Origin of the sequence: Virgibacillus sp. LDC1 (genome assembly GCF_025792345.1) — a bacterium.
Lineage (GTDB): Bacteria > Bacillota > Bacilli > Paenibacillales > Paenibacillaceae > Paenibacillus_AQ > Paenibacillus_AQ lautus.
Map to the genome: position 1 here is coordinate 1 of NZ_JAOXLZ010000011.1, position 57671 is coordinate 57671.

The window sequence follows — 57671 nt, forward strand, 5'->3', positions numbered from 1 at the left end:
TTCAGGAGTGCAAGCACTCCATCAAGTCCGCTCGACTTGCATGTATTAGGCACGCCGCCAGCGTTCGTCCTGAGCCAGGATCAAACTCTCCAATAAAGTTTGACTTGCTCATTTCTTAAACTGACGAGAATTTGTTCAATTCTCTATTTCAACGTCCCACCAAAGTGGTTCGTTTTACTCACTCGTTGTTCAGTTTTCAAAGATCAACTTCTTCGTTTGTTGCCAACAGTTTATCTCGTTAGCAACTCTTATATCTTATCACATCGGCTCGATCATTGCAAGCTTTTTTTGAATTTATTTTTCAAATTCATTTCGGCTTGTTATCTCAAGCGTTTGTTTCGACCGTATTTCTTGGCCGGAAATATAATATACCATGGCATTCGCCAATATGCAACCCTTTTGAGTTAATTAGTAATAAGGTAAAATAATACATTCACTTGCTTACTATATACTAGATATTCATTGCCTCCATTTATCCCGCCTGCTTCTTAGGCCAGAAGGTATAGCTGAAGCTATATATGAAATCAATTCCCAGGATCACTGCCCATTGTAAAGCCATTGCCTTTAGCTGCTCCGTTCGTGCCGGTTCCCCAACCACAAGAATCATAACGCCAAGTAATATAGCTCCTATCACCCACGCCAACACATGGCGATACCATCCCTGGCGCTCACGCTTGGCGCGAGCTGCTCCATATTTCGGCGCCGATCCCGGTTTTTCGCCACCTGCAAATCGGTGAGCAAACCGTGCGTCCGCCCATTGGATCATCTGATGCCCAAAAGCAATCGTCACCCCGATATATACAGCCGCCAGCCCATGCATGAATCCGGCTTCCGCCCCGCCACGGAGATCTATAATGGTTACGGCTATCAATAATAAGTCGATGATCGGCGTACACAGCAGCAGTATTCCGCCCGTTCTTTTCATGCCGAGCAGATACCTTACGCTTAACCCAGCTAGAACAAATACCCAGAATAAAATTTCACATCCAATAATAAAAGCTCCAATCATTACGCCAGCCCCTTTTTAATACAAGTGTACCAAATAAATTTATCATAGCTTTCTTCTCTAAACAAGAGGCAATCGAGAAGCCCATGCAAAAAAGGCAGCCGACTATAGAGATCTATAGTCAACTGCCTCTTCAACCATCAATGGAGCAAATTCTATTCCTTATTACGCATATGTGGGAACAGCAATACATCGCGAATGGACGGGGAATTCGTAAGAAGCATGATCAAACGATCGATCCCGATACCAAGTCCGCCTGTTGGCGGCATACCGTACTCCAGCGCACGCAAGAAATCCTCATCCATCTCGTGCGCTTCGTCATTGCCCTGTTCCTTTTCCTTCATCTGCGCTTCAAAACGCTGACGCTGGTCGATCGGATCATTGAGCTCCGAGAACGCGTTCGCGTGCTCACGCGCCACGATAAACAGCTCAAAGCGATCCGTGAACCGCGGATCCACGTCGTTCTTCTTCGCAAGCGGCGAAATTTCAACCGGATGACCGGTTATGAACGTTGGCTGAATCAGCGTCTCTTCAACAAACTGCTCAAAGAACGCGTTCAAGATGTGGCCGAATGTCATATGCGGCTCTACCGGAACTTTATGTTCTTTTGCAAGGCGATGCGCTTCCTCGTTGGACATTTCCACACTAAAGTCAACGCCGACCACTTCTTTTACGGCATCAACCATGGATACACGACGCCATTGTGGCGTCAGGTCAACCTCGTGCCCTTGATACGAAATCACTTGTGTACCCAGCACCTCTTGGGCAATATGGGCGATCATATTCTCGGTCAGTGCCATAATATCTTTATAGTCTGCATAGGCTTCATAAAGCTCAATCATCGTGAACTCCGGATTATGACGGGTAGAGATTCCTTCATTCCGGTATACGCGGCCAATCTCGTACACTTTTTCCAGGCCGCCCACGATCAGGCGCTTCAGGTGAAGCTCAATCGCGATCCGCATATACAGCTCCATATCCAGCGCATTATGATGCGTAATGAACGGACGTGCCGCTGCACCACCAGCGATCGAATGCAAAGTCGGGGTTTCCACTTCAAGATAGCCTTGGGAATCCAGGTAACGGCGCATCGATTGGATAATACGGGAACGGGCAATGAAGGTCTTCTGCACATCGGGATTGATAATCAGGTCGACATAACGCTGACGGTAACGGAGTTCCACATCCTTCAAACCATGGAATTTCTCAGGGAGCGGATACAACGACTTCGAAAGAACCTCCAGCTCCTTCACCTTAATGGTGGTTTCACCGGTTTTGGTCTTGAACAAGACCCCTTTCACTCCGATGATGTCACCAAGATCAAGGATGCTGAATGCTTCATATTGCGCTTCTGCAATCGAATCCTGGCGAACATAGATCTGAATCCGGCCGCTCAAATCCTGAATATGAGCAAAAGAAGCCTTGCCCATGCCGCGTTTAGCCATAATCCGGCCGGCCAGGTTCACTTCCACCTGCTTCTCTTCCAGTTCTTCCTTGGAGAGCTCGTCGTACTGTTTCAGAATATCACCTGCGTGATGTTCTCTTTCGTATTTTCCGCCAAACGGATCGATGCCCAGCTTGCGAAGCTCGTCCAATTTATTGCGGCGAATTTGCAAAAGCTCACTTAACTCCTGTTCTTGTTCCTGGTTATTCATTTCTTCCGTCATCGTCATCCATCTCCTTCATTTCACTTCCATCATAAATCCCCAACAGCACAAGCGCCGCCACCCATTACATGATCCGGACAGCCCTTGAACAACTTGTACACATTCGGTTAGGACTTAACGGTAGGGCAGCCATTAAAAGACATACCATTCACCCATTAAGCCCTCAACACAGCCTTGCCTATTTAAAAAAGCCCCCCGAAGGAAGCTTTCTACACCACATTCCGACTTACTTCTTAATGTCTACAATTTTATATTGAATAACGCCCGCAGGAACGTTAACATCTACAACCGATCCTTTTTGCTTGCCAATAATCGCTTTGCCGACAGGACTCTCGTTAGAGATCTTGTTGTTCAGCGGATCCGACTCAGCCGTACCTACAATGGTATATTCCATCGTGTCGCCGAATTCCAAATCCTCTACGATCACCGTGTTGCCCACACCGACGACATCGGTATTGATATCATCATTGTTGATGATGCGCGCATTGCGGAGCATTTTCTCCAGCGTGATAATCCGGCCTTCGATAAAGGCTTGCTCGTTCTTGGCGTCTTCATATTCGGAGTTTTCACTAATATCACCATAACCGATGGCAACTTTAATCCGCTCAGCCACTTCACGGCGTTTTACAGACTTTAGATTTTCAAGTTCGTCCTCCAGTTTCTTCAGACCGTCCTGGGTAAGAATGACTTCTTTATCGCTCATTAACCGATTCTCCTGTCATGTAAATAATTTAAACCACGGTATCAACATACTATATGCGAATTCTTGGGGATCAGAACTTCCCTCTGATGCCTGCTCAATTTCTTGAATTTATACTGAAAGATTATATGGGAACCATTTCAAAAAGTCAATGCGCGCAAAGGCTGTCACGAATGACGCATACACGCACCCGTTAACAGCCTGTACCCCAAATTATCCCATTGCCGCAGCGGCTTGAGGATATACACTTTTTGTCGATTCTTCTTGGGCCTCTTGATTGTTCACAAAGTTGTTCAGAAGGCTCACCATTTCGTCGCGCTTCGTTTCTTCCATAATAATATCTTTAATGCGGGCGGAGCCTTTCAGCCCTTTCAAATACCAGGAAAGATGCTTGCGCATTTCCCGTACCGCAACCGCTTCGCCGCGCAGAGCGATCAGCCGGTCCATATGCAAAATGGCAATCCGGATTTTCTCCTGCGGAGCCGGGTCCGGCAGCAGCTGGCCTGTCTTCAGATATTCCACGGTACGATACAGCATCCATGGGTTCCCCAGCGCTCCGCGGCCGATCATGACACCATCGCAGCCTGTTGTATCCAGCATCCGGCGAGCATCCTCCGGCGTCACCACATCGCCGTTACCGATAACCGGAATGGAGACGGCTTCTTTCACTTGGCGAATGATGTCCCAATCCGCGTGCCCGGTGTAGAGTTGCTCGCGCGTACGTCCGTGAACGCTGACCGCTTGACCGCCCGCGCGTTCGACAGCCTGTGCATTTTCGACAGCATAGATGTGATCGCTGTCCCAGCCTGTACGCATCTTCACCGTCACCGGTTTGTTCACGGCATCGACAACCGCCGCTACCATTTCATAGATTTTGTTCGAATCCAGAAGCCAGCGCGCACCTGCATCCACCTTCGTTACCTTCGGCGCAGGGCAGCCCATGTTAATGTCGATGATGTCGGCATTGGTCTGCTGATCGACAACTTTGGCCGCTTCCACCAGGGAGTCGCGGTCACCTCCAAAAATTTGCAGGCTCAACGGCTTCTCCCGCTCGTCAACGAACAGCATTTCCCGGGTGCGCTTGTTGCCGTGAACAATGGCCTTGCCGCTAACCATTTCAGCGCAAACCAATCCGGTACCGAATTCCTTAGCAATCAATCGGAAAGCGGGGTTGCACACGCCTGCCATAGGCGCCAGAACCACTTGGTTCTTCATCTCGATGTTTCCGATTTTCAATGCATCCATTTTATGTGTCACTCCTTTCTATTCAGATATTTATAGTCAAAAGATCCCGGTTCTCGTGCAAGGGATCCCTGAGTTTCAAACCAAACCATCATACTCATTCATCGTATTATCGTCCAGTCCGCAAAAATTACTTTTCGCATCCAGATCATCTTCCTATATTAATGGCTAGGTTTGATAAAAAATAAACCTGCACCAGCCTTCCTATTCAGATGATCTAGCTCCGTTCCTTAAGCTCCTGCAATGTAATCTCCAGCACGTCTGCAATCTGAGCCAGCATCTGCTCCTCGGCACGGCGGTTCCCCCGCTCAATCGCACCAAGCACAGCCAAGGAAATACCGGTTCGCTCGGCGAGCTCTTGCTGGGTCAAACCCTTTAGTTTTCGGAAAGCGCGGATACGCTGCGCCAGCTGCTTGTTTTCCAAAGCTGTATTCCTTCCTTTCCTTCCAGGTTCTCAAGTGCTGTCTTGACCACATGGTACAGACCCGAAGGTTCAAACTCAAATACAATATCGGCCAGCGGTCTAAGAACGAAAGCCCGCTCCTGCATACGGGGATGCGGTAGAACCAGGTCCGGCGTATCCAGACGGCGTCCATCCATCCACAACAGGTCAAGGTCAACTGTCCGAGGTCCCCAGTGGATGTGACGAACCCGTCCAAGCTGTTTCTCAATGCGCTGCATTTCGGCAAGCAGTTCATGAGGACTGAGCGATGTCGACACGGCTGCAGCCATATTAAGAAACATCGGTTGGTCTACATATCCGACCGGCTCGGTCTCATACAAGTTGGATACGCGTTCTACCGTTATCCCGGGTACTTCATCCAACCGTTCCAAAGCCTCCATCAGGTTACCTTCACGGTCTCCCAAATTGGCCCCTAAAGCAATATAAGCCTCTGAACACTCAGAGGTGGCGTGTGAATTCATGATCGTCTCACTTCCTGGTCCGGTGCAGCTCAATGGTCACACCTTCAAAATGAATGTCAAAAGGCGGGTGCGGCTTCGTCAATCGGACCGTTAAAGCATCGATAATAGTATAAGTGTCCAATACCTTAGATGCAATATGCTCCGCTAAAGCTTCAATCAGGCGGAACGACTCCGTCCGCATAATATCCAGCAAGAGATCATGAATCTCGGCATAATTTACCGTTAACGTCAGGTCGTCCGTCTTCGCGGCTTTGCTCAAATCCATCTCCAGCTCAAGATCCACATAGAATCGTTGTCCCAGCTTGCGCTCTTCCTCAAACACACCATGATAGCCGTAGTATTCCATGCGGCTCAGTATCATTTTATCCATCTCTACTCCGCCCTTCCATCCTTTGTCCCGAAAAAAATTATATGCGTGTAAGCTCCATCGAAGCGTAAGTCATGGCATCACACATCTTCGCTGTCCGTTTCATATGCAACACGTCATGCACACGAACGATCTGGCAGCCTTGCGCAATCCCGTAAGCCACCGTGGCGGCCGTTCCCTCCAGCACATCTTGTGCCGGGGCGCCAAGTGCGGTCTGGATGAACCTTTTGCGGGAGGTGGCCAGCAGTACCGGAAACCCAAGCCCCACGAGCTGATCGAGGGATGCCATCACTTTCATGTTCTCGTCATAGTCCTTGGCAAACCCGATACCCGGATCAAGCAAAATATGGCGATCCTGCACACCTGCAGCTCGAGCAATCTCGACACTTTCCAGCAAATCGCGCTTTACGTCCTCGATGAGATTGGTGTAATTCCGATCACGGCGATTGTGCATCAAAATCACGGGGCATCCAAGCTCTGCCGCTGTCTTGGGCATATCCGCGTCGTCTTTAAACCCCCAAATATCATTAATGATATGAGCTCCCGCTCCAATCGCCTGACGCGCAACTTCCGCTTTATACGTGTCAATCGACAACGGAATATGCGGCGCATGCCGGTGAATAGCTTCAATAACCGGGATAACGCGGGCGAGCTCCTCTGCGGCTCCAACCGGCTCGTGGCCCGGACGCGTCGATTCTCCGCCGATATCGATGATGTCGGCTCCCTCTTCTACCAGCTGAAGCGCGTGCTCAACCGCCCGGTCCGTGTCGTTATAACGACCTCCGTCCGAGAACGAATCCGGCGTCACATTCAATATACCCATAATGAGCGTGGATTGACCGAGCTTTAACACAGCATCCTTGCTCAGACGATATTCACGTTCGTAAATCGTTGTTTTCATGCCTTTTGCCCTGCTTTCCTTCTATATGCGCTCAGTAATGTACGGGTTATCGGACCGGCCAAACCTTGTCCAATAACAAGAGTCTCGCCTTCAGCTCCAATCAACGTCGTGACCGGAAGAATCTCCTGAACAGAGCCTGTCGTAAATATTTCATCCGCTCCGGTAAAGAACTCCCAGCTGTAACGGCCTTCTTCGGCTTCAATACCAAGATCGGCAGCCAATTCCAGCACCACGGCCCGGGTAATCCCCGGCAAAATGCCCGTGCCAATGTCAGGCGTATATAACCGATCCGCTTTGACAAAAAAAACATTGCTGACAATACCCTCTGCCACTTCCCCGGTCGCCGTTAGCATCAGCCCCTCTGTCGAACCATCCGAGTGGCTGGGATATCCTGCCAATTCCCGTTTTGCGAGTATATTGTTCATATAATGCAGAGATTTCAGCCGAACCGCTGATTCCGGAGTGTTCCGCGGAAGGGACAGCCGCCGCATGGCTCTGCCTTTCTCGTAAAGCATTTCATTTGCGGCCGGCAGCTCTTTGGCGAATAAAATCTCGGAAGGCTTCAGATAGTCCCCAGCAGGCAGACCGAGCAATCCCTCTCCTGCCGTTACGGTATACCGGATATAAGCATCCTGTAGGCCATTGGCCTCCATCAGTTCCGATATCCAGCGACTTATCCTATTGGCATCCGCCCTGTGGGCGATTCCGAGCTCCCGGCAGCTGTCCATGAGCCGGTTCAAGTGTCGCTCTATTAAAAAAGGCTTCCCCTCATAAGTACGGAAGGTCTCGAATAACCCCATCCCGTACAGAAGGCCGTGATCCATTACAGGTAAAACAGCCTCGGCAGCTTCAACGATGCCGCCGTTCATGCCAATATATTTCATGCTTCGGCGCCAGCTGTACGCTTCAGGAAATTGCGCAGCATCTGATGGCCATGATCCGTAATGATGGATTCCGGGTGGAACTGCACCCCTTCTACGGGATATTGTTTATGCCGAAGTCCCATGATTTCGCCCTCTTCTGTCCAGGCGGTAATCTCCAACTCATCCGGCAAGGTTTCCTTCTCAACGATCAGCGAGTGATAGCGCGTTGCGGTGAACGGAACCGGCAAGCCTTCGAAGACCGAGCCGCCCGTATGCTGGATCTCTGATGTTTTCCCGTGCATGAGGCGCTCCGCACGAATCACGTTGCCGCCAAAGGCTTGCCCGATCGCCTGATGGCCGAGGCAGACGCCGAAGATCGGAATCACACCCTTGAAATGCGAAATCACATCCAGGCTGATGCCGGCTTCATTCGGCGTGCACGGTCCCGGCGATATCAGGATGTGGTCCGGGGCCAACGCCTCGATGCCGGCGATGTCGATCTCATCATTCCGGTAAACCTTCACTTCCTCGCCGAGCTCACCCAAATATTGAACCAGGTTATACGTAAACGAATCATAATTGTCGATGACAAGTATCATGTTATTTCCCCCCTATATTCGCAGCCACCGCTGCCGCTTCTTCTTCACTGCACTTCAGTGCCGCTATCAAAGCTTTTGCCTTGTTATGGCACTCCCTGTATTCCCGGTAAGGATCGGAATCAATGACAATCCCCGCGCCCGTCTGAATATAGCCAACGCCATCCTTCACGGCGAGGGTCCGAATAATAATGTTAAGCTCCATATCACCATTATAATCGATCCAGCCCATGGAGCCGGTATAAGGCCCCCGTGTCACGGGCTCCAGCTCTTCGATGATCTCCATGGTCCGGATTTTGGGTGCGCCTGTAATGGTGCCGCCAGGGAACGCTGCCGCAATGACATCATACGCATGGTTCCCTTCTGCAATCCGTCCTTCCACTTGTGACACCAAATGCATCACGTGAGAGTATCTCTCGACGGTCATCAGCTCCGGAACATGAACCGTCCCGTATGCGGCAATGCGGCCAATATCATTACGCTCCAGATCGACCAGCATAATATGTTCCGCCCGTTCCTTCTCGCTGCCAAGCAGCTCCGTTTCCATTGCCGCGTCCTCTTCCGGATTGCTTCCCCGACGCCGGGTTCCCGCAATCGGCCGAGCAGACACGACATCGCCATCCAGCTTCACCAGCAATTCCGGCGAGCCGCTGGCCAAGCTGAAGCCCGGTGAAGATATATACCCCATATATGGCGACGGATTCAGGATACGCAGCCACTCATAAATATCGGCAGGTTCCGCATGCAGCTGCATATGCCGGCGCAGAGACAAATTGACCTGAAATACGTCGCCCTGTCGAATATATTCTTGGATCGAGAGAACCGCCTGCTCGAACGCTTCCTGCGAAAAATCAATCTCCAGCCGATCCCAGATCTCGACATTCGGCCCTGACAGCTCCTGCGCTTTCTTCCATCGTTCCTGCCGTACGCGCTCATCTTCGGGACTCGAGCCGTTCCCTGAGCCTGTTTCGAACATTTGATTCCATTGGGACCACATCGATTCAGCCTTTAGGACAGCCCCATCATATAACTCTTGCAATAACTTCTCTTGGTCGGTTGAACGTTCCGAGCCTTTGGATGCATCCATTGAATCCTCGAACGCCGTCACTTCTTCCGAATTTCCTCCGGTCCCGAATGCCCAAGGCAGAGGGACATGCACCGAGCAGTAGATGCTGTCATCTGTATGATCATAAATCCAGATTTCTTCCATGCGCATCCACATATAATCCGGGAACCCCGGTTCATCCTTGGCTATCGTGGGGAGCTGCTCAATCGATCGGATCACATCGTAGCTTAGGAAACCGACGCAGCCTCCGCGAAAGTCCGGCCACTCCGGTACACGGGGAGACCGCCATTCTTTCATCCACTGCTCTAACAGATGCAGCGGCTCTCCTGTCACCTGCGTTCGTAAATCGCCGGACAGCTCGATGATCTCGCCATGGCTCCCCTTCCCCTGCAGAATGGACACCGGCCGCAATCCAAGATACGTATAGCGTCCGCCCTTACCGCTCTCCAGCACAAAGGCATATGGCGATGCCGCATTCCATGCATGCCTCCATGACAGAGGTAAACCTCTTGTTGCTCCTTTATATTGAACCAGATAGGGAACGACGGACCAGCCCTCTTTAGCCCATGCCTGCCACTGGGCCAGCTCCACTCTTCTCTCCATGCCGATCCTCCCTTAATCATCAAAAGCCTTACTGTTGCCTGTCAGTATACTGTATCCCGCTTCTCTTGAAAACCCTAAATAGAAGCTCGTCCAACAATATTTTTTGGAGCGGTCATTCCGTGGATTCCCATAAAGCGTTATCTTAGAGAGTAGTATACACAAAAAGCCCTCAATGCTATAAAAACACATTGAGGGCTCCTTCCTTGTCACGTATTACCTCAACCAAATAGGTGAGAAAATGCGCGCATATTACGAAATCATCTTACTCGAAGTTATAAAGCGGCGTGCTCAGATAACGTTCTCCGTTACTTGGAATCACGGCTACCACCCGCTTGCCTTTACCAAGCTCTTTGGCAACCTTCAAAGCTGCATATACAGCCGCACCGGAGGAAATGCCGCCAAGAACGCCTTCTTCCTTCGCCACGCGGCGGGAAGTTTCAAAAGCATCGTCATTCTCAACATGAACGATTTCATCGTAGACTTCTTGATTCAAAATTTCGGGAATGAAGTTTGCGCCGATGCCCTGGATTTTGTGAGGGCCCGGTTTGCCTCCGGCAAGGATTGGCGATGCAGCAGGTTCAACCGCAATAACCTTAATGTTAGGGAATTGCTCTTTCAACACTTCGCCCGCACCTGTAATCGTTCCGCCTGTTCCGATACCAGCAACGAATGCATCCAGGGAACCACCGATGGATTCGATCGCTTCAACGATTTCCGGACCTGTCGTTTCACGGTGGATCTTCACGTTGGCTTGGTTCTTGAATTGCTCGGCCATAAAGAATCCGGCATTTTCCTGCAGAATTTCTTCTGCCTTCTTAACCGCGCCGTTCATTCCTTCCGATCCCGGTGTCAGTACCAGTTCCGCGCCATAGGCACGCAGCAGGTTGCGGCGCTCCAAGCTCATGGTTTCAGGCATAACGATAACCGCTTTGTAGCCTTTGGCAGCTGCCACCATAGCTAAACCAATGCCGGTATTACCGCTTGTTGCTTCAATAATGGTATCGCCCGGCTTCAAACGTCCGTCCTTCTCCGCTTCTTCCACAATGCTGATCGCGATCCGGTCTTTAACGCTTGCGCCCGGGTTCTGGTATTCCAGCTTCAGATAGATTTCTGCGCTATCCTCCGGTACGATCCGGTTCAAACGGACGAGTGGAGTTCCACCGATTAATTCTGTCACATTATTTACGACTTTTGCCATGAATGAAGCCCTCCTCTAAATATGAATCTGGATTAACTAGTCATAATGGTGTTATACATTCTAATGTCGAATCATTAAATTTGTAGTGTCTGGATGTTGAAAAAATGTGGAGCCATTATATAGACCCAAATTGTTGATTATTGAGGCTCCTAATATCCGAGTAAAAAGGTAGGTTTTTATACCTTCATCTTAACAACGTTACGAGTCATTGTCAATATCCCGCACCTCGAAAATCAACATTTCTAGGTGGTTTTTCCTGCGCCTCCCGAACGAGGAAAGACGAATTCGCCTCTAAGACTGCATACTCAGGTAATCATCATTCCCGGAAAATGGGATCCCTTGAATACTTTGGCACAAAAAAAGCTCCTGCAGCCGAGTCTTACACCGCCACAGCGAGCTTTCCCCTATGTTCTTCCTCTACTTACAGCGTGACCGTGCCCGCACTAATCCGTGCCTCATATTTCTCGCGAAGCTGACGCTCCAGTTCCGATAAGGACACCGACTGCTCCAGGGCCAGCTGCTTGCGAACGGCCTTGCGGACACTTTCCTCGCTAGGGGCCTGAGGTTCGATAATTTCCTTCACATATACAATGGCATAGGTGTCTGTGAGTGTGATCGGCCCCGCAATATCCCCGGGCTCAAGTGTTGAAGCTGCATCCAGCACTGCCGGGGGCAAAAAGGGATCATCCTCCTCGACCAAGCCGATCTGCCCGCCGTCTTCGCGAGTATACTCATCGAGAGATACCTGGGCTGCGAGATCCGCAAAAGCCTCTCCATTCTCCAGCCGATCCATGACCCGTTCCGCCTCATCTTTCGAAGCGACTTCGATTATGGATAAATTGAACTGCTTCTTGGGGCGAAATTGGTCTGGGTACTGTTCCAGATACGAATCGATCTGCTGCTCTTCGATGTGTACGTCGGAAGTCGCAATTTTTTCAAGCAGCAGCCGATACGTTGTCTCTGTCTTTAATTCACTCTCCGTAATGCCAAGCTGATTTTCCATTTCCGATAAGAAACGTTCCTTGGAACCGTAGCTGCGGCTCATGACTTCGATTTCCGCATCAACTTCCGCCGGCGTAACATCAATATCCTTCGCTTTGGCCTCCAGCGCTACGGCGTGCCGATTCAGCATAGTCATCAGCATTTCCCGGCCATAACGCTTCTTTAGCTCGTCAACCCACTCGTCTTCGGTAATCGCCCTGTCCTGGATGGATGCAACTGGTTGGGAGCCTTCTTTCCACGGTGGTGAAGCCTCTTGCGACAAATTCCCGGAAAACAGCATCCAGCCGCCCATACCCAATACGCATGCTGTCAAGACAATGACGGTCGCCCACAATCCCTTCTCTTGTCTCGTCATCACGGTCGCTCATCCCAACGTTAAGATTTGGCCCGCTCTAGCACGGATTTTAGCTGTTCCTTATCGAACCTATATTTTTCGTTGCAAAAATGACAGGAAACTTCAGCCTTGCCATCCTCTTCGATCATCTGCTCAAGCTCTTCCTGCCCCAAACTGATCAACGCGCGCTCCACCCGCTCATGCGAGCAGTCACAGCTGAAGTACACTTCCGTTTCCTCCAAAATGGTCACATCCGGAACGACTCGTTTCAGGATGTCTTCCAGTTCCAGTCCTTCTTCCAGCATCTCGGTGATCGGAGGAATCTTGCTTAGCGCAAGCTCGAGCTCCTTGATCTCATCCTCGGTAACGCCGGGGAGAAGCTGGATGATGAAGCCGCCGGCATTCGCCACGGAATAATCGGGTGAAACCAGCACACCCAGGCTAACCGCCGAGTTGGTCTGTTCGGAGACGGCAAAATAGTATGTGAAGTCTTCAGCCAGCTCGCCCGAAATAATCGGTACGCTGCCACGGTAAGGCTCCTTCAACCCGAAATCCTTGATCACATCAATATGACCTGTGGTCCCTACAGCGGCGGCTACATCCATCTTGCCCGGACGGATATTCGTCAGCTCCACATGCGGATTTTTGACATATCCGCGTACCTCGCCGTTGGCATTGCTCTCCGCCGCAATCAAACCGATCGGTCCGTCGCCGCGCACTTGAATGCTAAGACGCTCGTCTCCTTTCAGCATAGCTCCCATCATCGCTGCTGCTGACACGGTTCGGCCCAAAGCGGCTGTGACGACAGGAAACGTATCATGTCTTTGGCGAAGCTCTTCGACCAAATCGGTTGTCCGAACGGCAAATGCCCGCACTTTCCCGTTTAATGCCGTTCCCCGCAGCAAACGGTCTTTTTGATTACCCATCTTGAGGCCTCCTTGTCTTTCTAGTTGTTTGTAATATCTAACGGTTTTATATCGGTTCTAGTTACGCTCATAAATAATACGCAAGCCTTCCAAAGTCAGAAGGGGAGAAATCTCTTCAATGGACTCCGTTTCGCCGGCAATCAGCTCGGCCATTCCCCCCGTAGCGATAACCTTAACATTGTCCGTACCCATCTCGGCTTTTATACGCTTGACCAGGCCATCGACCTGTCCGGCATAGCCAAAAACGATACCGGCCTGCATGGCATGCACGGTATTGCGCCCAATCACCTTTTTCGGCTTTTCAAGCTCTACGCGAGGAAGTTTGGAAGCACGCTGTACAAGAGCCTCCGTGGCAATGCCAATACCAGGCACAATCACTCCGCCAAGATAATTGCCTGCCTCATCGATGCAATCAAACGTCGTCGCCGTACCGAAATCCACCACAATCAGCGGCCCCCCGTACTGCTCGACGGCTGCAACTGCATTCACGATCCGGTCAGCGCCAACCTCGCGCGGATTCTCATACCGCAGATTAAGTCCCGTTTTGATCCCCGGTCCTACGATCAGGGGCGCTTTGCCAATATATTTATTGCACATCTCCTCGACCACACGTACAAGAGGAGGAACTACGGAAGAAACAATAACACCTTCTATTTGGCTTACCAATATATTGGACATTTGAAACAAATTGTGAATCAATACACCGTATTCATCCACGGTAGACTGACGCGATGTACTGATTCGAAAATCATGCAGCAGCTTCTTTCCCTGATACACACCCAATACAATGTTGGTATTCCCTACATCCACAACCAGAATCAACCTTCTGTCCCTCCTTTCTTCGCATTCAGATCCAGACTGATATCGAGACTATGGAAAGAATAAGTCAGCCGTCCAACGGATATCACATCGACCCCGGTCTCGGCAATCCCGCGTACGGTCTCCAGCGTCACGTTCCCCGAGGCTTCGACGCGAACATGAGGAGCCTTGGCCTTGATTCTTCGAACAGACTCCGCCATTATGTCATGACTCATGTTATCCAGCATAATAATATCTGCGCCTGCAGCCAGTGCTTCCTCCACCTGCGCCAAGCTCTCAGTTTCAACTTCTATAGTCATGGTATGTGGAATATGGGCTCTTGCCCGGCTGACCGCTTGCGCGATGCCGCCTGCGCCCTTAATGTGATTATCCTTGATCATAACGGCATCGTACAGACCGAACCGATGGTTCGCCCCGCCGCCAACCCGAACGGCATACTTCTCCAGCATTCGGTGGCCTGGTGTCGTTTTGCGGGTGTCCACCAATCTTGTCGGCAATCCCTCAAGTACATCAACAAAAGAACGTGTTCTTGTTGCAATACCCGAAAGACGCTGAAGCAAATTCAAAGCGAGACGCTCGCCTGTCAAAATACGGTGAGTGCTGCCTTCCACTTCGGCGATAACCGTCCCCTTTTCAACCTCGTCCCCATCACGAACCAATGCCGTAAACGTCAGCGACGGATCAACCGTTTCGAATACCAGCTCTGCTACCGGCATCCCTGCCACGATTCCCGCCTCCTTGGCATGAATAACGCCCTTGGATTCATGACCCGGCTCAATGGTGGTGAGGGTGGTGATATCCCCCGACCCAATATCCTCCTGCAGCCAAGTCCGTATACTCTGGAGTAGGCCATCGTTGTATCCGTTAAACATCATCGCTTAATTCCTCCGTCATTTCTTGATCCCGTGTATGGACAATATGTTTCTGCCATACGCTGTCATTCCGCTCCGGGAAATCCTCACGGTAGTGGGCTCCCCGGCTTTCTTCACGACCCAGCGCACCTTGAACCACGAGCAGGGATGCTGTGAGCATGTTGGCAAACTCGTATTCCTCACGCTTGGAGAGAACCGAATGGAACAATGGCAGCTGACGGCCGAGCTCTTCCGCTGCTCTTAATAGAGTATCCCGATTTCTCCGAAGTCCTGCATAACGTACCATCACCTTCTGAAGCTTCAAGCGTTTTTCCACCATCGCCTGGGACGGAGCGTCCTTGCGACCGAGATGGAATGATACATGAAGTGGATCTCCTGAGGGTTCCGGCAGGCTCTTAATACGTTCAACAATACGGCTGCCGTACACAATCGCCTCCGACAGCGAATTGCTGGCCAAACGGTTCGCCCCGTGGACACCGGTAGACGATACCTCTCCGCAAGCAAATAAACGCTTCACGCTGCTCTCGCCGTGCAGACTGGTTTTAATGCCCCCCATCATATAATGCGCTGCCGGGGAGACCGGAATCCAATCTGAGGATAAATCGAGTCCATACTGCATGCAGGTTTCATAAATCGTTGGGAATCGATGTTTGACCATCTCCGGCGACTCATGGGTAATATCCAGATAAACAAAGGTAGACCCCGTTGCTTCCATCTCACTGACAATGGCCCGTGCAACAATATCCCGCGGCGCCAGCTCCAGCAAATCATGGTATTTGGGCATGAACCGTTCTCCTCGTATATTCCGAAGAACAGCACCTTCACCGCGAACCGCCTCTGATATAAGGAATCGGGGCGCACCCGGATAGCTAAGCGCCGTCGGGTGGAACTGAATAAACTCCATATCCCGAATTTCTGCGCCTGCCCGGTAAGCCATGGCAACGCCATCCGCTGTAGCAACCTCCGGATTGGTTGTATACCGGTACAATTGGCCGGCGCCGCCGGCACACATAACCGTCGCCCGTCCACGTACGAATACCCGTTTTCCGTCCGGCATTTGTACCAAAGCGCCATGACACTCTCCCTGCTCGGTAATCAGGTCAATGACAAAATGATCGTCCCACACCTCTATATTGTGAAGCATTTCAACCTGAATGGAAAGGGCACGCACAATTTCATACCCGGTAGCATCCCCGTTGGCATGAAGGATCCGGCGGTGACTGTGGGCGCCTTCTTGGGTCAGTGCGAGCTCGCCATTCTCCACATCAAACATCGTACCGAGTCGAATCAGCTCTTGAACGCCGACCGGACCCTCGTTTACAAGCACATCCACCGCGGCAGATGAACATAGACCCGCCCCTGCCAGGAGGGTGTCCTGACGGTGGTAGGCCGGAGAGTCATCCTCAGCTGTTACGGCTGCAATCCCTCCCTGCGCATAACGCGTGTTGCTTTCGAGCAGCGATTTTTTCGTAATCAGCAGTACATTCTGAGTCGCACTTGCCATGATCGCCGTATATAAACCCGCAATGCCTGAACCGATCACGATGACATCCGTCTGGACAACCGGAAGATCGTTCAGCTCAAAATCAATTAAATACTGCGGTATCACGATACCTCACCTGTCTTTTCACGAAAGAGTAGCGCATGCTACTTAACTTGTAACATGCGCTCTAATGAAGTTCTGGCTTTCTCTGCAACGATCGGCGGCACATAAATTTGCGGCTTCATCGTTTCCAACGCTTTAACCAGTTTTTTGAGGTTATTCACTTTCATATTCGGACACACCAGGAATTTCGTAGCGAAGTGGAACGATTTATCCGGGCTATCCAATCGAAGCTGATAACCGGTTCCGTCCTCCGTGCCCACGATAAACTCCTTGGCAGATGAATTTTTGCAATACTCTAGAATGGCGGTGGTACTCCCTACAAAATCCCCCATCGCAACAACCTCTGGACGGCATTCCGGATGCACCACAAATTCAGCATGAGGATATTTAGCCTTCATCTCGACGACATCCTTCACCGTCAGCATGTCATGCGTGTTACAGTACCCTTCCCAGATAATGAGCTTCTTGTCGGTATGCTGCTGAACATAATGTCCCAGGTTTTTATCAGGTACCCATATAATTTCATCCGAATCCACCGACTGAATCACTTTCACGGCATTGGATGAAGTACAGCAGATATCCGTTTCGGCTTTGATCTCAGCCGATGAATTGATGTACGTGACCACTTTTGCATTCGGATGCTGCGCTTTCAACTTTCGCAGTCCGTCAACGTTCACCATATCCGCCATTGGGCAACCGGCCCGCTCATCCGGTATAAGAACCGTCTTGCCCGGAGCCAGGATTTTGGCGCTCTCGCCCATAAAATGCACACCGCAAAATACGATAACCTCGGCATCCGTTTGTGCTGCCTTCTGCGCGAGCAGGAAGGAATCCCCCCGGAAATCAGCGACCTCTTGTATTTCATCCCGTTGATAATAATGTGCCAAAATGATTGCGTTACGTTCCTTCTTCAATTGCATTAATCGCTCACGCAGTTCACGGTTCTGTTCTGCCTTACGCTCCAGTGCCAAAGCTTCCATGATCGACCCTCTCCCTTTGTATAGTCCGGCGGTTCGCCGCTGATGACCATGTGACTTTCAGGATGGTTTCCACCTTTGTGAAAGGATGCGCATCCTTATTTAACAACTAATGTACACGTTCATTCTGCCCCCTGTCAATGTGATAGAAAGCACAAAAAGAACCGGAAAACGAATTATCGTTCTCCGGTTCTTCAATTTTATTCGGTATTCGAGCTTTTATCAGCGAATATTACGTTAAGCTGCTATTACCGTTGTCCGATCCGCCTGGAGGATCCTTGCGCTCGGAATCTTTGCGCTCTGGCCCTGGATCATTCGAATCCATCGGGTTATTCGGAATTTCTTCCGTGGAAGTCGGCTGCTCGCCGTCTTCTTTCCCTTGGATGCGAACTTTCACGTCGCCAATGTTGTCGATGATCGGTTCACCATTCTCGGAAGAACCTTCTCCTTCACCGTCGCCACTGCCGTTGCCTTCAGCTGATCCGGTCTCAATGAGATTCTTGATTTGCTCAAGCTCCAGCGTTTCCATCTCGAGGAGCGTGTTCGCAATCAGGTGAACCTCTTTGGCATGCTTATTCAGGATCTCTTTACATTTCTCATAGCAATCATTAATGAATCGCTGCATTTCCTGATCGATCTCATAAGCGATTTGATCACTATAGTTCTGCTCATGTCCGATATCACGTCCCAGGAACACTTGTCCTTGGGATGTACCGAACTGCATCGGTCCGAGCTTCTCACTCATACCGTATTCCACAACCATGCTGCGGATAATGCCTGTCGCTTGTTGGAAGTCACTGTAAGCGCCGGTCCCGATTTCACCGATGAACAGCTCCTCAGCAACACGCCCGCCAAGCAAACCGGTTACGCGATCCAGCAACTCCTGCTTCGTCACGAGCATCCGATCTTCCTTCGGCATCATAATGACATATCCACCGGCACGGCCACGAGGAATAATCGTTACCTTATGCACCGTATCCGCATGCTCGAGGAAATAACCCACAATCGTGTGGCCTGCTTCATGGTAAGCTACGATGCGTTTCTCGCGGTCACTGATCACGCGGCTGCGTTTCTCCGTACCGACGATAACACGGTCAATCGCCTCATCCACTTCTCGCATGGAGATATCTTTACGGTTGCGGCGAGCCGCAAGCAAGGCAGCCTCGTTCAGGAGATTCTCCAGATCAGCGCCTGTAAAACCGGTTGTACGTTTGGCGATGATGTCAAGTTTAACATCCTTCGTCAATGGTTTGTTGCGTGCATGAACCTTCAGTACGGCTTCACGGCCCTTCACATCCGGGCGATCTACGGTAATCTGACGGTCAAAACGTCCCGGACGAAGCAGCGCCGGGTCCAAAATGTCCGGGCGGTTGGTGGCAGCAACGATGATAATGCCTTCGTTCGCTCCGAAACCGTCCATCTCAACCAGCAACTGGTTGAGTGTCTGCTCACGCTCGTCATGACCGCCGCCAAGTCCGGCGCCACGCTGACGACCTACAGCATCAATTTCATCGATGAAAATGATACATGGTGCATTCTTCTTCGCGTTCTCGAACAAGTCACGTACACGAGAAGCACCGACACCGACAAACATCTCAACGAAGTCGGAACCGGAAATACTGAAGAACGGCACGCCTGCTTCACCGGCAACGGCACGAGCCAGGAGCGTCTTACCTGTTCCCGGAGGGCCGACAAGCAGAACGCCCTTCGGAATGCGAGCGCCAACCGTGTTGAACTTGCGCGGATCCTTCAAGAAGTCAACAACCTCAACAAGTTCCTGCTTCTCTTCATCTGCTCCGGCTACATCTTCAAATGTAATCCGTTTCTTCTCTTCATTATATAAGCGGGCTTTGCTCTTACCAAAGTTCATCACTTTGCCGCCGCCGCCTTGGGCCTGATTAAACAGGAAGAAGAACAGAACAAACATAATGATGAGCGGAATAAAGGATGAAAGCAATGTCAGCCAAATGCTTTGGCCTTCCATTGGCACCACGGACAGTTTGACATTGTTGCTCTCACTGGCTGCAGTCAGCTCTTGCATCGCTGCATCCGTGGCAGGAATATAGGTTGAGAAATTCTCCGATTTTTTCTCTTCGGAAATCTCCCTATACTTACCGGTCACCAGATAAGCGTAACCGTCAAATTGTACCGTCATTTCCTCTATGTTGTTAGCTTTGACTTCCTGCCGCAGTTGATTATAACTAGGGGCATCGGCTTGCTCGCCGCCATTAGTGACGAATTGTACTATGCCCACCACGACTAAAAATAGAATCAAATAAAAACCAGAATTCCGGATGAACCGACTCATCCCCTACCTCCTCTCAAGACACATAAGATATTTTACCACAGCCTGTCTGGCCATCTCAACAAAGGGCCCTCAACTGTGATAGCAGCCCATTGGCGCGGTTTAACTGCTGTAGATTTCCGGCTTCAAAATCCCGATGTAGGGGAGGTTCCGGTAATGCTCGGCATAATCGAGTCCGTATCCGACAACAAAAGCATCCGGCAGCACGAATCCGGTATAATCGGCCTGCAAATCCACCGTACGGCGTGCCGGCTTGTCAAACAGCGTGACGACGCACACCGAGTTTGCCTTGCGGCTCTTCAGAAGCTCAATCAAATGACTCAGCGTAAGACCACTGTCGATAATATCCTCCACAATCAACACATCCCTGCCTTCAACGGATGCGTCCAGATCTTTAATGATCTTCACCACGCCAGAAGATTTGGTTGATGCCCCATAGCTGGATACAGCCATGAAATCCAACTCAAGAGGGACTGTTATGGATTTAACCAAGTCAGCCATAAAAATAAACGCACCTTTAAGAACGCAAATAACGAGTGGATTGCGTCCCACATATTCGGCGCTGAGTTTGGAACCAAGTTCCTTAATCTTTGCGTGAATCTCTTCTTCACTGATGAGTATTTCCTGAATGTCATTCTGCAACTTAAGTGGACCTCCTACGTTTATACTATGAAAGCGTGAAACGGGCCATTCTTCGTTTTACACTTGCCTTAAGCATCCGATAGCTCCATCCGGAGAACTCGTGATGTGTGCCGCCCGCAAGCGGCGTGAACGGAACGTCGTACACCTGGAATCCACACGATGCTGCCGGAACCGTCACAAAGAATAGGAATCCGGGCACGGACAGACGGTGGGATTTTCTCATCAATGAGAATATCTTTCACCTTTTTGCTTCCGTTTAATCCCATGATCTTCATCTTGTCCCCCGGCTGTCTGTTGCGCACGGTTAAAGGAAACCTCAGCTCATCCGCATCAAAATCCGCCACAAAGGCCGATGGTTTGGAGCCGCTCCGGCTTTCGCTTCCTGTCATTAACGACAATTTCAGCATTTTTCCGATTTCCTTAACATACTGCTGCACAACATCAGGAGAATCAAGAATGTATATGTACTGTCCCTGTTCTTCCGGAGGCTTAGGCCAAAACTGGATCACTCCGTACTCACGAACACAGGTAATGCCGTCACCCAGATCCAGACGCCAGTTACTGCGCTGATCGTTAAGAATGCCATGGCGCACCGTTTCAATCTTGACAAAATCGGTGTTTTCCTGGTCTGAGGGCAGGTAATTTAATATTAGTTTAATCAAACGCCGTTGTAAAGCGACATGTAAGCCCAAAAAGGAAGGCGCGTCGAAAGCGAGCCTCCCATCGTTCTCCTGTACCATACTCCGAAATTGCTTCGCAGCTTCAAGCTCCACAAAATCATCCTCCTGCTGGACAATTTCGGCCAACTGATTGAGTGAGGAGGAGAACTGCCCATTGTATCGTTCCAGAAAAGGCAATACTTCCAGGCGAATCGCATTGCGGCGGTACTTCGTCTGCAGATTGCTGTTATCCACGACATACTGAAATCCGCATGCGCGGCACAGCTCCACGATATCCGCCTTGTACATACGAAGGAACGGGCGGATAAGTTCCACTTTTTTTTCCGTGCGCTTAAATTTTATTCCGGCAAGTCCGGACAAGCCGCTCCCGCGCAGAAGCCTCATGAGCACCGTCTCGGCTTGATCGTCAGCATGATGAGCCAGGGCCACGGCGCGCGCATTGTATTTATGGGCCGTTTGCAGCAGAAATTCATAACGCTTCTCTCTTGCAGCCTCCTGCCCACCCTTGCCGCTCTCTTCCATATAAGCGGGAATATCGATGAACGCCGTTTCTAATGGAAGTCCGAGCCGTTCCGCCAGTTCGCGCACCATCTCCGCCTCTTGGTCCGATTCTTTCCGGAACCCATGATGTACATGGGCACAGATCAATCGGAGCGGCGTCCGGTACAAAGAAATTTCATGAAGCACGTGCAGGAGCGCAACGGAATCAGGCCCGCCGGAAATGGCGACCACGATGCTATCACCTTCTGACCACAGATCAAACTCTGCGGCTGTACGCTCGACATGGTTGACGAATGTTCGTAAATAATCCTGTTTCACTTCCAGGTCCCCTTTAGAGGTTGTTCAAAAAGCCCGCTTTTGATAAGAAAACCTCTATCGAGGCCACTTCAAGGATGAGCGACCGCGATGCATAGGTAGGTTTTCTTGCGATATAGAATTCCATCAGTTCCACTGATAACTCATAAATTCTATATCTAACACGAAGTGAATCAGGAAGCCACTCGGCATCGAATCCTGAATTCAGCCGGGCCTAAGCGGATGCTTACGAAGTCATGTTTCCTGCGGAAACATCTTAGGTGCTCACGTACCCAAAACAGCAGGTGCTTTCGACGGTGTTTTCTGCGAAAACGTGTAGCTCCTCTCCTGACGTCCCTAGCTTCATCCGCGTTTGAAAAAACGCACATCGGAAGCATAAGCTTCGGTGCTGAAAACCGACCTTTTTGAACTCGCACCTTTATGAACTCCCAGTAACAAGGTAACAACTTCATGAGCGGAAGAAAAAATAAACAGTAAGGGCCATGATGACTAACGACAAACCGAACGCGTTCTTCAGCCACCGCGGAGTTCGTCCCGGATGAGGACGCACGTTCCGGCCCGAACCTTCATATATTCGTTTTCTCCACTCGTTCAACGCTTCCCGTGAATCCGCGAAATCTCCCGATAAAGCCTTGTTCAGCCAAACAGCGTATGGCTTGAAGATGAGGTTTCTTCGCAGTACCAGCTGCAGATCTGCAACACTGCGGGTCTGGGGAAGCTGACAAGACGCCTCCCGTAATGATTTCTCATCCAGCAGGCCGATACACATCACGGCAAACGAGAACAAATCATAGGCTACGTCGCCAGTCCGGCTCCCGGCATTCCAGTATCCCCGATCATACCATTCCGTAAACTGCTTTACGCTGCGTCCGAAAGGACTGACGCCTCCATAATCGATCAGTTCCACTCTTCCGTATGCCGAGACCATCACATTATCGGGCTTCAAATCACCGAATGCATAACCGGATGCATGCAGAACGGTCAGCTTCTCGAGCAGCTTCAGTCCGAGCAATCCGATCCAGTCGGCACCGCGTTTGCGAATAAAATGATGCAGCGGACTCCCTTCAATGTAACGCATGACATAAAAGGATACTTCGCCGCTGCCGTCATGATGATCGTCCGCCTCCACGAGATAAGGGTCCGGCATCTGTTCTTTCAACGCATTCAGCACATTAATTTCGGATTGAAGATCCAGAGCGTCATACCCAACTTTTAAAGCATAACGCTCGCGTACTCCTGCCCGGTGGACCAGATACACCTTGCCGTTAGCCCCTTTGCCGAGCATACGTTCCACGATGTACCGGCTGTTCCGCCACTTGCCTTTAATTACGGTTCCTGGCGGATAACCCGGGTTAGACAACGTAGTCACCGAGCATCCCTTCCTCTTGGCTGGAATGACCCTGCCATGATTGATTACCCTCTAGTGTACCATATCGGTAAAATTCAATCACCTTTAACAAAGCAGGTCCAGTCGGCGTTGCCCCTCTCATCTGCAGGCGGCTGAACATTCCCCGGGCGCCGTCAAGATCTGAGGTCCAATTCACGTCCATCACGATGTCCTCGCCGCTGTGTTTGCCAGGAAAATGGAATACCGACAGTTCGCTTGAGCCTGCGCGCGCTTTCAAACTCAGCATCAAATCGCGTATCGCTTCCTCAACCGCAGCCAGCTTGGGTTTCATGCTTGCACTTGCATCGATTAACAGGGCGACCTGCAGGGATGACGTCTCAGCGAGCTCATCCACAACTTCAACGACCTGCGAACGCTTGTCCGGCGGAAGCTCCTCCAGCGACCCGCCCCCCAAAATATGCTGTATCTCCTTATTTACCGCTTGTTGGATCGTCTGAACCACCGTTTTCCGAGTCATCATCTGTATCGTCTGCGCAAGCTGCGGTGTGCCTACGATCCGGTGTATGCCTCCTCCCGCTTTGGCTATCTCCTGAATTTCCAATCCCCCAAGTTCACCGATCGTCCCGTAATCAAGGACCCCCACCACATTCACAACAATACCATCCTGGAGCGCATGGGCTGCGGCCATAACCGGACTGGCCCCAACATTCGAGCAGCCGTCCGTTATCAGTAGAATTTGCTTCATAATAAATGATCGCCTCCGTCTCATCCATTTCTATCGATTTGACTTCTATCTCTATCATTTCCACATTCAAGAGAGTTCAAACGATAAATAGGAAGAATTGACGGAAAAGATTTACCATTTCCGGGGTCCTCCATTTCCCGGGTAATCGCTTGGTTTATCTAACGCATCAACTAACCGTTCGCGGCCGCTCCATTCGGGCGAAGCCTGGTACATGCACATTCGACCATTCCGGATGGAAGTGATCCACTCGCCCGACCACCACCGTCATATCATCATGAATTTGATTCTGTTGATAGCGAATCACCTTTTCCAGCAAACAGTCGGCAATTTCCTGCGGATCCTCACTGTTCACTTCCTGAATCATTCGTTTCATCCATAGCTCCTTGTTTACCGCATAACCCGGCGCATCATATATGCCATCCGTCATCATGATGAGAACATCACCGGCCTGCAGCTGTAATGACACCAGGTCCACTTCGATATCCTGAATAATCCCAATCGGAAGATTGCTGGCCGAGACCGGTATGACATCATTGCCCCGTTTGATAAAGCTCGGCGTCGAACCGATCTTCATAAAGGTGGTCTGAGCCGTATATTGATCAATTAGGGCCATATCGACCGTGGCGTAGATTTCATCCGGCGAGCGCAGCATCAGAATCGAGTTGACCGATTTAATCGCCAGCTTCTCATCCATCCCGGATTGAAGCAGCTGTTCTAATATATTCAGAGCCGAGCTGCTCTCAAGCCGAGCCCTTTCCCCATTGCCCATGCCATCACTAAGCGCTACCGCAAACGTCCCGTTGCCCAGCTCAACCGTACTGAAGCTGTCGCCTGATAAAATATCCCCTCCCTTAGCCGCTGCGGCTACACCCGTCATAATTTCATATGTTTTCGCTGAACCGAAACGTACGGTGGCCAATCCATCCCTCGGATGGGTCAGGGTCTCTTCCATGACCGCGATATGCTCCCCGAGAATGTCGGACAGCAGTGGTCCAATAATCTTCCTGCATTCGTCATAACCCCGGGTATACGCATGAACAATCTCAATCTCGACCTGCCCGGAGTCCAGGCTGATGATATCGATGCCTTGAATCGATAAGCCGAGCTGCTGAAGCGCTTCCCGAATCTGTTCTTCTTGAATGTGCATCGTCTGGCTTTCCCGCTTAATCTCTCGGGCCAAGTCTTCCATAACCTGCGAAACCCCGGATAATTGTTCCGCTACCAGATGGCGGCTATCGTATATTTGGCGTTTCCACTGCATATCATGTTGGTAGAGATGATACTGCTGCTTCAGGATGCCGAGCACCTCCTCCTTCTTGGCACAGATCCGGCTCCATTCCGGCGGCAGATCGTCTGCATCCATCTCAGGATTCTCCTCGATGGAGGTCATCATATCGGTCATATATTTATAAGTCTGGTAAAACTTCATGTCCCAGCACTGATTCCGTTTATAGCATGTGGCACAGCTTCCTTCGGCCACGGCATTCATGAAATGATTCATCTCCTCCGCCTGTTTGCCTGGAGGCTGTATGACCCCTGACGTTTGTCCGAAACTTTGCGAGAGCTGACGGAATACCTTGGAGAATTGGGTAACACGATCCGCTGTAAGATCCCGAACCCGCTTAGCGTATTCATGCTGGGAACGGGTATGATCCTGCGTGCCCGGCACATATTTGCCTATAGCCTGCATTACGCTCTTGGGTGTGATGAGGAACAGCACAATAGCCGCGCAGGTTTCCCAAGTGGAGATCATCACTTCTCCAGGATTGCTGAAATAGATGGAGAGAATGGTTGCCCCCAGCAGCATGCCCAGTGAAACACCGCCTTTCTTCCCTTCTTTCAGCATACCGGCGAGCATCCCGGAAAAGGCGAGTAGACTCATCTGGGAGAAGGCCGAAATGTTGGCAAGACTGAGGATGAGGCCTGTCACCACGCCAACCGAGGCGCCTAGCGGAGCTCCCCCGACCAGAGCAAACAGCAGAATTAAGTAACGGGATAAGACATGCTCTACCGACAGGGATTGGATCGTCCAGCCAACGGCACCTGTCATGACCGACGCCAGCAAAATGATGATACATAGAATTTCTTCATTTCGAAGAACATGCGTTTTTTTACGAAGCGTCAGCACCGGAATCGCCTGGATAAAGACCAAGGTCAGGACAAAGCTGAGCACCGCGTTCAGGGTGAGCATCATCATGGAATACCAGGTAATGCTCGGTCCGATGAGAACACTGAACAGATTCACGAAGAAGGTGGAGACAAATACCATCAGCGGCGCATATGACAATTCTGCCCGATCATACGTCTCCAATCCCCGCATCATAAAGTAAAAGATCAAGATTTCTGCCGGTACCATCCATGCTACCGGAAAGGACGCAAATAAACTTCCTGCAACGATCGCTGCGCCTACCGGCAGCAAATAATCGCGACGCATAAAGGCAATGACTGCAAAATAAGCTACGGCAAATGGAGACAGCTCTCCCAGGATCATAGCTCGTCCGAGCAGAAAACCCATGAAGGTTAGCAAGATCATCCACTTCTTAGCGGCCAGGAAGTGGATGGGACGCTGAAGAAAAGGCAGCTGCCCTAATCGTTCTGTTACACGGGCACGAATGGAACCCGCTCCCCCTTTAACTGCCTCAGTACCCGGAAACATCACCAGATTTCTTTTATCCATTACGCTGGCACCCCATTCTCACGAATTTGTTGGTCCCATTATAAAACCCCTGTTCAGGAAAGTTTGTCAGAACACCGGACAAGCCCCAAAGAAATTTCCGACAAAATCAACGTGCCTTGCGAACGTTCGGGAAAAGAGCGCTCATCCCCCGCGCCCAGCGGTATTTACACGAGTCAAGCCTATAGTATTCTTGTGGATCATTTCCCGAATTGAGGCGGACATCCTGCGCTCATTCCACACGGTATCGCCGTAAATTGCGTAGGAACCTGTCGTACCCTTGGATGCAACGACAAAAAAACCGCAGAAGGCGATTTCCCTCTGCGGTCAGTTTATATTTTATCGAATTACATACGTTTGGCTCCGCGTCCACCGCGTTTGCCTTCCGTATTCTTCTTAAGCGAAGAGATTCGTTCTTCACTGTCTTTCAGGAAGCGTGACATTTTATCCTCAAATGAAGGCTTGTTGGCCGCAGGCTTAAACGGGCGTCCGCCGCGTTCACGGTTGAATCCTCCACCACCGCCACCTCCGAATCGTTCTCCGCCGCCGCCTCCACTGCGTTCCGGTCTCGGTGCGCGGGGTGGACGACTTTCGGAAGCCGGCTTGTCGACAGCCTGCTTGATCGAAAGACCGATCTTGCCGTCCTTGTCGACATTAATCACCTTCACGGTAACGACATCGTTGATCTTCAAATGATCGTTGACATCCTTAACGTAATTGTCGGCGATCTCCGAGATGTGAACGAGACCCGTGACACCTCCTGACAGATCCACAAATGCTCCAAAATGCGTTATGCCTGTCACCTTGCCCTCTAACTTGGTGCCCACTTCAATTGCCATAGAATAAAATGATCCTCCCTTAAAAATATACAGTCCGATTTAGAAATCGCGCTGCGGTGATTTGATTATACGATAATGACCTAAACAAGGTCAACAGACGTGTGTCCTGCCTAATTACGGCTCTTCGCCCGAATTTTGGGGCTGAATGATCGGCGTCTCATTTGGCAGATACAGTCCAAACTTCTTGCGGGCAATCTGCCCGATATATTCAGGGTCCTTCAATCGCTCCACTTCATGAGTAATCTGGATTAGCGACTGTTCAACGGACTTATAATCCTCTTGCTTTTGAGCTAGCGCTTCGTTTTGATTACGGATGCGGTCATTCTGGGACCAGAGCGTTGAACCTGCCCAGATCAAAAACAGCGCCATCATCGCCACAAACATTCTTTTACGTCGGCGTGCGCCTTTGTTCTTTGTCTTGGTTTGTTGGGGAGCCTGCTTCGATGGATCAGCAAATCTTCCCATGACCATACCTCCTAAAACCAGCGCTTCCACGCCTTAATAACCTTGTCCGCGAATTGCTTGCACCATGCCGGCAGCCTGACTCTGGATGTGATCGGTCTCAGCATCCATTTCAAAAGTCGCCAAAAAGGCATGAGGCATTTAAGAACTAAACGCAACAGCGACAGGAGAAACTTCCATAGAAACCTTAACAATCCCAAGATGAGCATCAGGATTCCTTTGATCGGATTCCACAATAACATACGGAACAGCTTGTACAAAAAGGACAGTAAGCCTTTTGTCACTTGAATTAACATTACCACAAAACGTTGGGTTATGACACTCCATAATAAAAAATAGATCCAAACCCCTATAAACAGGCCCACAAACACATAAAAACGCAGTTGACCGTCATTGGTCACATACAACATGCGAAAAATGAAGAAGGCTGCCGCAATCCAGTAAAGGAAGTCCAGGGTATGCTTGGACCATTGCGGGAAGCGGAGCTGCCCTGCCAGCACCCGGTAGCTGTCGAAGGCGACTCCCATCGCTGCTCCGGAGAAGAGCATCCAGAGCAGCGTGATCCATTGTACGCTGGGGTTCATTTAAACAGCTTACCCAGCAGACTCTTGTTCTTGGTCTGCGAACCGGGATTCAAGTAAATCAGTGAATGCACCTGACCTTCAATCGACAAAAGCCCCTCTTCCAGGCTGAGATTTTTAATATGTAAATTTTGCCCCCGAATGGTGAGATGCCCAAGCTCGGTTTGAAGCAGAAATTCTTCACTGTCAAAGCTCTCCACATTTTGGACACCCGTAATGTCCAGCAGCTTCCGGTTCTGCATCCGCAGGTCATGAAACTTACCCTTCCCTTGGTCGATCATGGCATGTACCCCTCCTTTTAACAATAGCTTATGGGAAGGTGCCTGTCTTTAGAACCGGAAGAAGAACAACCGCTTCAGGAATGATCGTGACGCTGCGAGGATTGCCAGGTGAATGAAAGAGAGCAGGAACTCCACTTGTTTATACATCCAAGATAAACATAAAAACGCCCCCCGCACCATAGGGTGAGAGGGACGTTTGATGGAACGGCTCGGGCTGCTTACCAGTCCAATCCGCGATCTTTAACGATCGGTTCTTCCTTGACCAAGGTATAGAGGCTGGTTGCCTCATCTTTACGGGTTGTCTCGGTAAGACGCTCGACCCGGACGGTCACCAGCTTCTGGCCAAATTGGACGGTGATCTCATCGCCCAATTTAACCGTGCTGCTCGGCTTGGCCTCGCGGCCATTGATCAGCACCCGGCCTTGATCCGATACATCTTTCGCTACGGTACGCCGCTTGATTAACCTCGATACTTTCAGGAATTTATCGACGCGCATTATTTTACGGCTTCTTTAAGCTTGTTGCCTGCCTTGAACGCAGGAACGTTGGATTCTGGAATTTCGATCGTGTTGCCTGTTTGCGGGTTGCGGCCAGTACGTCCAGCGCGCTTACGAGTTTCGAAAGTACCAAAGCCGATCAATTGAACTTTATCGCCATTAGCCAAAGCTTCAGTAATTTCACCAAGGAAGCCGTTCAAGACGTTCTCTACGTCTTTTTTTGTCAATCCACTTTTACCGGAAATGTTGTTGATCAGATCTGTTTTGTTCATGAATTAAATCCTCCCAATTATCAGAAAAATATAAGATTTTACGGTTATTCGGTTAAACCGCCTTGCAATCTGCAAGATTTCACCATTAATGATTATTCTGGATGCCTTGCGGAATTCCTGCCGCAAATCCCTATTTTTTTATTTTTTACGTGAAAAAATGCCTTTTTCACTCATCGATACTGCCGTATTGTGCCGATCCCGATTTAGCTGCTTGCCATAGGGCTTCCATCTCGTCCAGGGTACTTTCCTGCAAGGTTTTCCCCTGGGCGGCAAGCTGCTCCTCTATGTAGCTGAAGCGACTGACAAACTTCCGGTTCGTTCTCGAAAGGGCCTCTTCCGGGTCCGCTCCGATAAATCTTGCCGCATTGGAGACCGCGAACAACAGATCACCGAGCTCGAGTGCCGTATCCTCATCAGACTGACCCTCGGTCACCGCCTGCCTCAGTTCACCGAGTTCCTCTTCAATCTTCTGGAACACGCCTTCGATGTTATCCCAATCGAAACCAACCTTGGATGCCTTCTTCTGGAGCTTGTACGCCTTCATCAATGCGGGAAGATCCCGCGGGATGCCATCCAGTGCCGAGGCCTTCTCTGGTGAGAGCCCCTTGCGGCGCTTCTCTTCCGCTTTCATCTGCTCCCAGTTCTGCAGGGCAGATTCTGCGTCTTTGGCGCTGCCCTCACCAAAGACATGCGGGTGACGGAAGATCAGCTTGTCATTCAGCGCTTGAATGACATCATACACCGTAAAGGTACCGAGCTCCTCTTCCATCTGAGAATGCAGCATAATCTGCAGCAGCAGATCCCCAAGTTCCTCCTGCATATGCTCAGGATCATCATCAATCGTCTCTAATACCTCGTAGGTTTCTTCGATCAAATTTTTGCGGATGGATTCATGGGTCTGCTCACGGTCCCATGGACAGCCCTCAGGGCTGCGCAGAATGCCAACGATCTCATGGAGTCTGGCAAACGTTCGCTGCCGAAGCATGCTGTCTTCGCTTCGAGGTACGTAGACCAGCGACAGATTCCCATATCCGTCGATGCGATCGAGCTCGTAGAGCGGCACGCGCTGGATCACTTCCTCGCCCTCAACGCCCAGCGCATGGCCGACGATGACCGGATAATCGTCCGGATACAGTTCCATCAGCGCCAGTTTAACTTCCGAAGCGGTAAACATGTCATACACCTGGCCGATCAGGGTATGCAGCTGCGGCTGGATGGCGCTTGCCCGAAGCTCAGCCGCATCGAGAAGCTGGAAGCCCTCAATGGGATCGAAACCAAGGCGAACGAAGGCCTCGTCCAGAAAGCTCTCACCGCCGAGCACCGTAAGCGTCACATTCTCTCCCGGGCAGCGCTCCCGTAATAACCGAACGGTTGCCTCCGCTACCATCGGATGCCCAGGCACCGCATAAACGAGCTCGCGATCCTCCTCGGCAGCTTTGGCCAAGTTGATTAGCGCGGATGCAATGGATTCGTACACCTCGGGAAAGGTGTCATGCGCCTCATACACATGGTCAAACGATTCCGGGTGAATCTGGAACTCATTCAACGCAGTGATGACGGGATGAGATAATGTACGCACATACACCTTCGATGCCCGCTGCATGGTTTTTATGATACCTATCGTCAATCGATCCGGATTGCCAGAACCCAAGCCGACCACCGTAATGGATGCACTCATACGCTACTTCCTTTCGTCTTCGTCCGCCTTGTCGACGTCATTATCGTACACTACTATATCACAGAAGATCAAACATCTCACAATTCGGCCCGGTTCAGCGCAGCACATGCAGGGCCCGCAAGAAGGCCGCCAGCGGTCTTCCGACCTTCGGCAGCATCCGAAGCTCCTCTTCGGTGAGGAGCTTCATGAGGGCGGCGCCGATAAGGAAGGCGCCGCAGCCGGCCGCGACGCCGCTCAGGCTCGCAGCCGCGTGGGTGAGGCGGCCTGAGGCGAAACCGGCCGCCGTCAGGATGCCGCAGGAGGCCTCACCTGCACCCCAGGCGGCCAGCGCCACCGCTGCGAGGACCGGCAGCGTCCTCGCAAGCATGCCGCCGGCGTCAAGGCGGGCGCCGGCGCTTCGCGAGAGCAGCGCGAGATTGAGCGCGGCGGCGGTCAGATGCGCAGCCACGCCGGCGATGGCTGCGCCGGTAATACCAAACTGCGGCACCAGCAGCAGGTTGAGCAGCAGCTTGAGCCCAGCCGCAGCCAGCAGATGAACCGCCGGGGCTTTGACAATGCCTATCCCCTGAAGCAGTGCAGCCGTTATCGTGCTCAGTGTACCCCCGGCAGCTGTAAAAGCAATCACCTGCATCGTCGCCGTCCCTGCGGCGTCTTCGTACAGCATGATGTTAATCGGCTCAGCCAGCACCGCCAAGCCTACGGAGGCCGTCATTCCGATCAGCCAGAACCAGCGGAGGGCCATACGAGTTTGGCCTGCAACCCGGCTGGATTCCCCCTTGAACTTGGCCTCCGCCAGTGCAGGGATGAACAGAACCGACAACGAGGTGGCCAGCATCGTAACCAACTGGACGAGCGGCAGTCCGCGGTTATAGACCCCAAACTCCGCCATGGCCATTGCTTCGCCCAGTCCGCCGGATGTCAATAAACGGGGCACCGTGAAGGTATCCACCAGTCCAATCAGCGGAACAGCGAGCAGACTAAGACAGACCGGAATTCCATAAGCAAGCAGGCGGCCTAGCATAACACCCGCTCCCTCTCTAGTTACATCGGCACGCAGCCCCGTTTCGTTCATACCCGCTGCTTCGAATCCGTGATCAGCTTCTCCTTGAATTTTACTCCGAGTTGCCCGGATATGCTTGCGCCAGTATAGTCCCATCACCAACAGACCGGCGGCACCACCGGCAGCAGATCCGAGCAGCGCCCCGGCGGCAATCACGTCGGGATCGGAACCGGCACGGATCATGTAGAGCAGCAGCACAATCATGACCCCGACACGGACAATCTGCTCCGTAATCTGGGAGATGGCCGTCGGCACCATATTGTGCAGCCCTTGAAAATAACCGCGCAGCACCGACATCCAAGGCACGAATGCCAGCGCCAACGCACCTGCGCGGAGGGCCGGTACAACCTGACTGCTTCCAATCCACATCCCGATTCTCGGAGCGCAGACGTACACCAGGAAGCCGAGAATCAGACCAAACAGCACCAATGCGGCGGAAGACAGGCGGAGCAGGCGATGACCGTCTTCGGTGCGCCCTTCGGCCTCGTATTCAGCCACATATTTGGAGACCGCCGCGGGAAAGCCAACCGCCGCTATCGTAATGATCATCATATAGAACGGATAAACCGTATTGTAGATGCCAAAGACGGCATCCCCACCCATATTTTGCAGCGGTATTTTTTGCAGTGTGCCAATCAGCTTGGACAGAAGCGCGGCCGCACTAAGGATAAAAGCTCCCTGCAGCAGCCTCGCCCCTGTTTGATCTGGTTTCATATCCTCTTCCAATCCCCTAGTTCCGTATCACAGACTAACCATCATGCAGATGCTGATGCTGCCATGTGTACCTCCATTATAACCAAGGGCGGGAGAGTGGTACAAAAAAGGAACCGGACAACAAAAACTCCCAGCTGCCGATTGACCCTGTGATCAACGTTCAGCGGGAGTCTCCATCCAAGGATTCATGTCCTCGTCTTACTGTTCCATTTGCTTGCCGAGGAAGCCTGCGGCGGTTTCAGACATCTTCACTTCCATCTCACCCATGTTCACGGATTCGTCCTTGTTCAGCAGTACGACACTGCCAATCGGGTCTCCTCCAGCAATGATAGGCGCAGCGACAAAAGCGGACAAAGCCTCCGGATTGTCTTTGCTGATCTCATACGTACCACTGTTGCTTTCCAGCACCGTCTTGCGGTTTTCCATGCAGTTTTCCAGAAGGTTGCCGATCGGCTTGTCCAAATATTCCTTCTTGGAGCCGCCTGCTACGGCGATAAATGTATCACGGTCCGATATGATCGTGATGTGACCTGTGCTCTCATAAAGGGACTCTGCATATTCCTTCGCAAAATCACCCAATTCACCGATCGGTGAATATTTCTTCAGAATGACTTCTCCATCCCGGTCAACGAAAATTTCCAGCGGGTCGCCTTCGCGAATCCGCAGTGTGCGTCTAATTTCTTTTGGAATGACCACGCGCCCGAGGTCATCAATACGGCGGACGATACCAGTAGCTTTCATGTCACTTGTTGCCCCACTTTCATAAGAAGATTTTTCAACTACTGTTCCATTCGGGAAGAGGATGTCCCCAGGTATATAAGAGTTAATGTCTGACCATAGTATTCATCCATTCCCAATTCCTTATACATCATCTACCCTCTGTTGGTTGCGAAATCCAAAAATAAATATCATCCGAAAGGGACTGATGTCTGGGGAGAAAAAATCCATAACGCGCGATTTCGCACGTTATGGATTCGAAGAGCCCACCATTTCATCCATGCGCTGGCCATCATATCCGGCATTACCCGCAGCGCATCACAAATATCATGCCCGATCGCTTGTCCACGGCTTATTTACCCGTGTCTTCCTTGCCTGCATCCGGTGTTTGATCACCTTCCGCCGGTTTGTCGGTGGTGCCGTCTGTCTTCTGGTCACCCGTGCCTTCGGCAGGCTTGTCCGCATTCTCGCTCTTCGGAAGATTCATGCTCTCAATCAGGTCGTTGAGCTCATTCTGCATAAAGTTGTCGATCTTCGCCGAAGCAAGCTCATTTCGAATGCCTTCCTTTTGATCGGCTGGAAGCTTGTCATAAGCCACTTCCTCGCGCTTCTCCACTTTCATGACATGGTAGCCGTAATCGGTTTCTACCGGATCGCTGATCTTGTTAAGCTCAAGCGTCAGAGCTTTTTCCTTGAATTGCGGTACCCAACTGCCTGCCGGTTTGTTCTCATACAGGCCTCCACTGCCCTTGGTGCCCGGATCCTGGGAGTATTCCTTCGCAACTGCGGCAAAATCCTCGCCTTTGTTCAGCTTGGACTGTACTTCCTTGGCAATTTTGAGCGCCTCGCCTTCCGGTCTTTCCTTGCCTTCCGTATCTTGAAAAGCAATCAGGACATGACGAACACTGATGTTGGTGTAATCCTTCTTATTCGCCTCGAATTCCTTCTTGATATCCTCTTCAGTTACCTGATTCTTCTCATGTTCCATAACGGTCATGACGCGAAGCATATAATTTTTGAGGTCATCCTCCGTCAATTTCTGCGATTCAAGAGCAGCCTTAAACTGCTCCTCGCCCATCCCGCTCTTCTGCTGCTTTAACAAATCACCCGCTTGCTTCTCGGCAGCTTCCTTCGCTTTATCGTCAGCTTTGGCGTACAGGTATTCATAGGCTACCCCCTGTTTCGCCAAATACTCTTTAAATTCATCCATTTGTAAAAATTGGGCGTATTCCGGGGACATGAACTGAATCATACGCTGTTCCAGATCAAATTCCTTCTCGGTAATTTCTCCACCCTTATATTTGACGATCACTTTGCTATTATCATCTTCGGTTCCCTTAGTCTTGTCGTTTCCGCACGCAGCGATCATCGACATGGATAGAACAGCTGTGATGGATACAATAAACGTCTTCCATGCCTTGTTATTTCTTGACGGCATTTTGTAGTTCTCCCTTCAGGTTGAATGGCCCTTTTGCGGCCTCCAGGAATTGCTCCAGCAATTCTAACAGTTGTTGATCGGAAAGTCCCTTGCCTTTGATTCGAATGGCCATAGCAGGCCCTTGTTCAAATTGTACACGTCTTTCGAACTTATTTCCAATTTGCGCAAGTCCAGCTGTATCAACCGCCTTATCCTGCCCTTCATAAAACTGCAGCAGCACATCATCGCCGCGCTGGATAATGGAGTCGATCCCGTACGTACGACCATATACCTTCAAGCGGGAGACGGCAAGCAGGTTACTTACCGCAAGCGGCAGCTCGCCAAAGCGGTCAAGCAGCTCATCCTCAAGCTCAGCCGATTCGTCGATAGTCGATACGACAGCCACCTTTTTATAAATTTCGATCTTCTGGATGCTGTCATAAATGTAATCAGACGGCAAGTAAGCGTCAATCCCCAGATCGATGGAGGTGTTCCAGTCCTTCGATGGCAATGGCGGCTCACCCAGCATGCTGACTTTTCGTTTCTGTATCTCCTCGGCCAGCATCTGTGAATACAGGTCGAACCCGACGGAAGCAATAAAGCCATGCTGCTCCGCTCCGAGCAAGTTGCCCGCTCCTCGAATCGACAGGTCTCGCATCGCAATCTTGAATCCGGAGCCCAGCTCTGTAAATTCTTTAATGGACTGCAGCCGCTTCTCGGCCACCTCCGTCAGCACCTTATCGCGCTGGTACGTGAAATAAGCATATGCGATCCGGTTGGAACGTCCGACGCGTCCGCGCAGCTGATACAGCTGGGAGAGACCCATTTTGTCCGCATCATGCACGATGAGCGTATTTACATTCGGAATATCCACACCCGTCTCAATAATGCTCGTGCTAACCAATACGTCATATTCGCCGTCCAGGAAGTCGAGAATGGTCTTCTCCAGTTCCGTTTCCGACATTTGACCGTGTCCCACACCCACTCGGGCCTCCGGTACCAGCATGGATATTTGGGCTGCCATCTCCTGAATGCCCTGAACCCGATTGTAGAGGTAGTAAACTTGACCGCCCCGGGCCAGTTCTCGCTCGATCGCCTCCCGCACCAGGGTCTGGCTATGCTCTACGACATAGGTCTGCACTGGAAAGCGATTCTCCGGCGGTGTCTCGATCACGGACAAATCCCGAACGCCGAGCATCGACATATGCAGCGTGCGCGGAATCGGCGTTGCCGTCAGCGTCAGCACGTCGACATTGGTCTTCAGCTTCTTCAATTTCTCCTTGTGCGTAACGCCAAACCGCTGCTCCTCATCCACGATCAGCAATCCCAGATCTTTGAACACAATATCCTGCGACAGCAGTCGATGTGTTCCGATCAGAATATCGACGGAGCCCTGCTTTACTTTCTTGATCGTCTCATTCTGCTCCTTACGGCTCCGGAAACGGCTCAGCACCTGAATGTTGATCGGATAATTGGCAAAACGCTCCCGGAACGTCTCGTAATGCTGCTGGGCCAAAATCGTCGTCGGAACCAGTACCGCAACCTGCTTTCCTTCGATCGCTGCTTTAAAGGCAGCGCGAACCGCCACTTCCGTTTTCCCATAACCGACATCACCGCACAGCAGCCGGTCCATCGGCCGGTTCTGCTCCATGTCTTTTTTGATTTCGGTAATGGCTCGAAGCTGATCGGGTGTTTCATCATATGGGAACATGTCCTCGAATTCCTGCTGCTCCGACGTATCTTTCTCAAACCCGTACCCCGGCGCAGATTGACGCTCGGCATACAGTTTGATCAAATCGTCGGCGATATCCTGAACGGAAGAACGGACCTTGTTCTTAACCCGCGTCCATTCATTTCCGCCCAGCTTGTAAACCTTCGGCTCCTTATCTTCGGAACCGACATATTTCTGGATGAGATCGATCTGCTCAATCGGAACGGAAAGCTTATCGCCCCCGGCATACAAAATATGCATGTAGTCCTTATGGATTCCGTTGATTTCGAGCGTCCCGATCCCCATATATTTCCCGATACCGTGGTTTTGATGCACCACATAGTCGCCGACCTTGAGCTCTGTATAACTCTTGATGCGCTCAGCGTTGTCCATATTCTTGGTGGTTTTGCGTGTTTTGCGCTGCTTCGAGGAGAACATCTCGCTCTCTGTAATAATGGCAGCATGAACCGAAGGCATCTCGAAGCCATTCTGCAGATGCCCCTCGAACATAACCGGCTCTTCGATACCATAGTCCATCAGTACCCGCCGCATGCGATCCATCCGCTCTGCATCGCCTGCCAGCATCATGACCTGAACGCCCGACTTCTTCCAGCGCTCCATCTCTGCCTTGAGCACGTTCATCTGACCGTGGAAGTCCTGCATGCCGCGCGTAATCACATTGACGATATTCTGCGGCTGCATTCTTGGCACCTGACGCAGGAAGATGGAGATCAACAGACTCTGATAGGGATGCTGATAGATCAGTTCTTCCGTATCCAGCGACAACGGTAGATCCGGCAGCGATTTGCCATTCTGCATCAGATGCAAATTCCATTCCGCTTCATCCCGCTCCAGCTGCTTGGCTGTTTCCAGCAGACGTGCAGGCTCATCCATAATCAGAATCGTATCCTTTGGCATGTAATCATACAGATTGGTCTTCTCCGGATACAACAGGGAGATATATTTATAGATTTCAGGGAAATATATCCGCTCGCGCAGCATCTCAACTTCCCGGTGTATTTCATCCCGCAGACGGAGCTTGGCCTGACGATCACTCATGCGTTCTAGCTGGGTCTCCAGCAGACGGACCACGGTATCTGCTGTACGGCTGAGCCGCTCCGAATCTGCGATAATTTCCTTGCATGGTGTAATGGTGACTTCCCGAACCTTGTCAATCGAGCGCTGATCCGCCGGATCGAAGGTACGTATGGAGTCGATATCCTCATCAAACAGTTCTACGCGGTACGCCATGGTCGTTGTCATCGGATAAAAATCGATAATACCGCCGCGGACACTCATCTCACCGCGGCTCTCGACGCGCTCCACCCGTTCATATCCCATCTCGATCATCTGGTTCAGGAAGGAATCCAGCACGAGTGTCCCGCCGTCATGGAGCACAATTCGGGCATCGGACATCACTTCGGGAGCGGGAAGCAGGCGACGCACGCCGGAAAATGGCGCAACGACAATACCCCGGAAGCCTCTCGCACAACGGACGAGTACATCAATCCGCTGCGCCAGAGTCTCGGGGCTTGAAACGGCCGATTCGGCCGCTACCAGTTCATTCGCCGGGTATAACAATACTTGATCCGATGAGAGCGCTTCCTGTAAATCATCCGCAATTTTCTGAGCTGAAAACATATTATGAGTGACAACGAGCAGCGGGCGCTGCTGGTCTTGGTGCAATGCAGCCATTAAGATCTGCCTGGACGACCCGGAAAGACCGGAGATCAATTGCTCCCTCATGCCGGCATGGACGCCAGCCGTTATGGATTTGAAGTCCGAATCTTTCGAAAATACATCAATAAGTGCTTGTAACAAAAGGGGGCACCTCTCTTATGCAAAAGAAATGAATTTCCTAGACTCTATTTCTCATGGAATTTTAGACGATTGCCAAAAAATTATAACCGAAAAGAAGCCTTGAGCAAAACTGCCAAGGCTAGAGCAGCGGCAGAGCCTGCCGCTGTATGTCTTCTACCAAAAAACGTCGTGTACCCCATTATACTCTCATTGCAGGGGATTTGCCAAAAGGCTAAGTTCCGGATGGGCTTCAAGAGCTTCTCTGCAATGATCGCAGGTTACCCGGACCATCACTTCTCCGTCAAAATCATAGGCTATTATATCCTTGCGTTCCTCAGGGGTCAAGGAATCAAATCCAAGACGGGCTTCGGATACGTGATTGGAGTCGATGCGGCCCTGAAACGCCCGACAGTGTCTACAAACATAGGTTATCGCCATCATATGCCTCCTGAAGGTCGTATATACCTTCAGTATGCCCGGATTTCCCTCGTTTAAGACTTCGATCTTCCGGTTCTTATGCCTTTGGAATCATCTCTCGAATACTTCCATCCTATGATGCTTTTCTAGGATTTGTTAAACTTCGCCATCGTCTGTTCAAAGGTGTGGTCCAGACTGAATTCCAGCGCGTCACAGGTCTCCTCCACCATGCTCTGCAGCTGTTCGCGTTCCTTCTTCGGAAAAGTGCCGAGCACATAATCCACAATGGCATAACCCGGCTCTGGCCTCGATATGCCCATACGGACGCGGTTGAAGCTCTGAGTCCCGGTATGCTGAATAATGGATTTAATGCCATTATGTCCTCCGGCACTGCCCTGATATCGCAGGCGGATCTTACCGACGACGGTATCCAAATCATCATAGACCACAATCATGTCCTCAAGACTCACTTTATAATAATCCATATAAGCACGTACGGCCTCGCCCGAAAGATTCATGAACGTCATCGGTTTGATCAGGACGGTTTTGGTGCCGCCAATCACTCCCTCGGCGATGACCGATTTGCATTTATTCTGATTGAACTTCATGCCGTGTCGCTCTGCCAGAGCATCCAGCGCCATGAACCCAACATTATGGCGTGTCTTCTCATAATTTGAACCGGGGTTGCCCAGTCCGACAATCCATTTCATCACAGGTTGATTCCTTTCACGATTTATACTTTCTTCTTTGCGCATTTCTGAGTACAATATGAACAAAACCTATCGGCGTTATGCCCTCATAAGAAGGTGAATCGGCATTGAAAGCTTTCGAACAGAAGTTAACGCACCACAGCCATTTTCAATACCATATGAAGCATGGCATCCCTGTTCAAGTCTATGAACTGGGTTGTCACATAGACGTGGGTCTGATCACTGCAGTCGACGCCTATTTTGTCGAGCTTGAGGGGACGCTGTACAACCGGAATACCTTCACTTTCATCTCCAGGCCCGGATATTGACACATGCCTGTGCCGCATTAACAGGCCGAAATTATGAAAACGTTTTCTTTCTGGCTGTTCACCTGCTCTTGCTAAACCCCTAAGCAGCAAAGTCGCCATAGCCGACAAGGGTTACATTTCCTCATGAGGAGATGTAACCCTGCCTTTACACGGTTTATTATTCTATTTCAAACAATTTACTAATCGACAATTCCTCATGAACCCGGATGATGGCTTCACCCATTAACGGAGCAACCGACAACACTGTCAGCTTGCTGCTAGGGTTCGGATTGGTGATCGGAATGGTGTCTGTTACAACAACTTCCTTCAGCGGGGAGTTTTCCAGTCGCTCATGGGCAGGGCCCGAGAGAACCGGATGTGTACAGCACGCGTAGACTTCCTTTACGCCACCTTCCATCAACGCATTGGCACCCAGCACAATCGTACCGGCGGTATCGATAATGTCATCGATTAGAATGGCGGTCTTGCCTTCGATATTCCCGATAATGTTCATGACTTCACTGACATTCGGCTCCGGGCGGCGTTTATCAATAATCGCCAGCGGCGCATTCAGGAAATCAGCAAGCTTTCTCGCGCGAACCACACCGCCGTGATCCGGAGATACAACGACCGGGTTCTCGATCTGCTTTGAACGGAAATATTGGGCAAGAATCGGCACGCCGAGCAGATGATCCACCGGAATATCGAAAAATCCCTGAATCTGCATCGCATGCAGGTCCATCGTAATGACGCGATGAGCTCCTGCTTTTTCGATCAGGTTCGCAACCAGCTTAGCGGTGATCGGATCCCGCGAACGCGCTTTGCGGTCTTGACGAGCATATCCGTAATACGGAATAACCACGTTGATGCTCTTCGCAGATGCCCGCTTGAGCGCATCCACCATAACCAGCAGTTCCATCAGGTTATCATTCACCGGCAAACAAGTAGACTGCACAATATAAACGTGGCAGCCCCGCACGCTCTCGGAGAGCTTTACTTGAATCTCGCCGTCGCTAAAGCTGGTTGTATGCGATTCCCCCATCGGAATGCCGATATAATCGGCGATTTGATGGGCAAGTTTAGGATTGGAATTACACGTGAATATTTTTAATTTAGAATCAAGATAAGTCATAGAATAAAAACCCTCCGTGCTGGTTCGTTGAATTAGGTATCCGATCACCGCTTCATATCTTGGTTAAAGGAAGCAGGGATAATTACGATTTCTTGTTCTTCTTGGCGATGGCGCGTGCCCGGATCTTCTCTGCATACCCTGGCTTGTTCTCCTGACGCTGTCTGGCGATGGCCAGATCATTGTCCGAAACGGAATGCGTAATGGTAGAGCCTGCAACAATAAATGCGCCCTTGCCCACTTTCACCGGTGCAATCAAATTCACATTACTGCCGATAAATGCATCATCTTCAATTTCGGTAATGGACTTATTATAACCATCATAGTTGACTGTAATCGCACCACAGCCGATATTAACGTTTTTGCCGACTTTGGCATCACCAACATAACTGAGATGGGATACTTTAGAGCCGTTATCAATCGTGGCGTTCTTCACTTCGACGAAGTCGCCCACCTTTACATCATCCCCCAGCTTGGCGCCTGGACGAAGATAAGCAAACGGTCCTACCGAGGTCCGAGAGCCGACTTCAGCGCTGCTGAGCACCGAATGTTTGACGCTGGCACCATCCGCGATAACGGAGTCCTCGATATCGGTATCCGGTCCGATCACGCAATCTTCACCGATCACCGTGTTCCCTTTCAGGATGGTACCGGGATAGAGCACCGTATCTGAACCAATCTTAACATCGGCTCCGATATAGGTTGAAGCCGGATCAATGATCGTAACACCGTTCAACATGTGCGTGCGGTTGATACGCTCTCTCATGAAGCCTTCGGCTTCGGACAGCGCCAGGCGGTCGTTGACGCCAATCGATTCCGCGTAATCATCCGTCTGATAAGCAAGCACGGTCTCGCCGGCTTGTTTCAGAATACCGATGCAATCGGTCAGGTAATATTCCTGCTGCGCATTCTGGTTGGTTACATTGTCCAGTGCAGCGAATAGCTTTTTATTGTCAAAACAATAGGTACCGGTATTAATTTCAGTGACTGCGTCCTCTTCCGGACTGCAATCTTTCTGCTCAACAATCCGAAGTGCGCTGCCATCCTCGCCTCGAATGACCCGGCCGTAGCCTTTCGGGTTATCCATATGCGCGGTAAGCACCGTAGCGGCAGCATTGTTGCTTTCATGAAGCTTCAAAAGATTCTCCAGTGTCTCGGACGTCACCAGCGGAGTATCCCCGCAAATGACAATCGTGGATCCCTCTTCGCCGCCAAGTAATTCCTTGGCTTGCTTCACAGCGTGACCCGTTCCGAGCTGCTGCTCCTGCAGTACATACTCGGCTGCGTCTTGCAGATAGGTGCGAACCGCTTCCGCGCCGTGGCCTACGACCACAACACTCCGTTCACAGTTTACCTGCTGTACGGTTTGTAATACATGTCCGACCATCGGCTTGCCACAAACAGGATGCAGCACTTTATATAGTTTGGATTTCATACGTTTGCCCTGCCCAGCGGCGAGCACAATAGCAAATCTTTTCAAGGGCCATGCCTCCTCCTCTTGAACTCACTACTGAATATATATCATTCTACAAAAAAAGAAAAGAGAGCCACAGGTATGGCTCTCTTTTCCTTGAACCCCAATTGTAAATCTTAAGCGCCTTCTTCAATCACTTCTTCTTCAGTAGCCGCTCGCTCATACTCGGCCAAGACAGCCGATTGAATTTTCTCGCGAGTACCGGAAGAAATGGGATGGGCAATGTCGCGGAATTCTCCATCAGGAGTGCGTTTGCTCGGCATTGCAACAAACATTCCATTGTTTCCGTCGATGACGCGAATGTCGTGAACGACAAATTCATTATCGATGGTAATGGATGCGATTGCCTTCATTCTCCCCTCAGAGTTAACACGGCGGAGTCTGACATCCGTAATTTGCATATGTGTTCACCACCTTTTTCCATCAGAGACTTGGTGTATAATTCCACACAGCAAACCAGAAATCCTTCTTTTTTCTAATACAAAATGTCCTAAAAACAGGAATTTTTTTTAGAATGTGATATTTTCGACAGACTTCGGGCTAATTCGAATGAAAACGCTATTATATCGACAAATATCGCGACTCTATTATTCGAAATAATTACCAGGGTTGACGGTAATTCTCTTCGTTTTGGAGTCCACATCGCTTAAGATGGCCAGTGAAATATAGTCCTCCAGTAGTCTTTCCTCGGTTTCCACCGCTCCCGACTCCACCAGCACACCGACACCTGCGACTTCGGCATTAAATTCACCCAGCAGATCGACCATTCCTTGAATGGTACCGCCTGCCTTCATGAAATCATCCACAATCAGCACGCGGGAGCGCTCCTTGAGCGCCCGGCGGGATAATGACATGGTATGGATGCTCTTGTGTGAGCCCGATACATAATTGATGCTTACGGCCGATCCTTCCGTCACTTGATGGTCCCGGCGAACTAGTACGACCGGCAAGTTCAATTGCGCCGCTGTCGCATAGGCCAGCGGAATTCCTTTGGTTTCCACGGTCATGACCACATCGATATCCCGGTCAGAGAACGCCGTGGCAATGATCTTGCCCGCCTCGTTCATCAGCGAAGGTTGTCCGAGCAGATCAGACATGTATAAATAACCGCCCGGCAGAATCCGATCCGATTGCTGAAGCTGCTGGCACAGCTCCTCCGCAAACCGCAAGGCATGATCTTTGCGCAGCTTCGGAATGTATCTGACTCCTCCCGCTGCGCCGGCCAGCGTCTGAAGCTCTCCGAGTCCCTCGCTCTCGAACACGTCCTTAATGATCGCCAAATCCTCACTGATGGATGACTTGGCTGCTCCATATCGCTCGGCGAACGTTGTCAGCGGAATCAGCGTATGCGGTTTAGATAGTAAATATTGGGTCATATCAACCAATCGTTCGCTTCGTTTTAATTTTTTCACCTAGGGTTCCTCGCTAAATCCGAATATTATATGTTAAATATAACACCTTTGTACGTATTTATACAACTTTGTTTGAAATTCGACCCCGAATTGTCAAACATAACCGTTTCTAAGTCAGCAGGCGAACGGCATATACCTCCTTGCAGAATCCCCGCAGGCCGTTATAAATCCGGGCTACTTTGGATTCCTTGGAGACCAGGCCGAAGACGGTAGGGCCGCTTCCGGACATGAGCGCACCGTCAGCTCCCAATTTCAGCATTCCTTCCTTCAGCTGCTGAACTTCCGGGTGCATCTTCAACGTAACCTCCTCCAGCACGTTACCCAGCGATTGGCACATCTGCTGGAAACTTCCTTGCGTGAGCGCTTCTACCATGCGCTCTGCCGATGGATGGCGCTGAATTTGCTCGCTGCGCAAACGGCCGTACACTTCCGCCGTCGACACATTGATCGGCGGCTTCGCCACGATCACCCAGCACTGCGGCGGGTTCGGGATCGGCGTGAGTATCTCGCCGCGCCCCGTAGCCAGTGCGGTGCCGCCCGTTACGCAGAACGGCACATCCGAGCCAAGCTCTGCGCCGAGTGCGAGCAGCTCCTGCTGGGGAATGCCCAGTCCCCAGAGGCGGTTCAAGCCTCGCAGTGTTGCCGCTGCATCACTGCTGCCTCCTGCGAGTCCCGCGGCAACGGGGATTTTTTTGTCCAGGTGAATATGCACACCCTTTTTCACGTCGTAGCGCTCTTTGATTAGTCTTGCTGCCTGAAAGGCCAAATTCTTCTCGTCCAGCGGTATGTACCCTGCCTGTGAGGTGATGATGATGGTGTCCCGCTTCTGTTCGGACATTTCGAGCCGATCGGCGAGGTCGATCATCGTCATGACCATCTCTACCTCATGGAAGCCGTCAGGACGTTTATGAAGTACATCCAGCATCAAATTGATTTTGGCCGGTGCTTTTTCGTATATTTTCAAGAACGTTCACCTATCCTTAGCTTTTCCCATATGCTTGAACTTAACATATTCGAGGAAAAACATCTAATGCCTCTATATTAACAAACTCAGGCTTTGAAGTCATGGGACCGTTTGATGGGGGTAAACAAACAGGGGCTTCCGCTTAACCGGAAGCCCCTGCCGCGTTATGGTCTTTCTGTTACAGATCGGATTTGCGGGCTGCCCGCTCGGCGAGCTCAATCGCCCGTTTTACCATGTTGCCGGCATCCTTGGCCTTAATGCCTCCCCAGCCTTCTTTTTCCACGGTATCGTAGAATCCCAATTCCTTAGCCAATTCGGTCTTCAATTGATCGGACATGATGCCTCGTCTTCTCCTGCTCATCAATCCCGCCTCCTTGGAAAATGTATTGAGTATGGCATGAACAGCATCCGGCGCGATGCAGTGGCTTTTTTTAAGAACCCTGCAAGCTTAACCTCCATCACCGCATATGGAACGGATGAAGAAGCCTTCGCGCAGCCTTAGTATGTGTTCAACCCCCTCTTGTCATTCCCCCCGGATCGATGGCAACAAAAAACAGCCTCCCTGTAAGTGGAGACTGCTCTCTCATGACATATCGTTATGACTTGATATAGGTGATTCGCATCTCGTTGTCATCACCGGTTACCATGATTTCCACGGTTTCGGTCAGAATATCGGCATAACTGTAGGACACACGTTTAAAAGTTTGCTGGTCTTGATCCAGCTTCACAATGAAAACAGAAGGGTACGTTTCTTCCAAAACACCAGTACGCTCGACGGTCTTCCGACGGCCACCGTTAGCCCGAAGCGTAATTTTTTGCCCTAAATGGGCATCGAGACTGCGTTTGATTTCCAACAGCGCGTTTTTAGCCATTGTCGACGACCACCTCTTTCCTTGTCCATTATACAAAAGATTCAGTCATTTGTCAATTCAAAAACATTAATTATATCAGCATCAAAAATATATTGTCAACGTATTTTTTTTGACCCTGTATTTCTCGTGTGCATTTGCTTTAATATGCGCTAAATTGACAAGCTTTATGTATTTTTTTTGACAACTTTCTTAAAGAATTGAAACAAAAAATAAAAAACCCCAGCTTGTGGGGTTCTTCTCGGGTCTTTCTCCAATGGCCGATACGCCACCTTCAGAACACAGTACGGACTTAACTAACCGAAGGCGTAACCTTCAACGTGGACAAATCCTGAAGCTTGGGCAGGCCGATCCGGTAGCTGCCTCTCGTCTCGATTCCGCCCACGCCCTGGCTGCCGCTGATCGTATGATGAACGACATCATGGATGTTCACGGTATCCCTGACCGACGTATAGGCTGCCTTGGCGGCGACGTAGACGGGATCCAGCGCATGGATGAGGATTCGCCCTGGTGAGCTGGCAAAATTGGCTCCAGCCTGCAGCAGCGCTTCAAAATGCGATTGGCACGCCCCGGCTACAATGACCAGGGAATCCAGATTGCGCTCATATTGACGCGCTACCTGAATGGCCGTAACAAAGTTGTGTGAATTCTTATAGCTGTCCAGGCTAAATAAATCGTATGGCTGTCGTCTCTTCAGAACACCATCATGACCTGTAATTACAACGATATCAGGTCTTACCCGCGGAAGAAGACGATATAATGAATCGGCCATCCCCGACTCATTGATATAATGGCCTTCCGCTGGGACCCGAAGCTGATTGTACAAGGTCAAACTCTTTTTCAGGTATTGGGGATCTCCATCCAAATGCAGCACCTTGCCCGGCACGTCAAAATAACCTTTATCCGCAAGCTGTCCGCCTTCAATATTGCGCAGGCTCGCCAGTTGACGCTCGCCCTGCTCCTGTCTGTGCTTCTGCAGGCGGTCCAGCGACTCATTGGCTTTGATCTGTGCCTGCTTTGTTCGTTCGCTTAAGGTGGGATGCGGGACCGTGACCAGATCATCAGCGGGAGCATCGGCCAGTAACCGGAATTCCGTCCCTTTGATGACAATATTATTATTTTGCCGCATGCCTTCTACCCGGAACGTTACATCGCCGCCGTAGGATTTACGAACGACCAAGTCTCCCAAGTTCATCACAACATCACCCCTACCCTATGGTATGGGCCACTGTGACTATTGGTTCTTACGAAACATCAATTTATCGCGTTGAGACCTTAACGGGTCTTATGGGCTCTCTAATGGCTGTATTAACGTATATCCGCATTGTACAATATGTTGCTAAGCCGGGCATACTCTTCAATACTCAGGGTCTCACCGCGCCGTGAGGGCTCGATGCCCGCTTGCTGGAGCAATTGTTCCAGCCGTTCACGGCCTTCTCCCGGAAAAAACCGGCTCTTCAGATTGTTGGCAATCGTCTTCCTCCGCTGTGCGAAAGAAGCCTGGACCACCTCGAAGAAGAACCCTTCGTCTTCTACGCTGACAGGAGGCTGTTCCCGGACCGCCAGGCGGATAACCGCCGATGCGACATTCGGCTGCGGGATAAACACCGTGTGCGGCACAATACAGACCAGCTTAGGTTCACTGTAATATTGAACGGCAATACTAAGGCTGCCGTAATCCTTGCTTCCCGGTGCCGCTGCCATCCGCTCTGCCACTTCTTTCTGAATCATCACCACGATATTCTCCAGCGGCAGCTTTTCCTCCAGCAGCTTCATGAGAATCGGCGTCGTAACATAATACGGCAGATTGGCAACCACACTTACCTTCGATACGTCCGCGAAATCCTGACGGAACAGCTCATGAAGATCGACCTTCAGTACATCCCCATGATGCACCTTCACATTCTCATAGGGCTCCAGGACCTCCCTCAGGATGGGAATCAGGCGCTGATCAATTTCGACCGCGGTGACGGTTCCTGCCGTCTGTGCCAGCTTCTCGGTTAATGCACCGATACCAGGACCGATCTCAAGAGCTCCCTTATCTTCATCCAGTCCTGCAGCTTCCACAATTTTATACAGAATATTCTGATCAATGAGAAAGTTTTGACCCAGACTCTTCTTGAAGGAGAATCCATGCCGTGAGATGATCTCCTTCGTCCGTCTTGGTGTTGATATATCCTCGATCCGATTCATTGGCTTACGCCCCCTTCTTCCAGTTGTGCAAGTGCGGCCAGAAATTCTTCACGCGATATTTGAAACATGGCCAATCGTTTATGGAATTGCTTGCTGTTGCAATATCCGATCCCCAGCAGATTTCCCATCGCCATACGTCTTGCCGCCGCCTCCGGGTGCGCTGATAATCCAGCCTCCAGCATGTCCTCCAAGCTGATCAGGCTCTCTCCACCCTCAAAGGAGGTATGAACCCGCTCGAGCGCACGCCGTATCGCCTCTGGCGAGGCATTCTCCACGCCGATATCCCCTTTGCGGGTAGCATCTGCTTCGGGAATAAAGGCATGCTTGCAGCCAGGCACCCCCTGATCCACGATTTTGCGGATCCGCTCCCCTGCATGGTCAGGATCTGTCAATATAATAACGCCTCTGCGCTCCTGGGCAAGCGCTATGCGTTTCAGGATTTGCTTGTTGATCGCTGAACCGCCCGTTTCGATCGTATCGGCATCTACGGCCCGTTTAATGGCAACGGTATCGTCTCTGCCTTCCACAACAATCACTTCTTTAATCATGCGTTCGTTCTCTTCCTTCCCAAGCAAAGCAGGCCTGTACAACTTTAAGGTTCAACCAACTTAGCCTTAAATACTCCGTTCTTAACAAAACAAAAGAAGAGGAAATATTCCCTCTTCTTGATCATCATATATTATAAGCTAAATAGTATAGCATTAGAATGGCAATGTAAATCTGGAATTCATGCGTTTAGTTCAACTCAGGCTTAACCGGACCGATCACGTAAACGGTGCGGCCGCTCTTCCGGCCGAAATTCATGGCCGATTTCAACGAATCGTAATAAACATCGATTTTGTTGCCTTTGATGGCACCGCCCGTATCTTCAGCACGACGGAAGCCAATGCCTTCGATATAGACCCACCATCCGATTGGGATGATGTTAGGGTCAACGGCGATGGTGCGCCCTTCAGTAACGCGTGTGCCGGATGCGGTGCGCGTACCGATTCCTTGCTGCTCGGCGGAATACGCCGTCATCGACACGTTGTTCAATACCTTCTTGTATTTAAAATCAACGCCTGCGCGGGAGACTACATTGTTCTCCACAGCCTTGGCGGTCGTTACTTTTTTCGTGCCCGACAATTTAGCCGGTGTAGCTTTTACATCGGTGGCTGCCGCCTGAACGATAACAGGCTTCTCCACTTTTTTCGTGCCTACGGCAATGATTTTATCCTTCGTTCTGCGCTCAATCTCTTGGGAGACCTTCGTCTTGGAAACCAGCTTGCCATTGTGGTAGACCTTCTCGTAATGGTTCACCATGAGACCAGGCTCGCCCCGCTGAATGACGCGGTTATCGCCCTTTTCAAGCGATGGGTCGGCTGTCTTGATCACGCGGAATTCGCGGTCTTCCGTCTCCTTGACTTTTTGTTTCGTGACGCGAACGACATGGATATTCATATTGCTGGTCAGCTTCGTGTCTTGCGACGGTTGTACTATATCTTCACCCTGGATCGTAACGCCAGCCTCTTTGAGTACATGATCAACCGTATCCTGGGATGTAAATATGGTTTTGGTTGTGCTGCCTACCGTAACTTTGACTGGAATTGCCCGTTCAATGATAATTCGGTCTCCGTCCTGGATCGCGCCGTTCAGAGGCATCGAAATCTGATCCTGGGGACTCAACGTGATCGCTTGCTCATCCAGCAATTCCTGCAGCAACGATCCACGTGTTTCCACCGTAGTGACCCGGCCGTCGACGACAAGCTGAACCTCCTTGCCTGCCTGATCATGTACAACCAACGATATGAGAAGTGATACCGTAACGGCACCCATGGCGCCGAGCAACATCAGTTGACGCAAATTGTCATGCTTCCATCTCAATGCGTAAGACATGCTGGATGATTGTGATTCATGGGTTTCTTCAGGTTGAAAAATGCCCACTATTCCATCCTCCTTCATAGTCCCGCCGTCTAGGTAAACGCATGAATGCATTTGACGTGACTATAGCAATTTTTCTCACAGGGCATCCTGCTATCTATCTACACCCTGCGTCAATTCCCGTCTTCCGTCCATCTGCCATCACCTCCTGTTTACCAAGAGTATGATGATCCCTTCTCCATTATTCAAAAATAAAAGAAAGCCATTGAAAGAGTACTAGAGGCTCTAACGTGGCTTCCTGATGAATGAAATCATGGAAATGGTATGCACGAGATTTCCCCTCTTATTTCGCTTACGGAGTTAGCTGTCGGGTTCGGACGTAAGAGAGACGCCCTATATCCGGATACCCGCTCATGGCGAGATCCTTCAAATTCACCCCAAAGACCCGAAAAAGAAATCAAATACAGCTTCGTGCATTCAGACCAGTATGCACTGCAGTATCGGTTCCCCCGTTCTCCAGAATTTCGGAGATTAAGCGAGACGGTTCATGAAATATTCGGCTGCGATCTGCACATCACAGCTTCTTATCACTGAAAAGATGATATCCTGTTTACATGCAGGTTGTAAAGCAACATTCAACCACATTTTCTCATGTAAAAGGTTAAAATATTGTAATATCAACGCCTTTTCTGATTAAAAAACTTTAATTAATCGCGATTGCTCTCTTTTTCATTGCTTTTGCTCTCGTTTTCGTTAAATGCCAAATCGTTCCAGTGCATTTTTGGTGGTAATTTGGGCCAATTCCTCATAGGACAACCCTCGAATTTCGGCTGCCGCCTCCGCCACCAATTTTACATATGCGGTCTCATTTCGTTTTCCGCGGAAGGGATGGGGTGTCAGGTAAGGCGCGTCCGTTTCGATCAATAATCGATCAAGCGGAACCTGTGCCAAAACCTCTTTGGGCTGCTTCGCATTCTTGAACGTAATCGGCCCGCCAAATGAGATATGGAATCCCATATCCAAGCACATTTTGGCCGTTTCCCAGCTTCCGGAGAAGGAATGCATGACACCGCCGACTTCGGAGGCTTTTTCCTCCCGCAAAATGTTAACGATATCTTCATGCGCATCCCGATTATGAATGACAATGGGCATGTTCAACTCCCGGGCAAGTCCGATCTGACGTCGAAGCACACGGTGCTGGACTTCTTTCGGGGATGTATCCCAATAATAATCCAAACCGATCTCGCCGATTGCCACCACTTTCTCATGACTGCATAAAGCAGCGATCCAATCGAGATCCTGATCCTCCATGGTAATCGCATCTACAGGATGCCAGCCCACCGCCGCGTAAATAAAATCATAAGTCTCTGCCAGCTTCATCGTGGTCGGGATCGTCTCCCGGTTAAATCCGATATTGATCATCCTGGTGACGCCGGCTTCAAGCGCCCGCTGGATAGCCGCTTCCCGGTCTTCGTCGAATTGGGGAGCGTCCATATGAGTGTGCGTGTCGAACAGCATAATAATCACACTCTCCTTCCTGTCGTTTCTGTGTCGTATATCTTCCATTAGTTGGTTAAATTACAAATGCACCAAGCGTTGTTATTCCCACTGGGTTAATGTTGTTGTTTGAAAACACCGGCTATCTTCTCCGGCATTTGAGCCAGCAGCGGACCCACCTTCTCCTCCGGATAATAAAGATGGTACCGTCCTTTATGAATGCCGCTGATCGAGCGTACAATATCGGATACCTCCGAGATTTCCTTCAGCTCATCATGCCGATCCAGAAGCAGAATCTGTTTCTCGTTAAGCGGCATATCGGAATGAACTTTATCATAAGGAAGATCGGTTGGAAAATCAATCTCCAGGTCATATTCCGGATGTAATCCCACGGTACGGAACGCTTGGCGTATCCCGTCGATGGTTTCCAGATCGATATTGTCGATTTCTACATATTTGTAGAGCTTTCGGTGCATGAAACGGCCGCATAATTCGCTAAGAAGCTTGTCTTCTTCCTCCGTCCATTGCAGAAAGGAGGTTTGAATCAGGGCTTCATCAAGACGCAGGTATTGATTCACGTCAATATGGCCTGCAAACAACGCAGGAAGCGGCTCTACCATGAACCGGAAAGCATACCCGCTGTCATGCAGTTCTTTTGCCCGGCGGAAGATTTGGCGCAGGATGATCTCGGAGCTTCGCGTGACGGGATGAAAATATACCTGCCAGTACATCTGATACCGTGACATCAGGTAATCCTCCACGGCGTGCATGCCTGATTCCTTTACAACGACCCGATCCCGGTATGGCCGCAGCATCCGCAAGATCCGGTCAATATCAATCGTTCCATAATTAACCCCCGTATAATACGCATCCCTTAGCAAATAATCCATCCGATCTGCATCCAGCGGACTAGTGACCAGGTTTATCACGATCGGTTTATCGTAGGTTTTGTTAATAACCGAAGCCACTTTCTCGGGGAAATCCGCTCCGAGCTCCCGCAGTACCTGATTGACGCAAGTATCCCCAAGCAGAATTCGGCATGTCCAATCCTCGTGATTCATATGAAAGGCTTCTTCTATAGAATGGGAAAAAGGTCCATGCCCCACATCATGCAGCAGGGCCGCGCAGAGCGCAACCTGCCTTTCCTCGACTGGCCAATCGGAGTATCCCCTTCGTTCAAATTGAGAGATGATTCTTCTCGTAATTTCATAGACTCCCAGTGAATGGGAGAATCGGCTGTGTTCAGCCCCGTGAAAGGTCAGAAATGAGGTCCCAAGCTGCCTCACCCGGCGGAGCCGCTGGAATTCCGGGGTATCAATTAATCGCCATATGATATCGTCTTGCACATGAATATAATTGTGGACGGGATCCTTAAACACTTTTTCTTCCGAAATTGGTGAATGCATTCCATCTCAACTCCTTATCGTTTCGATTTGGGTATTAACCGATAAACACTTCTTTTGACATCTAATGTCGAACCATGTCGAATAAGGTAAAATTACGCTTTCCAAATCGACAAATCGAAAATCACAGTAAAAATTGGATCGATTATGGTAATTACGTTGCTATACAAGGGTTCTGTTCACTATACTTTCGTAAATAGGTTCCGATTTTTCAAAAATATAGGTTGACTGTTTTGGGAATCGTTGGTACTATAAATAACATAAAAACTAGAACTATGTCGAATTATGACTTTTTTAAATTATGGCGAGAGGGGCATTTATAAGTTATGATGAAATCAACAGGAATTGTAAGGAAAGTCGATGAGCTTGGACGGGTCGTCATTCCGATCGAGTTACGCCGTACGCTTGGAATTGGTGAGAAAGATGCATTGGAGATTTATGTAGACGGCGAACGCATCATGCTTAAGAAATATGAGCCTGCCTGCATCTTCTGTGGTAACGCTGAGAATGTCACTTACTTCAAAGGTAAAATTGTTTGCCATGAATGTATCTCGGAAATCCCTACACCTGTGACAAATTAAGATTTTTAGTATATAATAGCATTATTACATTTTGTTAATTCTAACCTTTTTCATATCTCCTTGGTGCCTTCCTCGGCTATGAACCCGGCCGCAGGAGGGTCTTTTTTTTGAGATTAAAGTGTATAAGTTTACAGCGAAGCGTAAGCAATTCTTTAATCGCATTTATATGTTTTGGGGTCCCCGCAAAGTAATTGGAATACGCATCGAAGCATAGGCCCCACTTTGTGGGGCTATTTTGTTATCCCCCTGCGCCAAGTTATTTTATTACGACTCCGTCAGGAGCGCGTTATATATATCCCGCTTCGATACACCGCGATCACCCGCGGTTTTTTTCATGGCATCCTTGCGGCTTAGTCCTTCCCGCTCATAATGTTCCATATGCTCCTCCAGCGAAAGCTCCTGCCACCAGGCATTTTTCTCTCTAAGCTCCTCTTCTGCACTGCCGGCTTCAACCACCAAACAATATTCTCCCAATGGCGGATGCTCCGCGAGCCAGTCCAGACATTCGGAGATGCTTCCACGCAAGAATTCCTCATAGCGCTTGGTCAGTTCACGAGCCAAGGTCACCTTCCGATTTCCCAGTACCTCCTGAAGGATCTCCAGGGTCTTTTTCACGCGATGCGGAGATTCATAAAATAATAACGTTCCCTGCGCCGATTGCAATGCTTGCAGCTGCTGGATAATATCTTTACGCTCCCGCGGCAAAAAGCCGATAAACGTAAACCGTTCGGTCGGCAAACCCGACACGATTAAGGCGGAAAGGGCGGCATTGGCCCCCGGGATCGGAATAACCGAAATTCCTGCTTCAATCGCAAGTGAAACCAGATCACTGCCAGGGTCCGAAATCGCCGGCAGACCGGCGTCGCTGACGAGTGCCACATTTTTTCCTTCTATTATATAACGTATGATTTCGGGTCCGCTGGCCGCCTTATTATGCTCGTGATAACTAAACAGCGGTTTAGCCGGAATTTCGAAATGGGTCAGCAGCTTTCGTGACTGCCGTGTATCCTCTGCCGCGATAATATCGCATTCCTGTAGGATGCGCACGGCGCGATAGGTCATATCCTCCAAATTACCGATCGGCGTTGCCACCAAATACAGGGAACCCGGACTTCCCTCTCCCTGATCGGCATAACTTTGCTGCACAAGATTTCTCATTCTTTCGTCTCATCCTTATGTGTTCCGTAGTAAATTTCCATAAAATCCGGTCCGTAGTTTCCTTGCTCATCATACACGATTAGCGGGGGCTTCAGCCGAACCTCAGGCTTCCCGTCCCGAATCCCCTCGATAAGCACCATGTTCGCTTCCATATTCACGCGCGGATGGACAAATCGGATGACTTTGGGCTCAATCCGGTATTTGCTCATCAGCGTAATGATCTCCGCCAACCGTAGAGGCTTGTGGACCATGCTCATCTTCCCGCCTTGGCGAAGCAGCCTTGCACAGGATTCCATCACTTCCTCAAGCGTACAGTGAATTTCATGCCTGGCAATCGCCTGGTGCTCATTCAGCTTCAAATCGCTGCCATTCATCGGCATATAAGGCGGGTTGACCGTAATCAGGTCGTACGCTCCATACCCTTTTTTCTTGTACAGTTCCCGCAGATCTCCCTCATGGATCGTGATCTGATCCTGGAGATCATTCATCTCGACGCTCCGCCTGGCCATGTCCGCAAGTCTGGGCTGAATCTCAATCCCCTCGATCGGCGCGCCTGTACGAGTCGACAGCAGGATCGGAACAACCCCGTTCCCCGTGCACATATCCAAAATACGCCCCCTGCGCGGAATGCTGGCAAACCTGGCAAGCAGGACGGCGTCCATGGAAAAGCTGAATACCTCCTCACTCTGGATAATGCCAAGCTCATGGGTAAGCAGATCATCAATTCGCTCGGATGGTTGCAATAACACTTCTTTCAAGTTCATAGTTTCAACCCTTTATCTCCATAATTCCAAACACGCGCTTCTGGTGTATCGGCTCTCTACATAGTACCCGATAAAATGAATACACAAAAGGCTGCTCTTCACATTGCATGACAAGCAGCCGTATGGTATTTTTCAATCGCGATCCTTACAGTATAACCTTTCCATTCTAGAAAAAAACCGTAGGCAGTTTCTCCTACGGCTTCTTATTTATTCAAAAATGACAAGCAGAACAGGCAATCCCCTTCCGTCCGCAGATGTCCATAATAGACATTGCAGATGTGGAAGCCTTCATGATACAGTCGAGCCAGGTTGTCATACCCCTCGCCGACCACATCTTCATGTTCCTCATCCTTCACATGAGGCTGAGGTTGTAAAGCCACTGGGTTTTCCAATTCTGCCGGATTGACTTCCCGCTTTAAAATTTTCCGGAGCTGTTCATTTTCAAGACTGAGGCGATGGTTCTCTTCCAGCAGTTCCTTGATGACCAGCTTAAGTCCACCCAGTTCACTGTGTATATGTCCCATCTGTGTTTCCAACTCTTGAATGAGCACAAAAATGTTTTTCTTCTCCAAGTCTACACCCCGAAAATAAACATTCTATTGGACTATTTGATGACAACGTCATCCATTGGAAGTTCTTTCACCTTTCCAATTTCAAACAGCTGAACATGAACCGTCCGCTTATCCGCATTCAGTCCGACTACTTTGCCTTCTCCAAGCGAAGTGACGACCATTTTCCCAGCGGATGGAAGCTCTTCTTTCACGCTTTCATAATTATCATGCTCAAACTTCAGGCAGCACATCAATCTTCCGCATAGCCCGGAAATTTTGGTCGGATTGAGCGATAGGCTTTGATCCTTTGCCATCTTGATCGATACCGGCTCAAAATCACCAAGCCATGAGGAACAGCACAGTACGCGTCCGCAAGGTCCAAGACCGCCGAGCATTTTCGCTTCATCGCGAACTCCAATCTGGCGAAGTTCGATTCTTGTACGGAATATACTGGCCAGATCCTTGACCAGCTCACGGAAATCCACACGGCCTTCCGCCGTGAAGTAGAAAATGATTTTGTTGCGGTCAAAGGTAAATTCCACATCAACCAGCTTCATTTTCAGTTCGTGATCCCGAATTTTATTTAAACAGGTGGTGAATGCATCCTTTGCCGCTTGTTTATTCTCTTCAACCACACGGGCATCAGAATCACCAGCGATCCGAATGACCTTCTTAAGCGGAAGGACAACGTCTGATTCACCGACCTCCTTCTTTCCTATCACAACTTGACCATACTCAATGCCTCTCGCGGTTTCCACAATGACGGATTGTTCCTTCTCCACGGGCAGGTCGAGCGGATCAAAGTAATATATTTTGCCCGCTTTCTTAAAGCGGACACCTACTACACTGTACAAAAATAAACCCCCTTGTGCCTGTACATAATGGCCATTCTGCGGGCCTGGGGGTGTGCTCACGCCGGAGTGTTACCGCCCAAACCCATCAATAACTGCTCTAAACTGAGCTGTCCATTGACATTATAGCGTAACTTCTTCTGACACTCTGCGGCCAAATCCATGTATGACACCCACTGTGCTGTGCTGCGGGTTGATGCATGACCAGAGATATACTCTGCCTGATCTATGAAAACGAGAGACTCTTTCCTTCCATACTGGACATGGATCATGTCCTTAAACCATAAATGAAACATACTGAACAATAGGTCCAGATGATCTGAGAGCTCGGTTTTGAACACTTTTTGACTCGCTGTGATGATCGCAGAGCCACTGCGGTTCAAAGACTCCTTCCCTAATTGTAACACTACGTTTCTAATTTCTGCAAACCAATTCTCACTCAATATTTTCCTGCACTCATCAAGTCCTGACGAAAGATGAACTGCGCAGCGTACAAGTGCGGCAGGATAACCCTCCCCTACAAGAACCTTCTCCATCATCTGCGGATCTAAAGCCCGAAATGGAACCTGCTGGGATCTCGATTGAATGGTGGGCAGAAGGGCTTGTCCGTTCTCGGCAATCAGAATAGCTACAGCCGGTGCTT

Annotated in this window: 57 protein-coding genes, 1 rRNA gene and 1 riboswitch (1 of these 59 running past the window's edge); of the genes, 2 read left to right on the forward strand and 56 right to left on the reverse strand. The window is 50.3% G+C overall.

Translation table 11 applies throughout. The features are described 5' to 3' along the window. From OHJ21_RS32530 to pth, 38 genes are all read right to left on the reverse strand, one after another. Nucleotides 1–96: ribosomal RNA gene (locus tag OHJ21_RS32530) — 16S ribosomal RNA — on the reverse strand; the annotation flags it as partial. Nucleotides 97–472: 376 nt separating this feature from the next. Further along, nucleotides 473–1009 (reverse strand): hypothetical protein, encoded by a 537-nt coding sequence (locus tag OHJ21_RS32535; RefSeq protein ID WP_100541626.1) that lies wholly within the window; start codon nt 1007–1009, stop codon nt 473–475. A gap of 152 nt (nt 1010–1161) precedes the next feature. Beyond that, a complete protein-coding gene (lysS, locus tag OHJ21_RS32540) occupies nt 1162–2673 on the reverse strand; it encodes a lysine--tRNA ligase (RefSeq protein ID WP_100541627.1) in 1512 nt (503 codons plus the stop codon). A 226-nt stretch (nt 2674–2899) separates the two neighbouring features. Beyond that, nucleotides 2900–3376, reverse strand: coding sequence for a transcription elongation factor GreA (gene greA / locus OHJ21_RS32545; protein ID WP_009591919.1), 477 nt, complete (start codon nt 3374–3376; stop codon nt 2900–2902). A 210-nt stretch (nt 3377–3586) separates the two neighbouring features. Continuing rightward, on the reverse strand, nt 3587–4618 hold the full coding sequence (gene dusB, locus OHJ21_RS32550; protein WP_100541628.1) for a tRNA dihydrouridine synthase DusB: 1032 nt from the start codon (nt 4616–4618) through the stop codon (nt 3587–3589). A 214-nt stretch (nt 4619–4832) separates the two neighbouring features. Then, on the reverse strand, nt 4833–5039 hold the full coding sequence (locus OHJ21_RS32555) for a helix-turn-helix domain-containing protein (RefSeq protein WP_076326682.1): 207 nt from the start codon (nt 5037–5039) through the stop codon (nt 4833–4835). After that, nucleotides 4991–5539, reverse strand: coding sequence for a 2-amino-4-hydroxy-6-hydroxymethyldihydropteridine diphosphokinase (gene folK, locus OHJ21_RS32560; RefSeq protein WP_100541629.1), 549 nt, complete (start codon nt 5537–5539; stop codon nt 4991–4993). The genes OHJ21_RS32555 and folK overlap by 49 nt, the downstream gene beginning before the upstream one ends. 7 nt (nt 5540–5546) lie before the next feature. Further along, complete coding sequence (gene folB, locus OHJ21_RS32565; protein WP_006207454.1) at nt 5547–5909, reverse strand: dihydroneopterin aldolase; 363 nt, start codon at nt 5907–5909, stop codon at nt 5547–5549. A 37-nt stretch (nt 5910–5946) separates the two neighbouring features. Continuing rightward, a complete protein-coding gene (gene folP, locus OHJ21_RS32570) occupies nt 5947–6807 on the reverse strand; it encodes a dihydropteroate synthase (RefSeq protein WP_100541630.1) in 861 nt (286 codons plus the stop codon). Continuing rightward, nucleotides 6804–7691 (reverse strand): aminotransferase class IV, encoded by an 888-nt coding sequence (locus OHJ21_RS32575; RefSeq protein ID WP_100541631.1) that lies wholly within the window; start codon nt 7689–7691, stop codon nt 6804–6806. The genes folP and OHJ21_RS32575 overlap by 4 nt, the downstream gene beginning before the upstream one ends. Beyond that, nucleotides 7688–8269: an aminodeoxychorismate/anthranilate synthase component II gene (pabA, locus tag OHJ21_RS32580; protein ID WP_100541632.1), complete on the reverse strand. Its 582-nt coding sequence runs from the start codon at nt 8267–8269 to the stop codon at nt 7688–7690. The genes OHJ21_RS32575 and pabA overlap by 4 nt, the downstream gene beginning before the upstream one ends. 1 nt (nt 8270) lies before the next feature. Next, nucleotides 8271–9935, reverse strand: coding sequence for an anthranilate synthase component I family protein (locus tag OHJ21_RS32585; protein WP_100541633.1), 1665 nt, complete (start codon nt 9933–9935; stop codon nt 8271–8273). Between the two features lie 262 nt (nt 9936–10197). Then, nucleotides 10198–11133, reverse strand: a complete 936-nt coding sequence (gene cysK / locus OHJ21_RS32590) for a cysteine synthase A (protein ID WP_071221062.1) — start codon at nt 11131–11133, stop codon at nt 10198–10200. 421 nt (nt 11134–11554) lie between these two features. Then, on the reverse strand, nt 11555–12490 hold the full coding sequence (locus OHJ21_RS32595; protein WP_100541634.1) for a peptidylprolyl isomerase: 936 nt from the start codon (nt 12488–12490) through the stop codon (nt 11555–11557). A gap of 20 nt (nt 12491–12510) precedes the next feature. Further along, the gene (gene hslO / locus OHJ21_RS32600; RefSeq protein ID WP_326116158.1) at nt 12511–13395 is read right to left on the reverse strand and encodes an Hsp33 family molecular chaperone HslO; all 885 of its coding nucleotides are present in this window, start codon (nt 13393–13395) and stop codon (nt 12511–12513) included. Nucleotides 13396–13452: 57 nt separating this feature from the next. Beyond that, nucleotides 13453–14217: a type III pantothenate kinase gene (locus tag OHJ21_RS32605; RefSeq protein ID WP_009591942.1), complete on the reverse strand. Its 765-nt coding sequence runs from the start codon at nt 14215–14217 to the stop codon at nt 13453–13455. Then, nucleotides 14214–15089: a carboxylating nicotinate-nucleotide diphosphorylase gene (gene nadC, locus OHJ21_RS32610; RefSeq protein WP_486022376.1), complete on the reverse strand. Its 876-nt coding sequence runs from the start codon at nt 15087–15089 to the stop codon at nt 14214–14216. The genes OHJ21_RS32605 and nadC overlap by 4 nt, the downstream gene beginning before the upstream one ends. After that, nucleotides 15079–16695, reverse strand: coding sequence for an L-aspartate oxidase (gene nadB, locus OHJ21_RS32615; RefSeq protein WP_100541636.1), 1617 nt, complete (start codon nt 16693–16695; stop codon nt 15079–15081). The genes nadC and nadB overlap by 11 nt, the downstream gene beginning before the upstream one ends. Before the next feature lie 38 nt (nt 16696–16733). Further along, nucleotides 16734–17672 carry a quinolinate synthase NadA gene (gene nadA, locus OHJ21_RS32620; RefSeq protein WP_100541637.1) on the reverse strand — a complete coding sequence of 313 codons (939 nt, stop codon included), beginning with the start codon at nt 17670–17672 and terminating at the stop codon, nt 16734–16736. Nucleotides 17673–17901: 229 nt separating this feature from the next. Next, nucleotides 17902–19977, reverse strand: a complete 2076-nt coding sequence (gene ftsH / locus OHJ21_RS32625) for an ATP-dependent zinc metalloprotease FtsH (protein ID WP_100541638.1) — start codon at nt 19975–19977, stop codon at nt 17902–17904. Nucleotides 19978–20076: 99 nt separating this feature from the next. Further along, complete coding sequence (hpt, locus tag OHJ21_RS32630) at nt 20077–20616, reverse strand: hypoxanthine phosphoribosyltransferase (RefSeq protein WP_071221070.1); 540 nt, start codon at nt 20614–20616, stop codon at nt 20077–20079. A gap of 68 nt (nt 20617–20684) precedes the next feature. Beyond that, nucleotides 20685–22115, reverse strand: a complete 1431-nt coding sequence (gene tilS / locus OHJ21_RS32635) for a tRNA lysidine(34) synthetase TilS (RefSeq protein ID WP_326120438.1) — start codon at nt 22113–22115, stop codon at nt 20685–20687. Nucleotides 22116–22560: 445 nt separating this feature from the next. Then, a complete protein-coding gene (locus tag OHJ21_RS32640) occupies nt 22561–23481 on the reverse strand; it encodes a protein kinase domain-containing protein (RefSeq protein ID WP_100541640.1) in 921 nt (306 codons plus the stop codon). Further along, complete coding sequence (locus OHJ21_RS32645; protein ID WP_100541641.1) at nt 23465–24205, reverse strand: vWA domain-containing protein; 741 nt, start codon at nt 24203–24205, stop codon at nt 23465–23467. The genes OHJ21_RS32640 and OHJ21_RS32645 overlap by 17 nt, the downstream gene beginning before the upstream one ends. Before the next feature lie 166 nt (nt 24206–24371). Next, nucleotides 24372–26882, reverse strand: coding sequence for a stage II sporulation protein E (gene spoIIE / locus OHJ21_RS32650; protein WP_100541642.1), 2511 nt, complete (start codon nt 26880–26882; stop codon nt 24372–24374). A gap of 344 nt (nt 26883–27226) precedes the next feature. Then, the gene (locus OHJ21_RS32655; protein WP_006207435.1) at nt 27227–27718 is read right to left on the reverse strand and encodes a S1 domain-containing RNA-binding protein; all 492 of its coding nucleotides are present in this window, start codon (nt 27716–27718) and stop codon (nt 27227–27229) included. A 114-nt stretch (nt 27719–27832) separates the two neighbouring features. Then, on the reverse strand, nt 27833–28183 hold the full coding sequence (locus OHJ21_RS32660; protein ID WP_098741227.1) for an FtsB family cell division protein: 351 nt from the start codon (nt 28181–28183) through the stop codon (nt 27833–27835). Nucleotides 28184–28194: 11 nt separating this feature from the next. After that, a complete protein-coding gene (gene yabQ / locus OHJ21_RS32665; protein ID WP_100541643.1) occupies nt 28195–28764 on the reverse strand; it encodes a spore cortex biosynthesis protein YabQ in 570 nt (189 codons plus the stop codon). Next, nucleotides 28761–29042, reverse strand: a complete 282-nt coding sequence (gene yabP, locus OHJ21_RS32670) for a sporulation protein YabP (RefSeq protein WP_009591926.1) — start codon at nt 29040–29042, stop codon at nt 28761–28763. The genes yabQ and yabP overlap by 4 nt, the downstream gene beginning before the upstream one ends. 218 nt (nt 29043–29260) lie before the next feature. Then, a complete protein-coding gene (locus tag OHJ21_RS32675; protein ID WP_076326537.1) occupies nt 29261–29539 on the reverse strand; it encodes an RNA-binding S4 domain-containing protein in 279 nt (92 codons plus the stop codon). Next, nucleotides 29539–29811 carry an HU family DNA-binding protein gene (locus OHJ21_RS32680; RefSeq protein WP_009591918.1) on the reverse strand — a complete coding sequence of 91 codons (273 nt, stop codon included), beginning with the start codon at nt 29809–29811 and terminating at the stop codon, nt 29539–29541. Before OHJ21_RS32680 ends, OHJ21_RS32675 begins: the two co-directional genes overlap by 1 nt. A gap of 166 nt (nt 29812–29977) precedes the next feature. After that, nucleotides 29978–31489, reverse strand: a complete 1512-nt coding sequence (yabN, locus tag OHJ21_RS32685) for a bifunctional methyltransferase/pyrophosphohydrolase YabN (RefSeq protein WP_486022382.1) — start codon at nt 31487–31489, stop codon at nt 29978–29980. Between the two features lie 94 nt (nt 31490–31583). After that, a complete protein-coding gene (locus OHJ21_RS32690; RefSeq protein ID WP_486022383.1) occupies nt 31584–33263 on the reverse strand; it encodes a putative polysaccharide biosynthesis protein in 1680 nt (559 codons plus the stop codon). Between the two features lie 198 nt (nt 33264–33461). Beyond that, complete coding sequence (gene spoVT, locus OHJ21_RS32695) at nt 33462–34004, reverse strand: stage V sporulation protein T (RefSeq protein WP_100541646.1); 543 nt, start codon at nt 34002–34004, stop codon at nt 33462–33464. A gap of 328 nt (nt 34005–34332) precedes the next feature. Beyond that, nucleotides 34333–35418 (reverse strand): peptidylprolyl isomerase, encoded by a 1086-nt coding sequence (locus tag OHJ21_RS32700; protein ID WP_100541647.1) that lies wholly within the window; start codon nt 35416–35418, stop codon nt 34333–34335. Next, the gene (gene mfd / locus OHJ21_RS32705; RefSeq protein ID WP_326119042.1) at nt 35402–38929 is read right to left on the reverse strand and encodes a transcription-repair coupling factor; all 3528 of its coding nucleotides are present in this window, start codon (nt 38927–38929) and stop codon (nt 35402–35404) included. The genes OHJ21_RS32700 and mfd overlap by 17 nt, the downstream gene beginning before the upstream one ends. Before the next feature lie 186 nt (nt 38930–39115). Beyond that, nucleotides 39116–39346: an anti-sigma-F factor Fin family protein gene (locus OHJ21_RS32710; protein ID WP_100541649.1), complete on the reverse strand. Its 231-nt coding sequence runs from the start codon at nt 39344–39346 to the stop codon at nt 39116–39118. Between the two features lie 125 nt (nt 39347–39471). Beyond that, complete coding sequence (pth, locus tag OHJ21_RS32715; protein ID WP_100541650.1) at nt 39472–40035, reverse strand: aminoacyl-tRNA hydrolase; 564 nt, start codon at nt 40033–40035, stop codon at nt 39472–39474. Nucleotides 40036–40142: 107 nt separating this feature from the next. On the opposite strand from pth, the gene OHJ21_RS32720 reads away from it, so the two are divergent. Further along, nucleotides 40143–40343 carry a hypothetical protein gene (locus tag OHJ21_RS32720; protein ID WP_071221084.1) on the forward strand — a complete coding sequence of 67 codons (201 nt, stop codon included), beginning with the start codon at nt 40143–40145 and terminating at the stop codon, nt 40341–40343. Nucleotides 40344–40500: 157 nt separating this feature from the next. On the opposite strand, the gene OHJ21_RS32725 is transcribed toward OHJ21_RS32720, so the two are convergent. The 13 genes from OHJ21_RS32725 to OHJ21_RS32785 all read right to left on the reverse strand — a co-directional run bounded on the left by OHJ21_RS32725 (nt 40501) and on the right by OHJ21_RS32785 (nt 53126). Beyond that, nucleotides 40501–41454 carry a ribose-phosphate diphosphokinase gene (locus OHJ21_RS32725; protein ID WP_006207421.1) on the reverse strand — a complete coding sequence of 318 codons (954 nt, stop codon included), beginning with the start codon at nt 41452–41454 and terminating at the stop codon, nt 40501–40503. An 82-nt stretch (nt 41455–41536) separates the two neighbouring features. Further along, nucleotides 41537–42931, reverse strand: coding sequence for a bifunctional UDP-N-acetylglucosamine diphosphorylase/glucosamine-1-phosphate N-acetyltransferase GlmU (gene glmU / locus OHJ21_RS32730; RefSeq protein WP_394059688.1), 1395 nt, complete (start codon nt 42929–42931; stop codon nt 41537–41539). A 110-nt stretch (nt 42932–43041) separates the two neighbouring features. Then, nucleotides 43042–43326: a septation regulator SpoVG gene (gene spoVG, locus OHJ21_RS32735; protein WP_006207419.1), complete on the reverse strand. Its 285-nt coding sequence runs from the start codon at nt 43324–43326 to the stop codon at nt 43042–43044. A 186-nt stretch (nt 43327–43512) separates the two neighbouring features. Next, nucleotides 43513–44337 carry a pur operon repressor gene (purR, locus tag OHJ21_RS32740; protein ID WP_100541652.1) on the reverse strand — a complete coding sequence of 275 codons (825 nt, stop codon included), beginning with the start codon at nt 44335–44337 and terminating at the stop codon, nt 43513–43515. A gap of 109 nt (nt 44338–44446) precedes the next feature. Continuing rightward, on the reverse strand, nt 44447–45301 hold the full coding sequence (gene ispE, locus OHJ21_RS32745) for a 4-(cytidine 5'-diphospho)-2-C-methyl-D-erythritol kinase (RefSeq protein WP_100541653.1): 855 nt from the start codon (nt 45299–45301) through the stop codon (nt 44447–44449). 178 nt (nt 45302–45479) lie between these two features. Then, nucleotides 45480–45662, reverse strand: a complete 183-nt coding sequence (locus OHJ21_RS32750) for a small, acid-soluble spore protein, alpha/beta type (RefSeq protein ID WP_486022387.1) — start codon at nt 45660–45662, stop codon at nt 45480–45482. A gap of 235 nt (nt 45663–45897) precedes the next feature. Continuing rightward, the gene (gene veg / locus OHJ21_RS32755; protein WP_006207415.1) at nt 45898–46173 is read right to left on the reverse strand and encodes a biofilm formation stimulator Veg; all 276 of its coding nucleotides are present in this window, start codon (nt 46171–46173) and stop codon (nt 45898–45900) included. 289 nt (nt 46174–46462) lie between these two features. After that, a complete protein-coding gene (yabG, locus tag OHJ21_RS32760) occupies nt 46463–47365 on the reverse strand; it encodes a sporulation peptidase YabG (RefSeq protein ID WP_326116294.1) in 903 nt (300 codons plus the stop codon). A gap of 113 nt (nt 47366–47478) precedes the next feature. Further along, nucleotides 47479–48363 (reverse strand): 16S rRNA (adenine(1518)-N(6)/adenine(1519)-N(6))-dimethyltransferase RsmA, encoded by an 885-nt coding sequence (gene rsmA / locus OHJ21_RS32765; RefSeq protein WP_326116292.1) that lies wholly within the window; start codon nt 48361–48363, stop codon nt 47479–47481. Continuing rightward, entirely contained in the window at nt 48360–48911 is a 552-nt protein-coding gene (gene rnmV / locus OHJ21_RS32770) for a ribonuclease M5 (protein WP_100541656.1), read from the reverse strand. Before rnmV ends, rsmA begins: the two co-directional genes overlap by 4 nt. Nucleotides 48912–49098: 187 nt before the next feature. Then, complete coding sequence (locus OHJ21_RS32775; protein WP_326116291.1) at nt 49099–50286, reverse strand: resuscitation-promoting factor; 1188 nt, start codon at nt 50284–50286, stop codon at nt 49099–49101. Between the two features lie 270 nt (nt 50287–50556). Further along, nucleotides 50557–50771, reverse strand: a riboswitch (cyclic di-AMP (ydaO/yuaA leader). 205 nt (nt 50772–50976) lie between these two features. Beyond that, on the reverse strand, nt 50977–51744 hold the full coding sequence (locus tag OHJ21_RS32780) for a TatD family hydrolase (RefSeq protein ID WP_207797563.1): 768 nt from the start codon (nt 51742–51744) through the stop codon (nt 50977–50979). Between the two features lie 92 nt (nt 51745–51836). Then, nucleotides 51837–53126, reverse strand: coding sequence for an HD domain-containing protein (locus tag OHJ21_RS32785; protein ID WP_100541659.1), 1290 nt, complete (start codon nt 53124–53126; stop codon nt 51837–51839). 323 nt (nt 53127–53449) lie between these two features. Between OHJ21_RS32785 and OHJ21_RS32790 the strand changes: the two genes are divergently transcribed. Beyond that, nucleotides 53450–53704 (forward strand): AbrB/MazE/SpoVT family DNA-binding domain-containing protein, encoded by a 255-nt coding sequence (locus OHJ21_RS32790; RefSeq protein ID WP_006207408.1) that lies wholly within the window; start codon nt 53450–53452, stop codon nt 53702–53704. Between the two features lie 264 nt (nt 53705–53968). Here OHJ21_RS32790 and rsmI read toward each other — a convergent pair whose 3' ends face one another. The 5 genes from rsmI to holB all read right to left on the reverse strand — a co-directional run. Then, on the reverse strand, nt 53969–54862 hold the full coding sequence (rsmI, locus tag OHJ21_RS32795) for a 16S rRNA (cytidine(1402)-2'-O)-methyltransferase (protein WP_394059690.1): 894 nt from the start codon (nt 54860–54862) through the stop codon (nt 53969–53971). Beyond that, entirely contained in the window at nt 54859–55626 is a 768-nt protein-coding gene (locus tag OHJ21_RS32800; protein WP_486022391.1) for a tRNA1(Val) (adenine(37)-N6)-methyltransferase, read from the reverse strand. The genes rsmI and OHJ21_RS32800 overlap by 4 nt, the downstream gene beginning before the upstream one ends. Nucleotides 55627–55829: 203 nt before the next feature. Next, the gene (yabA, locus tag OHJ21_RS32805; RefSeq protein ID WP_009591928.1) at nt 55830–56198 is read right to left on the reverse strand and encodes a DNA replication initiation control protein YabA; all 369 of its coding nucleotides are present in this window, start codon (nt 56196–56198) and stop codon (nt 55830–55832) included. A gap of 32 nt (nt 56199–56230) precedes the next feature. Then, nucleotides 56231–57031 (reverse strand): PSP1 domain-containing protein, encoded by an 801-nt coding sequence (locus OHJ21_RS32810; protein ID WP_071221096.1) that lies wholly within the window; start codon nt 57029–57031, stop codon nt 56231–56233. A 56-nt stretch (nt 57032–57087) separates the two neighbouring features. Further along, nucleotides 57088–57671, reverse strand: partial view of a DNA polymerase III subunit delta' gene (holB, locus tag OHJ21_RS32815; RefSeq protein ID WP_100541662.1) — the 3' portion only. 403 nt of this gene lie beyond the right edge of the window; only the last 584 of its 987 coding nucleotides appear in the window; its start codon lies off the right edge, out of view; the stop codon is at nt 57088–57090.

What these genes read in the sequence shown, in the direction of transcription:
- OHJ21_RS32800 (WP_486022391.1), bottom strand. Translation starts at nt 55,626, where the DNA reads ATGAACTTGAAAGAAGTGTTATTGCAACCATCCGAGCGAATTGATGAT.
- greA (WP_009591919.1), bottom strand. Translation starts at nt 3,376, where the DNA reads ATGAGCGATAAAGAAGTCATTCTTACCCAGGACGGTCTGAAGAAACTG.
- OHJ21_RS32535 (WP_100541626.1), bottom strand. Translation starts at nt 1,009, where the DNA reads ATGATTGGAGCTTTTATTATTGGATGTGAAATTTTATTCTGGGTATTT.
- OHJ21_RS32675 (WP_076326537.1), bottom strand. Translation starts at nt 29,539, where the DNA reads ATGCGCGTCGATAAATTCCTGAAAGTATCGAGGTTAATCAAGCGGCGT.
- nadC (WP_486022376.1), bottom strand. Translation starts at nt 15,089, where the DNA reads ATGATGTTTAACGGATACAACGATGGCCTACTCCAGAGTATACGGACT.
- cysK (WP_071221062.1), bottom strand. Translation starts at nt 11,133, where the DNA reads ATGGCAAAAGTCGTAAATAATGTGACAGAATTAATCGGTGGAACTCCA.
- rsmA (WP_326116292.1), bottom strand. Translation starts at nt 48,363, where the DNA reads ATGAATCGGATCGAGGATATATCAACACCAAGACGGACGAAGGAGATC.
- OHJ21_RS32710 (WP_100541649.1), bottom strand. Translation starts at nt 39,346, where the DNA reads ATGGCGATAACCTATGTTTGTAGACACTGTCGGGCGTTTCAGGGCCGC.
- OHJ21_RS32680 (WP_009591918.1), bottom strand. Translation starts at nt 29,811, where the DNA reads ATGAACAAAACAGATCTGATCAACAACATTTCCGGTAAAAGTGGATTG.
- pth (WP_100541650.1), bottom strand. Translation starts at nt 40,035, where the DNA reads ATGAAATGGATTGTCGGACTGGGCAACCCCGGTTCAAATTATGAGAAG.
- dusB (WP_100541628.1), bottom strand. Translation starts at nt 4,618, where the DNA reads ATGGATGCATTGAAAATCGGAAACATCGAGATGAAGAACCAAGTGGTT.
- nadA (WP_100541637.1), bottom strand. Translation starts at nt 17,672, where the DNA reads ATGGAAGCTTTGGCACTGGAGCGTAAGGCAGAACAGAACCGTGAACTG.
- folB (WP_006207454.1), bottom strand. Translation starts at nt 5,909, where the DNA reads ATGGATAAAATGATACTGAGCCGCATGGAATACTACGGCTATCATGGT.
- yabQ (WP_100541643.1), bottom strand. Translation starts at nt 28,764, where the DNA reads ATGAACCCCAGCGTACAATGGATCACGCTGCTCTGGATGCTCTTCTCC.
- hslO (WP_326116158.1), bottom strand. Translation starts at nt 13,395, where the DNA reads ATGGGTAATCAAAAAGACCGTTTGCTGCGGGGAACGGCATTAAACGGG.
- rnmV (WP_100541656.1), bottom strand. Translation starts at nt 48,911, where the DNA reads ATGATTAAAGAAGTGATTGTTGTGGAAGGCAGAGACGATACCGTTGCC.
- yabN (WP_486022382.1), bottom strand. Translation starts at nt 31,489, where the DNA reads ATGAGTGCATCCATTACGGTGGTCGGCTTGGGTTCTGGCAATCCGGAT.
- ftsH (WP_100541638.1), bottom strand. Translation starts at nt 19,977, where the DNA reads ATGAGTCGGTTCATCCGGAATTCTGGTTTTTATTTGATTCTATTTTTA.
- OHJ21_RS32585 (WP_100541633.1), bottom strand. Translation starts at nt 9,935, where the DNA reads ATGGAGAGAAGAGTGGAGCTGGCCCAGTGGCAGGCATGGGCTAAAGAG.
- spoVT (WP_100541646.1), bottom strand. Translation starts at nt 34,004, where the DNA reads ATGAAAGCTACTGGTATCGTCCGCCGTATTGATGACCTCGGGCGCGTG.
- OHJ21_RS32655 (WP_006207435.1), bottom strand. Translation starts at nt 27,718, where the DNA reads ATGGCAATTGAAGTGGGCACCAAGTTAGAGGGCAAGGTGACAGGCATA.
- yabG (WP_326116294.1), bottom strand. Translation starts at nt 47,365, where the DNA reads ATGAACTTGGGAGACTTGGTCGTTCGTAAATCCTACGGCGGCGATGTA.
- spoVG (WP_006207419.1), bottom strand. Translation starts at nt 43,326, where the DNA reads ATGCAAATTACGGATGTCAGACTCCGCCGTGTTAACTCTGAGGGGAGA.
- OHJ21_RS32575 (WP_100541631.1), bottom strand. Translation starts at nt 7,691, where the DNA reads ATGAAATATATTGGCATGAACGGCGGCATCGTTGAAGCTGCCGAGGCT.
- OHJ21_RS32725 (WP_006207421.1), bottom strand. Translation starts at nt 41,454, where the DNA reads ATGACTTATCTTGATTCTAAATTAAAAATATTCACGTGTAATTCCAAT.
- lysS (WP_100541627.1), bottom strand. Translation starts at nt 2,673, where the DNA reads ATGACGGAAGAAATGAATAACCAGGAACAAGAACAGGAGTTAAGTGAG.
- folK (WP_100541629.1), bottom strand. Translation starts at nt 5,539, where the DNA reads ATGAATTCACACGCCACCTCTGAGTGTTCAGAGGCTTATATTGCTTTA.
- OHJ21_RS32700 (WP_100541647.1), bottom strand. Translation starts at nt 35,418, where the DNA reads ATGCCGTCAAGAAATAACAAGGCATGGAAGACGTTTATTGTATCCATC.
- veg (WP_006207415.1), bottom strand. Translation starts at nt 46,173, where the DNA reads ATGGCTAAAAACGCGCTGTTGGAAATCAAACGCAGTCTCGATGCCCAT.
- OHJ21_RS32595 (WP_100541634.1), bottom strand. Translation starts at nt 12,490, where the DNA reads ATGACGAGACAAGAGAAGGGATTGTGGGCGACCGTCATTGTCTTGACA.
- folP (WP_100541630.1), bottom strand. Translation starts at nt 6,807, where the DNA reads ATGAAAACAACGATTTACGAACGTGAATATCGTCTGAGCAAGGATGCT.
- spoIIE (WP_100541642.1), bottom strand. Translation starts at nt 26,882, where the DNA reads ATGGATAAAAGAAATCTGGTGATGTTTCCGGGTACTGAGGCAGTTAAA.
- OHJ21_RS32785 (WP_100541659.1), bottom strand. Translation starts at nt 53,126, where the DNA reads ATGCATTCACCAATTTCGGAAGAAAAAGTGTTTAAGGATCCCGTCCAC.
- pabA (WP_100541632.1), bottom strand. Translation starts at nt 8,269, where the DNA reads ATGATACTTGTCATCGACAATTATGATTCGTTTACGTATAACCTGGTT.
- OHJ21_RS32645 (WP_100541641.1), bottom strand. Translation starts at nt 24,205, where the DNA reads ATGAAGCAAATTCTACTGATAACGGACGGCTGCTCGAATGTTGGGGCC.
- rsmI (WP_394059690.1), bottom strand. Translation starts at nt 54,862, where the DNA reads ATGAGAAATCTTGTGCAGCAAAGTTATGCCGATCAGGGAGAGGGAAGT.
- OHJ21_RS32660 (WP_098741227.1), bottom strand. Translation starts at nt 28,183, where the DNA reads ATGGGAAGATTTGCTGATCCATCGAAGCAGGCTCCCCAACAAACCAAG.
- OHJ21_RS32790 (WP_006207408.1), top strand. Translation starts at nt 53,450, where the DNA reads ATGATGAAATCAACAGGAATTGTAAGGAAAGTCGATGAGCTTGGACGG.
- OHJ21_RS32750 (WP_486022387.1), bottom strand. Translation starts at nt 45,662, where the DNA reads ATGAGCAGGAGAAGACGAGGCATCATGTCCGATCAATTGAAGACCGAA.
- yabP (WP_009591926.1), bottom strand. Translation starts at nt 29,042, where the DNA reads ATGATCGACCAAGGGAAGGGTAAGTTTCATGACCTGCGGATGCAGAAC.
- OHJ21_RS32690 (WP_486022383.1), bottom strand. Translation starts at nt 33,263, where the DNA reads ATGAAACCAGATCAAACAGGGGCGAGGCTGCTGCAGGGAGCTTTTATC.